The sequence below is a fragment of the Clostridium neuense genome (assembly GCF_045310695.1).
Lineage (GTDB): Bacteria > Bacillota > Clostridia > Clostridiales > Clostridiaceae > Clostridium_S > Clostridium_S neuense.
On sequence record NZ_JBJIAA010000004.1, the window covers coordinates 173,014 to 230,684 of the forward strand.

57 protein-coding genes and 2 pseudogenes (2 of these 59 only partly in view) are annotated in these 57,671 nt (G+C 31.0%); 23 read left to right on the forward strand and 36 right to left on the reverse strand.

Annotation, left to right across the window (positions count from 1 at the left end):
- A protein-coding gene (locus ACJDT4_RS05965) for a prolyl-tRNA synthetase associated domain-containing protein (RefSeq protein ID WP_406786628.1) crosses the window boundary here: on the reverse strand, window positions 1-38 show its start. The gene continues 457 nt to the left of window position 1, outside the view; the window shows 38 of its 495 coding nt (coding positions 1-38); its start codon is at window positions 36-38; its stop codon lies beyond the left edge, outside the window.
- Between the two features lie 197 nt (window positions 39-235).
- Here ACJDT4_RS05965 and ACJDT4_RS05970 point away from each other — a divergent pair, with 197 nt between their 5' ends.
- From ACJDT4_RS05970 to ACJDT4_RS05985, 4 genes are all read left to right on the forward strand, one after another.
- Window positions 236-937 carry a helix-turn-helix transcriptional regulator gene (locus tag ACJDT4_RS05970; protein WP_406786629.1) on the forward strand — a complete coding sequence of 234 codons (702 nt, stop codon included), beginning with the start codon at window positions 236-238 and terminating at the stop codon, window positions 935-937.
- 217 nt (window positions 938-1,154) lie between these two features.
- The gene (locus ACJDT4_RS05975) at window positions 1,155-1,499 is read left to right on the forward strand and encodes a hypothetical protein (protein ID WP_406786630.1); all 345 of its coding nucleotides are present in this window, start codon (window positions 1,155-1,157) and stop codon (window positions 1,497-1,499) included.
- 15 nt (window positions 1,500-1,514) lie between these two features.
- Window positions 1,515-1,901 (forward strand): hypothetical protein, encoded by a 387-nt coding sequence (locus ACJDT4_RS05980; protein ID WP_406786631.1) that lies wholly within the window; start codon window positions 1,515-1,517, stop codon window positions 1,899-1,901.
- Window positions 1,902-2,069: 168 nt separating this feature from the next.
- Window positions 2,070-2,468, forward strand: coding sequence for a hypothetical protein (locus tag ACJDT4_RS05985; RefSeq protein ID WP_406786632.1), 399 nt, complete (start codon window positions 2,070-2,072; stop codon window positions 2,466-2,468).
- Between the two features lie 214 nt (window positions 2,469-2,682).
- Here ACJDT4_RS05985 and ACJDT4_RS05990 read toward each other — a convergent pair whose 3' ends face one another.
- Window positions 2,683-3,456, reverse strand: a complete 774-nt coding sequence (locus tag ACJDT4_RS05990) for a nucleotidyltransferase domain-containing protein (protein ID WP_406786633.1) — start codon at window positions 3,454-3,456, stop codon at window positions 2,683-2,685.
- A 343-nt stretch (window positions 3,457-3,799) separates the two neighbouring features.
- Between ACJDT4_RS05990 and ACJDT4_RS05995 the strand changes: the two genes are divergently transcribed.
- The 3 genes from ACJDT4_RS05995 (at window position 3,800) to ACJDT4_RS06005 (ending at window position 5,828) form a co-directional block, all read left to right on the forward strand.
- A complete protein-coding gene (locus tag ACJDT4_RS05995) occupies window positions 3,800-4,408 on the forward strand; it encodes a TetR/AcrR family transcriptional regulator (RefSeq protein WP_406786634.1) in 609 nt (202 codons plus the stop codon).
- A gap of 127 nt (window positions 4,409-4,535) precedes the next feature.
- Window positions 4,536-5,309, forward strand: coding sequence for an SDR family NAD(P)-dependent oxidoreductase (locus ACJDT4_RS06000; RefSeq protein ID WP_406786635.1), 774 nt, complete (start codon window positions 4,536-4,538; stop codon window positions 5,307-5,309).
- A 75-nt stretch (window positions 5,310-5,384) separates the two neighbouring features.
- A complete protein-coding gene (locus ACJDT4_RS06005; protein ID WP_406786636.1) occupies window positions 5,385-5,828 on the forward strand; it encodes a methyltransferase family protein in 444 nt (147 codons plus the stop codon).
- A 272-nt stretch (window positions 5,829-6,100) separates the two neighbouring features.
- On the opposite strand, the gene ACJDT4_RS06010 is transcribed toward ACJDT4_RS06005, so the two are convergent.
- Complete coding sequence (locus tag ACJDT4_RS06010; RefSeq protein ID WP_406786637.1) at window positions 6,101-6,874, reverse strand: LytR/AlgR family response regulator transcription factor; 774 nt, start codon at window positions 6,872-6,874, stop codon at window positions 6,101-6,103.
- The gene (locus ACJDT4_RS06015) at window positions 6,867-8,507 is read right to left on the reverse strand and encodes a LytS/YhcK type 5TM receptor domain-containing protein (RefSeq protein ID WP_406786638.1); all 1,641 of its coding nucleotides are present in this window, start codon (window positions 8,505-8,507) and stop codon (window positions 6,867-6,869) included. The genes ACJDT4_RS06010 and ACJDT4_RS06015 overlap by 8 nt, the downstream gene beginning before the upstream one ends.
- A 166-nt stretch (window positions 8,508-8,673) precedes the next feature.
- On the opposite strand from ACJDT4_RS06015, the gene ACJDT4_RS06020 reads away from it, so the two are divergent.
- Window positions 8,674-10,458, forward strand: coding sequence for a carbon starvation CstA family protein (locus ACJDT4_RS06020; protein ID WP_406786639.1), 1,785 nt, complete (start codon window positions 8,674-8,676; stop codon window positions 10,456-10,458).
- Window positions 10,459-10,798: 340 nt separating this feature from the next.
- On the opposite strand, the gene ACJDT4_RS06025 is transcribed toward ACJDT4_RS06020, so the two are convergent.
- The 5 genes from ACJDT4_RS06025 to ACJDT4_RS06045 all read right to left on the reverse strand — a co-directional run bounded on the left by ACJDT4_RS06025 (window position 10,799) and on the right by ACJDT4_RS06045 (window position 13,164).
- Window positions 10,799-10,921 carry a hypothetical protein gene (locus ACJDT4_RS06025; protein WP_406786640.1) on the reverse strand — a complete coding sequence of 41 codons (123 nt, stop codon included), beginning with the start codon at window positions 10,919-10,921 and terminating at the stop codon, window positions 10,799-10,801.
- 110 nt (window positions 10,922-11,031) lie between these two features.
- Window positions 11,032-11,334 carry a hypothetical protein gene (locus ACJDT4_RS06030; RefSeq protein ID WP_406786641.1) on the reverse strand — a complete coding sequence of 101 codons (303 nt, stop codon included), beginning with the start codon at window positions 11,332-11,334 and terminating at the stop codon, window positions 11,032-11,034.
- A gap of 242 nt (window positions 11,335-11,576) precedes the next feature.
- On the reverse strand, window positions 11,577-11,834 hold the full coding sequence (locus tag ACJDT4_RS06035) for a hypothetical protein (RefSeq protein ID WP_406786642.1): 258 nt from the start codon (window positions 11,832-11,834) through the stop codon (window positions 11,577-11,579).
- A gap of 367 nt (window positions 11,835-12,201) precedes the next feature.
- Entirely contained in the window at window positions 12,202-12,567 is a 366-nt protein-coding gene (locus ACJDT4_RS06040; protein ID WP_406786643.1) for a hypothetical protein, read from the reverse strand.
- Window positions 12,568-12,639: 72 nt separating this feature from the next.
- The gene (locus tag ACJDT4_RS06045; RefSeq protein WP_406786644.1) at window positions 12,640-13,164 is read right to left on the reverse strand and encodes an SDR family NAD(P)-dependent oxidoreductase; all 525 of its coding nucleotides are present in this window, start codon (window positions 13,162-13,164) and stop codon (window positions 12,640-12,642) included.
- Window positions 13,165-13,511: 347 nt separating this feature from the next.
- On the opposite strand from ACJDT4_RS06045, the gene ACJDT4_RS06050 reads away from it, so the two are divergent.
- From ACJDT4_RS06050 to ACJDT4_RS06070, 5 genes are all read left to right on the forward strand, one after another.
- The gene (locus tag ACJDT4_RS06050; RefSeq protein ID WP_406786645.1) at window positions 13,512-14,243 is read left to right on the forward strand and encodes a gamma-glutamyl-gamma-aminobutyrate hydrolase family protein; all 732 of its coding nucleotides are present in this window, start codon (window positions 13,512-13,514) and stop codon (window positions 14,241-14,243) included.
- Window positions 14,244-14,245: 2 nt separating this feature from the next.
- Window positions 14,246-15,529 carry an APC family permease gene (locus ACJDT4_RS06055; RefSeq protein WP_406786646.1) on the forward strand — a complete coding sequence of 428 codons (1,284 nt, stop codon included), beginning with the start codon at window positions 14,246-14,248 and terminating at the stop codon, window positions 15,527-15,529.
- 136 nt (window positions 15,530-15,665) lie between these two features.
- Entirely contained in the window at window positions 15,666-15,827 is a 162-nt protein-coding gene (locus ACJDT4_RS06060) for a hypothetical protein (RefSeq protein ID WP_406786647.1), read from the forward strand.
- 603 nt (window positions 15,828-16,430) lie between these two features.
- On the forward strand, window positions 16,431-17,753 hold the full coding sequence (locus tag ACJDT4_RS06065; RefSeq protein WP_406786648.1) for a putative DNA modification/repair radical SAM protein: 1,323 nt from the start codon (window positions 16,431-16,433) through the stop codon (window positions 17,751-17,753).
- A complete protein-coding gene (locus ACJDT4_RS06070) occupies window positions 17,732-18,490 on the forward strand; it encodes a TIGR03915 family putative DNA repair protein (protein ID WP_406786649.1) in 759 nt (252 codons plus the stop codon). Before ACJDT4_RS06065 ends, ACJDT4_RS06070 begins: the two co-directional genes overlap by 22 nt.
- 83 nt (window positions 18,491-18,573) lie before the next feature.
- Here ACJDT4_RS06070 and ACJDT4_RS06075 read toward each other — a convergent pair whose 3' ends face one another.
- The gene (locus ACJDT4_RS06075; RefSeq protein ID WP_406786650.1) at window positions 18,574-19,359 is read right to left on the reverse strand and encodes a carbon-nitrogen family hydrolase; all 786 of its coding nucleotides are present in this window, start codon (window positions 19,357-19,359) and stop codon (window positions 18,574-18,576) included.
- A gap of 339 nt (window positions 19,360-19,698) precedes the next feature.
- Between ACJDT4_RS06075 and ACJDT4_RS06080 the strand changes: the two genes are divergently transcribed.
- The gene (locus tag ACJDT4_RS06080; RefSeq protein ID WP_406786651.1) at window positions 19,699-19,902 is read left to right on the forward strand and encodes a cold-shock protein; all 204 of its coding nucleotides are present in this window, start codon (window positions 19,699-19,701) and stop codon (window positions 19,900-19,902) included.
- Window positions 19,903-20,439: 537 nt separating this feature from the next.
- Window positions 20,440-22,854, forward strand: coding sequence for a glycogen/starch/alpha-glucan phosphorylase (locus tag ACJDT4_RS06085; protein WP_406786652.1), 2,415 nt, complete (start codon window positions 20,440-20,442; stop codon window positions 22,852-22,854).
- A 335-nt stretch (window positions 22,855-23,189) separates the two neighbouring features.
- Here ACJDT4_RS06085 and ACJDT4_RS06090 read toward each other — a convergent pair.
- The 6 genes and pseudogenes from ACJDT4_RS06090 to ACJDT4_RS06115 all read right to left on the reverse strand — a co-directional run bounded on the left by ACJDT4_RS06090 (window position 23,190) and on the right by ACJDT4_RS06115 (window position 31,393).
- Window positions 23,190-23,741 (reverse strand): annotated as a pseudogene (locus ACJDT4_RS06090) (DJ-1/PfpI family protein).
- 100 nt (window positions 23,742-23,841) lie between these two features.
- Window positions 23,842-24,804, reverse strand: a complete 963-nt coding sequence (locus ACJDT4_RS06095) for a helix-turn-helix transcriptional regulator (protein ID WP_406786653.1) — start codon at window positions 24,802-24,804, stop codon at window positions 23,842-23,844.
- A gap of 162 nt (window positions 24,805-24,966) precedes the next feature.
- Window positions 24,967-25,101: a hypothetical protein gene (locus tag ACJDT4_RS06100; RefSeq protein WP_406786654.1), complete on the reverse strand. Its 135-nt coding sequence runs from the start codon at window positions 25,099-25,101 to the stop codon at window positions 24,967-24,969.
- Window positions 25,102-25,204: 103 nt separating this feature from the next.
- Window positions 25,205-25,942 carry a GNAT family N-acetyltransferase gene (locus ACJDT4_RS06105; RefSeq protein WP_406786655.1) on the reverse strand — a complete coding sequence of 246 codons (738 nt, stop codon included), beginning with the start codon at window positions 25,940-25,942 and terminating at the stop codon, window positions 25,205-25,207.
- Window positions 25,943-26,325: 383 nt separating this feature from the next.
- On the reverse strand, window positions 26,326-30,096 hold the full coding sequence (locus ACJDT4_RS06110; RefSeq protein WP_479723303.1) for a phosphoribosylformylglycinamidine synthase: 3,771 nt from the start codon (window positions 30,094-30,096) through the stop codon (window positions 26,326-26,328).
- Between the two features lie 784 nt (window positions 30,097-30,880).
- The gene (locus ACJDT4_RS06115; RefSeq protein ID WP_406786656.1) at window positions 30,881-31,393 is read right to left on the reverse strand and encodes a hypothetical protein; all 513 of its coding nucleotides are present in this window, start codon (window positions 31,391-31,393) and stop codon (window positions 30,881-30,883) included.
- A gap of 93 nt (window positions 31,394-31,486) precedes the next feature.
- On the opposite strand from ACJDT4_RS06115, the gene ACJDT4_RS06120 reads away from it, so the two are divergent.
- The gene (locus ACJDT4_RS06120) at window positions 31,487-31,765 is read left to right on the forward strand and encodes a DUF1599 domain-containing protein (RefSeq protein WP_406786657.1); all 279 of its coding nucleotides are present in this window, start codon (window positions 31,487-31,489) and stop codon (window positions 31,763-31,765) included.
- Window positions 31,766-32,509: a DUF434 domain-containing protein gene (locus tag ACJDT4_RS06125; protein WP_406786658.1), complete on the forward strand. Its 744-nt coding sequence runs from the start codon at window positions 31,766-31,768 to the stop codon at window positions 32,507-32,509.
- 86 nt (window positions 32,510-32,595) lie between these two features.
- On the opposite strand, the gene ACJDT4_RS06130 is transcribed toward ACJDT4_RS06125, so the two are convergent.
- The 3 genes from ACJDT4_RS06130 to ACJDT4_RS06140 all read right to left on the reverse strand — a co-directional run bounded on the left by ACJDT4_RS06130 (window position 32,596) and on the right by ACJDT4_RS06140 (window position 35,206).
- Complete coding sequence (locus ACJDT4_RS06130; RefSeq protein ID WP_406786659.1) at window positions 32,596-32,976, reverse strand: phage holin family protein; 381 nt, start codon at window positions 32,974-32,976, stop codon at window positions 32,596-32,598.
- Window positions 32,977-33,080: 104 nt separating this feature from the next.
- A complete protein-coding gene (locus tag ACJDT4_RS06135; protein WP_406786660.1) occupies window positions 33,081-34,571 on the reverse strand; it encodes a glucosaminidase domain-containing protein in 1,491 nt (496 codons plus the stop codon).
- A gap of 146 nt (window positions 34,572-34,717) precedes the next feature.
- Window positions 34,718-35,206, reverse strand: a complete 489-nt coding sequence (locus ACJDT4_RS06140) for a hypothetical protein (protein ID WP_406786661.1) — start codon at window positions 35,204-35,206, stop codon at window positions 34,718-34,720.
- 195 nt (window positions 35,207-35,401) lie between these two features.
- Here ACJDT4_RS06140 and ACJDT4_RS06145 point away from each other — a divergent pair, with 195 nt between their 5' ends.
- A complete protein-coding gene (locus ACJDT4_RS06145; RefSeq protein ID WP_406786662.1) occupies window positions 35,402-36,727 on the forward strand; it encodes a glycosyl hydrolase family 18 protein in 1,326 nt (441 codons plus the stop codon).
- A 279-nt stretch (window positions 36,728-37,006) separates the two neighbouring features.
- On the opposite strand, the gene ACJDT4_RS06150 is transcribed toward ACJDT4_RS06145, so the two are convergent.
- From ACJDT4_RS06150 to ACJDT4_RS06160, 3 genes are all read right to left on the reverse strand, one after another.
- On the reverse strand, window positions 37,007-37,873 hold the full coding sequence (locus ACJDT4_RS06150; RefSeq protein WP_406786663.1) for a hypothetical protein: 867 nt from the start codon (window positions 37,871-37,873) through the stop codon (window positions 37,007-37,009).
- Window positions 37,874-38,091: 218 nt separating this feature from the next.
- Window positions 38,092-40,044, reverse strand: a complete 1,953-nt coding sequence (gene tet, locus ACJDT4_RS06155) for a tetracycline resistance ribosomal protection protein (protein ID WP_406786664.1) — start codon at window positions 40,042-40,044, stop codon at window positions 38,092-38,094.
- Window positions 40,045-40,754: 710 nt separating this feature from the next.
- On the reverse strand, window positions 40,755-41,009 hold the full coding sequence (locus ACJDT4_RS06160) for an rRNA biogenesis protein rrp5 (RefSeq protein WP_406786665.1): 255 nt from the start codon (window positions 41,007-41,009) through the stop codon (window positions 40,755-40,757).
- A gap of 535 nt (window positions 41,010-41,544) precedes the next feature.
- Between ACJDT4_RS06160 and ACJDT4_RS06165 the strand changes: the two genes are divergently transcribed.
- Both ACJDT4_RS06165 and ACJDT4_RS06170 read left to right on the forward strand, forming a co-directional pair.
- Window positions 41,545-42,366 carry a class I SAM-dependent methyltransferase gene (locus ACJDT4_RS06165; RefSeq protein WP_406786666.1) on the forward strand — a complete coding sequence of 274 codons (822 nt, stop codon included), beginning with the start codon at window positions 41,545-41,547 and terminating at the stop codon, window positions 42,364-42,366.
- 70 nt (window positions 42,367-42,436) lie between these two features.
- A complete protein-coding gene (locus ACJDT4_RS06170; protein WP_406786667.1) occupies window positions 42,437-42,784 on the forward strand; it encodes a TIGR04076 family protein in 348 nt (115 codons plus the stop codon).
- Window positions 42,785-43,008: 224 nt separating this feature from the next.
- On the opposite strand, the gene ACJDT4_RS06175 is transcribed toward ACJDT4_RS06170, so the two are convergent.
- From ACJDT4_RS06175 to ACJDT4_RS06185, 3 genes are all read right to left on the reverse strand, one after another.
- Window positions 43,009-44,130, reverse strand: a complete 1,122-nt coding sequence (locus ACJDT4_RS06175; protein WP_406786668.1) for an SLC13 family permease — start codon at window positions 44,128-44,130, stop codon at window positions 43,009-43,011.
- On the reverse strand, window positions 44,120-45,037 hold the full coding sequence (locus ACJDT4_RS06180; RefSeq protein WP_406786669.1) for a ketopantoate reductase family protein: 918 nt from the start codon (window positions 45,035-45,037) through the stop codon (window positions 44,120-44,122). Before ACJDT4_RS06180 ends, ACJDT4_RS06175 begins: the two co-directional genes overlap by 11 nt.
- Window positions 45,038-45,128: 91 nt before the next feature.
- Window positions 45,129-45,989 carry an AraC family transcriptional regulator gene (locus ACJDT4_RS06185; protein WP_406786670.1) on the reverse strand — a complete coding sequence of 287 codons (861 nt, stop codon included), beginning with the start codon at window positions 45,987-45,989 and terminating at the stop codon, window positions 45,129-45,131.
- A 164-nt stretch (window positions 45,990-46,153) separates the two neighbouring features.
- Here ACJDT4_RS06185 and ACJDT4_RS06190 point away from each other — a divergent pair, with 164 nt between their 5' ends.
- The gene (locus ACJDT4_RS06190; protein ID WP_406786671.1) at window positions 46,154-47,605 is read left to right on the forward strand and encodes a UDP-N-acetylmuramoyl-L-alanyl-D-glutamate--2,6-diaminopimelate ligase; all 1,452 of its coding nucleotides are present in this window, start codon (window positions 46,154-46,156) and stop codon (window positions 47,603-47,605) included.
- A 276-nt stretch (window positions 47,606-47,881) separates the two neighbouring features.
- Here the strand turns inward: ACJDT4_RS06190 and ACJDT4_RS06195 are convergent, their stop codons facing one another.
- Window positions 47,882-49,594 (reverse strand): methyl-accepting chemotaxis protein, encoded by a 1,713-nt coding sequence (locus ACJDT4_RS06195; RefSeq protein WP_406786672.1) that lies wholly within the window; start codon window positions 49,592-49,594, stop codon window positions 47,882-47,884.
- A 173-nt stretch (window positions 49,595-49,767) separates the two neighbouring features.
- Here ACJDT4_RS06195 and def point away from each other — a divergent pair, with 173 nt between their 5' ends.
- Entirely contained in the window at window positions 49,768-50,220 is a 453-nt protein-coding gene (gene def, locus ACJDT4_RS06200; RefSeq protein ID WP_406786673.1) for a peptide deformylase, read from the forward strand.
- Window positions 50,221-50,272: 52 nt separating this feature from the next.
- On the opposite strand, the gene splB is transcribed toward def, so the two are convergent.
- Entirely contained in the window at window positions 50,273-51,295 is a 1,023-nt protein-coding gene (splB, locus tag ACJDT4_RS06205) for a spore photoproduct lyase (RefSeq protein WP_406786674.1), read from the reverse strand.
- A gap of 11 nt (window positions 51,296-51,306) precedes the next feature.
- Entirely contained in the window at window positions 51,307-51,456 is a 150-nt protein-coding gene (locus ACJDT4_RS06210; RefSeq protein ID WP_406786675.1) for a hypothetical protein, read from the reverse strand.
- Between the two features lie 175 nt (window positions 51,457-51,631).
- On the opposite strand from ACJDT4_RS06210, the gene ACJDT4_RS06215 reads away from it, so the two are divergent.
- Window positions 51,632-52,465, forward strand: coding sequence for a methyl-accepting chemotaxis protein (locus ACJDT4_RS06215; protein WP_406786676.1), 834 nt, complete (start codon window positions 51,632-51,634; stop codon window positions 52,463-52,465).
- A gap of 171 nt (window positions 52,466-52,636) precedes the next feature.
- On the opposite strand, the gene ACJDT4_RS06220 is transcribed toward ACJDT4_RS06215, so the two are convergent.
- The 8 genes and pseudogenes from ACJDT4_RS06220 to ACJDT4_RS06255 form a co-directional block, all read right to left on the reverse strand.
- Complete coding sequence (locus ACJDT4_RS06220) at window positions 52,637-52,777, reverse strand: DUF6933 domain-containing protein (protein WP_406786677.1); 141 nt, start codon at window positions 52,775-52,777, stop codon at window positions 52,637-52,639.
- Between the two features lie 157 nt (window positions 52,778-52,934).
- Window positions 52,935-53,822 (reverse strand): fructose bisphosphate aldolase, encoded by an 888-nt coding sequence (locus tag ACJDT4_RS06225; RefSeq protein ID WP_406786678.1) that lies wholly within the window; start codon window positions 53,820-53,822, stop codon window positions 52,935-52,937.
- A gap of 33 nt (window positions 53,823-53,855) precedes the next feature.
- Window positions 53,856-54,596, reverse strand: a complete 741-nt coding sequence (locus ACJDT4_RS06230; RefSeq protein ID WP_406786679.1) for an NADPH-dependent oxidoreductase — start codon at window positions 54,594-54,596, stop codon at window positions 53,856-53,858.
- A 337-nt stretch (window positions 54,597-54,933) separates the two neighbouring features.
- Window positions 54,934-55,188, reverse strand: a pseudogene (locus ACJDT4_RS06235) (EFR1 family ferrodoxin); the annotation flags it as partial.
- Window positions 55,189-55,297: 109 nt separating this feature from the next.
- Entirely contained in the window at window positions 55,298-56,023 is a 726-nt protein-coding gene (locus tag ACJDT4_RS06240; protein WP_406786680.1) for a hypothetical protein, read from the reverse strand.
- 32 nt (window positions 56,024-56,055) lie between these two features.
- Window positions 56,056-56,613 (reverse strand): HD domain-containing protein, encoded by a 558-nt coding sequence (locus ACJDT4_RS06245; RefSeq protein WP_406786681.1) that lies wholly within the window; start codon window positions 56,611-56,613, stop codon window positions 56,056-56,058.
- A gap of 142 nt (window positions 56,614-56,755) precedes the next feature.
- The gene (locus tag ACJDT4_RS06250; RefSeq protein WP_406786682.1) at window positions 56,756-57,118 is read right to left on the reverse strand and encodes a hypothetical protein; all 363 of its coding nucleotides are present in this window, start codon (window positions 57,116-57,118) and stop codon (window positions 56,756-56,758) included.
- Window positions 57,119-57,146: 28 nt separating this feature from the next.
- Window positions 57,147-57,671: the 3' end of an HNH endonuclease domain-containing protein gene (locus tag ACJDT4_RS06255; protein ID WP_406786683.1), read on the reverse strand. It continues 633 nt past the right edge of the window; 525 of the gene's 1,158 nt are visible here — the last part of the coding sequence; its start codon lies off the right edge, out of view — the gene reads right to left on this strand; it ends in the stop codon at window positions 57,147-57,149.

The window sequence follows — 57,671 nt, forward strand, 5'->3', positions numbered from 1 at the left end:
AGAATATCATATAGTCTTTGTTCTTTTTCATCAATCATTTTATTAAGCTCCCATGTTATATTACATAATTATAATAAGGCGTAGTAAATATTATAGCAATAGTTTTTTAGCAGAGGACAAAGTACATGGTGGCAAATTATGTTATAATAAATGTTATTAAAAGGGGCTGTCCACTAAATATATTTAATCATAATTTGAATAAAATGCGTCGTAACTATTGGTAGGAGTGGTTGTATTGTTTTCAAACAAGTTAAAAAGATATAGAAAAGAATTAGGACTTACACAAAAGGATTTAGGCAAGAAATTAGATTTATCAAAAGAAATTATAGGCCAGCTAGAGACTGGTTTGAGGGAACCCTCTAGGGTATTACTTGAAAAAATATATAAATTTAGTGGCAAAAATATGAATTGGTGGCTTGATACAAATGAACAGTTTAAATTTAGCCAAACATTTAAATATACCATTTATCCAGCTAATAAATACAGAGCTATTTTTCCAGTATTATTTTCAGCTATTTTTTCGGCATTGATAATATTTGTATTAACCGATAGTGATAATACTTTAGAAGTATGTATTACATTTATTATATTACTCTTATGCTTAATGTTTACTGCCTACTATACTGTGTTAGCATATTATTTATTTAAAAATAAAATTTATATTACTATAACAGAAAATTATGTAGAAATAAAAAAAATTTCTACAACTAAGAGAGTCAATATAGCAGACATAAAAGAAATAGTGTTTATTGTACTCTCCAGAGGCAGTTGCCCAACGGTAGTAATTAAGTGTGATAATAGCACAAAGTACCACTATACCGATTTACATTTTCCTCAATCATGGTTTGCTAAGAAGTATATTAATAGTATGGTAGACTACTTAAAAAAGAGTAATGAAAATATATGTGTCATTGGACGAGGGCATATGTACGAGTAAGGTAAGTGTTAAAACACAAGTGATTTTAAAAATATCTGGAACAACTGAAAGTATGTCTAAATTTAGGAGCGTTTTTAGTTACTTTTTGAAAATTGCATTTTAATATTGATATATAAAGATAGATTCGTAATACAAAGAATTAAGGAATAAAATATATTTAAGAATAGACATAAAACTCTATTCTTAAATAATAATCAAATAATGAAGGAGAAGTAAAATGAGTAAATTAAAAATATTTGGTATAGGAATTTTAATATTTATAGTACTAACAGGGCTAGGATTTGCAACAGGAGAAATACAAGCAATATATAATCGTACGGTTGGAGTTGATGTTAGTAGTTCGGAAACAGATAAATTTCATGCTTCAAAAGGGTATGTAGATGGAATGATTCAGGATTTATCAAAATATAAATTAGAACTAGCACAAACCACTGATAGTACAGCGAGACACGCTATAATATCTCATATTAATGAGGAATTTTCTAATTTTGATGAGAATAAAATTAAGAACCAAGATTTAAAGCAGTTTCTTATAGATGTTAGAAACGACAATATAAAATAATTGGAGGAATGAAAGATGAATAAAAAAAGAGTAATAGGTTTAATATTAGCAGGAGTTTTAATTATATGGGTTATAGGATTTACAAGATGTGATAAATCTAATGATGATAAGCAAGCAGAACAAACAGAACAATTGCAAAAACAATCTAGTTCTAAGCTAGGTATGCCAAACATAAAGAATTTTTATGAGAAATCAATGATGAAAACTATAATGGAAGATTGTGACGATAGCAACTTAATTACTTATGCGTATACTAAAAATGAAATGACAGGTAAATTCACTTATTTAGGTGAAGCGATGGGATATGGGTTGCCTTATGGTACTGAATACACAATGGTACTGAATACACAAATCCTAAAAGAGTTGCAAAAAATTCAGAAACAAACCATTCAGATGATGTAACATTACCACAAGCTGACCCAAACGGATTATATAAAGCTGAGAATGTAGATGCCACATGGATAATGCTTATAGACCCAGCAACCAAACAAGCCAAACCAGTATATATTGAATCGCAAGTTACGATATCGCCTTTTAAATTATCTAAAAATTTATTAGACAACGCTCCAAGTGATTATTAAAGGAGGAATTAAAATAGCCAAAACTTCAAGTAGAATTTTTAAAAGCCACGAATATACAAGAAAAGAGTTAGCAATTCAAATAAATCATGATTTAACAATTTTTAGTGCGACAGCCCCACGCTATTACGTATCAAGAAAAAATGAATTTGAGGCGGATATATTGATGATCAAAAGTTTTGGAGGTATAAATCTTTCACCAAAAGATATGAAAAGCATGGTTCATTTTTATAAGGATATTATTGAACTACCTGTATTAAGCGAAGGTTATGGCAATTATGATGGTACGAACTTGGCTTTGGAGAAAATGGGACTAGAATTTGGATATGGGATGAGAATAAATGGGGAGGAAAAGAATTTAAAATTACAGACCCTTGTGGTAATGCTTTAACATTATTGGAAACTACGTAAACAAACTCCAATTTATAGGCGAGGCATTTCAAACTTTTGTTATATTCAGCATTATAGGTGGACAATTCCACTTATAATTTTTAAAGCTATATTTTAACATTATATTAAAACATAGCCTTAAATTATGACTGAATATATTTAGTGCAACAGCCACATTTCATATTTCTAAATTACTGAATAATGCAAATTAAAAACTATTCTAACTTTGCTAATGAAATTTCTTTCTCTAAAACATCAGCAAAGTTCTGAACATAACTTCCAAGAGTTCCTAAACAATTCATAAATTCATTATTATTTTTATATCTATTAGGCTCTTCCCTAATTTTTATAACCTTTTCCATTATATCAGCATCTGGAATTAAATTGTTATCTAAAACCCATTTTCCCGCCTTTGTCTTAGAAATTATTTTACCTGTCTTAAGTGTATAAATACATCTTGCAATATCCAAAAGCCAACCTGCTGAATATAAATTTCTTTCTGTTACAACCGCAAATTTTCTTATCATCTCATAATGTTTTGAAACGGCTTCTATAATTTCTTCTTTTGTAGGATAGATAAATCTGTCTCTTACTTCATTACCATACAACAAATTTCCATGCTCAATTAACTCTATCATGGAAAAAGGGTCAAAATAGTATTTATCTGTTATTCTTTGACCACTCGTACCCCAATATACAACTGTATCGTGAATATCATTAATAAATGTCTCAAGCGTTAAAAAGCCACCTTCAAATGATCGAAAATACAAATTATTTTTATACTCATTTAAAAGTTCTTGTCTTAAGTTAAGCAATTGTTTTGCTTGTGTAACAGAAATTTTTGTTTCTGTTAGGCACAATATATCAATATCACTCCATCCAATTTTAAAATCCTCAAGTACAATTGAACCATAAAGATATATTGAAGGGTTATTATTAAGTAAAATGTTTACTATACGATTTTTCATTATTTCAATTGACTGTTCCATTCCTAAAACTCCCATTTATATATAATTACCACTACATAATCACTAATATTCAAGTATTCCTCATATAATATAGCAATACCTTCTTATTTTGTTATTTAGCTTCTTTATAAATGTAATGGAAGAAGATATTAAACCCCAAGGAATGAATGGAATAATATTAAACACACAAAAAATTACTCTTCACATAAATTCTATAAAAAATAATTTAATGAGCTTCTCCTAAACCTATATTGGAAGATTTTCTTCAATAAAATTCCAGATTAAATATTGACAAAGATATTATTCTATTATATCATTTTTATTAACCGAACGTTTGGTTAATAAAATATAAAAGGATGATTATATGCCTAAAACTGATGGAGATATTACAAAAGAACGTATTCTACAAGTTGCTGAAAAGCTATTCTCGGAAGATGGTTTCGATGGAACAGGTGTAGACAAAATTGCCAAAAATGCAGGTATTAATAAAGCCTCGATATATTATCATTTTAAGGATAAAAATGATATTATGGAGTCTCTATTCAAAAAAATCATAAACGATATGGATGAACATGTAGATTCTATAACTGGTTTAGCTGGGGAAAGCTTAGAAGATAAAATCAAAAGTGAAATTCAGTATTTATCTGATAAAAAAAGAATTTTATCTATTCTCTTTATGGAAACTTTGAAGAGTGGAAACAATACAGATTATTTCATACGGTGTTTAGAAATCATTATAAAAAAAGAATTAGACAGCAATCTTAAAAAAGCAAAAGTAGAAAAATTACTTGATGAAGATCTTCAAAAATATATTGTTTATGAATTCTTCACAGGCATGATACCTATTATTTCTTTTATCACGTTAAAGGATAAATGGTGTGAATACTTTAAATATGATGAAAACAAGCTTTTTGAATATTTTATGGATGCATTTGCTAATACTCATATAAAATCACATAAATTCAAAGAATAATTTTTTTTATAGTTTTATTTAACCAAACGTTCAGTTAAAAATATAAAAAAATATTCCTATGACTAATATTTTTTATGAGCACTTATAGTCAAACAAATAATAACAAATTTAAAAGGAGAATGATAATATGAAATTACTAAAAGGAAAAAAAGCGATTATTACAGGAGGCAGTGATGGTATTGGATATGCTATTGCAAAGTCTTTTGCAGAAAATGGTGCAGATATTTTACTCGTAGGAAGAAATAAGAATAAGCTTGATAAAGCATTACAAGAGCTATCTAAATATGGTGTAAGTATAAAAATAATATCTCATGATTTATCGAAATGCGAGAAATTGCAGGAATTAACTAGCATGATTATAGATTCTTTTCACGATATCGATATTCTTGTAAATAACGCTGGTGAGGCTGAATTTGTTCCTTTTAATCATGTTGATATAAAGGGTTTTGACCATCTTTTTGATTTAAACGTAAAGTCACCCTTCTTTCTAACTCAAGGACTTCTTCCAGCATTAAAGAAAAACAAAGCCAGTATTATCAACATTTCATCTTTTCATGCCCAAAGAACTTTGCCAGGATATCCATCAAGTGTATATTCGATGACCAAATCAGCTATAAATGCTTTCACAAAAACTTTAGCATACGAATTAGGTCCGCATGGAATACGTGTAAATGCAATAGCACCTGGAAATGTAGCTACTTCAAAAGTAAAGACTGCACTTGAGGGAGCATCAGAACAAGCTAAAATGAAAATTCAGGAATTGATTAGTACAATTTATCCTCTAGGCCGTATGGGAAATGCATATGAACTGAGTGGTATAGCAGTTTATCTAGCTTCTGACCAGTCATCATGGACGACAGGAAGTATATTCAATATAGATGGTGGTCTTACTACTAATTAAGGAAGTTCAAATTAATTATAAAAGCAAAGCTAATGAAAGTGAATTCAAATTATACCATAACTAGGAGGGATAATTGTGAAACGTATTTTGCCACCAACCTTACTTTTGATTTGTATAGGTACAATGTGTTTACTTCATATATTAATTCCTTTTCTTAAAGTAATTGATTACCCTATAAATCTTCTAGGCATTCTTTTCATTTTAATTGGAATATGGATTGATTTTGCCGGGTCAAATATATTTAAAATAGCAAATACCACAGAAATGACCTTTAGTGAGCCAAGTACTTTAGTCACAAATGGAATATATAAAATATCCAGAAATCCTATGTATCTAGGTTTAGTTCAGATACTTGTAGGTGTTTCAATTATATTAGGCAGTATTACACCGTTTATTATAGTTATTGCTTTTGTGGTAATAACAGATCAGTGGTATATAAAATTTGAAGAAAAAGTGCTTAAGGATAAATTCGGCAAGGAATATCTGATTTACAAAAGCAAAGTAAGACGGTGGATTTAAAGTGATAATGACAATAAACAAAATATGGAAATATTACTATCCTTTAATATTTGTTTATTATCGTTTTATTAATCACATGTGCTGAAGCACAAACGCTATATTATTAAGAGTGGATGTATCTTTGTTTTGTATAACATCGTCTTGCATCTAGTTTCATTAATCAAATGCGCTGGCGCGCAAACGCTATATTATTAGGAGTAGGTGTATTTTTATTCTGTATAACAATTGTGATATATCTAGTTTCATTAATCACATGTGCTGAAGCACAAACGCTATATGTGTACTCTTCTTTTGAATTCTTTTACGTGGGCGCGGCTTACGGGAACTTCGGATTTATTGATGTCATTCATTATTAACTTGTAGGTTCCATTAAACCATGAGTATATTTCTGTAACTTTATTTAAATTTACAAGATAACTTCTGTGCGTCCTAAAAAAACCTGTTTCTTCTTCAATTTCACTTAGGGTATTTGTTGTTGTATAAATTTTGTTGTCCAATTTTACACAGGTTTTATCATTCTCTATATAGCAGAAAAATATATCGCCCGTATCTATAAGCATAATTTTACCATTATTAATACATGGTATTTTATTAATGCTCGAAACACTCTTCTTATCATATTTTTTTATAATATGTTCTATCTCATCCTCTATATTACTAATATTATTTTCCTTAGATTGCATGTACTTTCTTATTCTTTGAATTGTCTTTCCAATTCTACTTTCATCGAAGGGTTTTAGGATATAATCAAGTGCCATTAGCTCAAAAGCAGATATTGCATATTTGTCATAAGCAGTAACAAATATTATAGCAATGTCTTCATTAAATTCTTTAATCAGCTTTGCCAGCTTCATTCCATTTAATACCGGAATATTGATATCAAGAAAAATCACATCTGCAAGCTCTTTCCTTATAAAAGAAAAAGCAGTTTTTCCATCATAAAATTTATTAACAACTTCAATATCATCATACTTATCCAGTATAAATTGAAGTTCGTCCATAGCTGGAACTTCATCCTCAACTAATACGCATTTTATTTTATTCACACTTATGAACCTCCCCAATAGGCATTTTAAATGAAACCTTTGTCCCCTTACCTTCAGAAGTTGAAATTTCAAGACCCTTATTGCTGTTATATATCAGCTTTAATCTAGAATTTACATTTCTAAGCCCAGTGCCTGGCCAATTATTTATAACTTCCTTGCATCTTTCAGTTGTCATTCCAATCCCGTTGTCGCTTATAGTAAACTTTATAAATGCAATTTCCTTTTCAGCCGCCACAACGACATTTCCACCATCAGCCTTTTTTAAAACACCATGCTTTATAGAATTTTCTATAATAGGTTGAATTATAAAAGAAGGAATTTTAAAACGTTCTAAGCCTTTTTCTATGTGAAAAACCACATTAAGTCTGTCACCATATCTTGCTTTTTCTATAGCTATGTACGATTTAAGCATTTCTATTTCTTCATCTAATTCTACAAACTCTCCCTTATTAAGGGACTGCCTAAAGTAATTTGACAAATCAATTATAAGTCCTCTTGCTTTTAAAGGATTTGTTCTACAAAATGAAGATATAGTATTCAAGGTATTAAATAAAAAATGCGGTTCAATTTGTGCTCTTAAAGCTTTAATTTCCGAAGAATTTAAAATTCTAACCTTTTCATTTAACTGAAACAGCTCTATTTGCATGGATAAAAGGCTGCTAAGTTCATTTAAAAATTCAACAAAATATTCATTTGCACTTTTAGAATTTTTAAGTTCCATTCCAATAACCCCATCAATCTCATTATTTATAATTATAGGTGCAAAAAAGAACTCATAGTTTTTTCCCACATTCACAATTGAATTCATAGTTTCATCTGACTTTAAATAAAGCTTTTCAATTTTGTGCTTTAAATTACTTTCATCAATCTTCTCTCCATAATAAGAAAAGACTCCATTTTTGCTCCACACAACAGCACCACTCACGCTTGCCATTTTGCATAAAATTTCTGATATCTTAACAGATGTTTCATTATCAAGACCTTTTTTAGTATATTCAAGCGTCTTTTTTGCTATATTTAAAGCTTTTTGAGCTTGAATAGCTTCTAACTTATTGTAATCATCCATAGCATTTTTCACTATGTTTACAAATATAGCAGTTCCAACTGAATTTATAAGTATCATTGGCACAGCAATAACCTTTTCCAAATTAATTACATATGAGTACGGCTTTGTAATAAAAATTATAATTATCATTTGAGCTGCTTCTGCTGCAGCACCAGCCACAAAAGCAGTTCTAGGTTTAATTTGATTATTCTTAGAAAACCTTCCAAAAATTCCTCCTATAACTCCTTCAGCAATAGTAGAAATACCACAAGCAAGCGCAGTTGCCCCTCCATTAAAATATCTGTGAACTCCTGCTATAACTCCGACCGCTGTTCCAACAAAAGGTCCACCTATATACCCAGCCGTTATGGCTCCTATAGGTCGTGTATTTGCCAAAGCATCTCTTCCAACATTTATCCCCATGTAGGTTCCAAGAATAGAAAGAGTACTAAAAAATACAATCATCACTATTTTATCTTTAAAACTTCTCTCTTTTTTTACAAAGTTCCTAAATAAATTAAGCTGATTATATAAATATGCAGCAAGAGCTATAACAGCCATATTTTGTAACAATCTTATATAAAGCATTTACATCTCCCCTATATTTTTATATTATTGCATTTTTATGTGTCAATCAAGGCTTATTTTATGCATATAAGCTTTTAATTTTGTAATTTCAGCCTACTATCATTCCTTTGTAAACGTAGACATTGTATTATAACAGTATAACAAAATACACTTAAGGAGTGATTCTATGAATTCAATTGTTCTCGTAATCATAGGTGCATTAGTACTCATTATAGGTTATAGGCTTTATGGTTATTTTATAGCATCAAAGGTTCTTGTACTTGACGGAACAAAAGAGGTACCATCAAAGGTTCATAATGATGGAAGAGATTACGTACCAACAAACAAATGGGTTTTACTTGGCCACCATTTTGCAGCTATTGCAGGTGCTGGACCATTAATAGGTCCTGTACTTGCGGCACAATTTGGATACCTTCCAGGTACACTTTGGATACTTATAGGTGGTGTACTCGCTGGAGCAGTTCACGATATGGTTTTATTATTTGCTTCAGTAAGACATGATGGACAATCAATAGCAGAAATTGCACGAGATACTTTAGGCGAAAAAATGGGCTTTATAACATCAATTTCTGTAATATTCATACTCATTATAACTATGGCTGGTCTTGGGCTTCCTATAGTAAATTCGCTTTATAACAGTCCCTGGGGTACTTTTACTGTTGGGTTTACAATACCAGTTGCAATATTTATAGGTATTTATTTAAAATTTATAAGACCTGGTAAAATAGCAGAAGCCACAGTAATAGGCATGCTTTTAATTCTTTTAGGCGTTTACCTTGGACCATCCATACAACATACTTTTCTGGGAAATTTGCTTACTTTTAATGCAAAGCAATTGTCTTTAATACTTGCTCTGTATGGTTTTCTCGCTGCTGCACTTCCTGTATGGCTTTTACTTTTACCTAGAGATTACTTAAGCACATATATGAAATTAGGAGTCATAGGTGCACTTGTTATTGGAATAATATTTGTAAGACCTACTCTGCAAATGCCTGCTGTAACTAAATTCGTTAATGGTGGAGGGCCTATAATACCTGGCAAAGTATTTCCCTTTTTATTTATAACAATTGCCTGCGGTGCTTTATCTGGCTTTCATGCACTCATAAGTACAGGCACTACTCCAAAACTTATAAACAATGAAAAAGACATTCTTCCAATAGGTTTTGGTTCAATGCTTATTGAATCTTTTATAGCTCTTATGGCATTAATTGCAGCAACAGTTTTACCTACTTCAGATTATTTTGCAATTAACTCAACTCCTGCTCTATTTGCAAAACTAAATATGATACCTAAAGAACTTCCAATGCTATCTCACCTCGTTGGTGAAAATCTTGCTGGAAGACCTGGTGGTTCTGTATCACTGGCAGTTGGCATGTCATATGTATTTTATAAAATCCCAGGCTTAAAGAGTCTTATGTCTTACTGGTATCATTTCTGCATAATGTTTGAAGCACTCTTTATATTAACTACAATTGATTCTGGTACTAGGATAGGGAGATATCTTCTTCAAGATTTACTTGGGAAAGTGTATAAACCATTTAGCAATAAAAATTCATGGTTTAATGTTATATTCTTCAGCGGACTTATGTCTCTTACATGGGGATATCTACTATACACAGGAAATATTTCAACCATATGGCCATTATTTGGTACAGCAAACCAGATGCTTGCAACTATAGCTTTTGCCATCGGGACATCGGTGCTCTTCAAAATGGGAAAAGGCAAATATGTGCCTATTACAATAATCCCAATGGCTTTTGCAGGAACAGCTACTGTTTGTGCTGCCATTGAAAACATTATGACTTATATACCACAAAACAAAATCATTCTAGCAGTTTTATCTATAGTCCTTGTTGTAATGATTGCAGTAATACTTATAGAAAGCATAAGGATATGGATAAGAGACTACTATAAACCTAGTAAAACAGTTTCTAATAATGTTGTGAAGTAATACTTTTTAACAGAGCACAGAGTACGGAGTACAGATTACAGTAATAGATGATTTTTCTCAGCTATCGCTTTGAAAAATCTTAAACTTAATGCTTGCGCATGATACGAAATATAGTGATCAGCGCAGTTGACACTATTAAGTTCTAAGATTTACCTAAGCAAAGCGAAAGGTAAATTCACCTTCATTGTGCTCTGTAATCTGCTTTAAGTATTATATTAATAAATTTTGCGTTAGTTACGAAATGCAAGGCACGGGTATTGGAAGAAGATATTAAAAATCTTTTATTCTATCAATATGTCTTGGTACAGTGTTTACTGGAAGTTCATTAAGGCTGAAATACTTAATAGTTTCTCCTTTTTCTAATCCTCCACCAGGTAAATTCCACAAGCTTTGTCGGTTCTATGACATAATAACATCCTATTTTTTCATCTACAATAAAACCGAAAACTCCAATAGTAAACATAATTTTCACTCCAAGCATTTTTATCTGAATATTTTTTGGTTCATAATGTAAGAACAGTGCAAAATAACTCAACTACATATTATGCTTATTTTCTTCTGATAAAGAAATTATCAAATCAGTTTCTGAACTATATCAGTTGCTTCATGCAATGCATCTAGATATCTACTCTTTAAATATATCTTTGTGGGAAGAAGTGATGAATTTAAAATATAGTTATTCTTTGCATCTGTACAAACATCTCCAACAACTTTATCTCTGTAATATAATTTACATGGCGTTACAGGACCGTAACCATACTCACATTCCAAAAACATCATTTCTTTACAATCTGGACAAAAGATAATAAAATTGGCCCCCAATGGTTTATACAAAATACTACAACCGCATTTTTTACATTCTATATTTTGTTCCATTTTTATTCCTTTCTATATGCTGATTTGTTGCTACGAAATATTATATAAATATCGTTAGTTCGTCATAAATTACTAATACCTATAAACATTCACACCTAAAATCCCGTAGGTACGGAGGAATTTTTTCCTTGTACCACAGTGAGACGAAGGAATATCACTTAGATTTATATGACTCATTATTAAAAGTGCCGTTATCTTATTCTAGAAGGATAATGGGATTACATCCCAAACCCCGTGTATGTTTACTTTTTCTTTTCTTTATATTCTTTGTATTCCTTTACAAGTAAATACAAAGTAGCAGCCATAAGTATTAACATTATCACTTCCAATGCATTTTTAACAATTTTATTAATACCGCTTGCAAGTGGCGTTTCAAGAAATAACTCTATGGATATAAATATTGCTGCCAAAAGCATGTACATTTTTTTGTTTTTACGATAATCAATAAAAAACACAATAATCAAAAACAAATAACAAAGACAACCCAATAAATTTCCCAAGTTCACACCTCCTTATTATAGATAGACAACTTGAAAGGCTAAAATAGACAATATTATAATTTTACAAGTAATATTTTATATACTTTAATCAGTTGATAGTTGACAGTTCTTGGTCATCCACAGTACATTCTAAACATTCATGCCTAAAATTCCGTAGGCACGGAGGAATTTTTGAGGCCACTGAAAAAGTCCCCATATTTTTTGCACAAATTACTTGGTAAAATAAGTAAGGCTCTAGGAGGCCTTCTAATAGCCCTCCAACAACTTTTTAGACATAAATGACCTGCAAAAATATACAGATATATCTAAATTAGTAATGTTTTTTAGTTTTTCAGTGGCCTCGAATTTTTTCCTTGAACTACTTCGCCTATCTACATTTAACATTAAAATTCCCAACAAAATTATCATAAGCCACTGAAAGCTCATATTTTCCATTATCCTTTAAACTCACTTGTTCACAATAATTTTCATTAGTTTTAAATTTCTTTATTACTTTCCCATTTAAATTAGTAAGTACTATCTTTAAATTTCCCTTCTTAACTGAAGAATTGCAGAAAACCTTAATTTTCTTTCCCTTTTCACCAGTAAAGGTAAATGCAGAACCACTACTCTCTGTAGAAGTAACATTGGCTTTTGTAGTGCCTAGATAAGAAAAATCAGAAGCAAATTTATAATAACAAAGTCCTCCAATAAATAATACTGCAATAACTGCGATGGTTATGTATTTTTTCATTATAGCTGCTCCTTTCTTACTCATTTCTTCAAATAAAATACAGTATATATAATATCATACTTAAATTAACTTTCAAAGATAAATAGTATTATGCTTACTTAATACACGTTTTAAAAAATATGTGATATAAGAGTAAGAAAATTCACGTCCTTCAAATTCTCCTGATGCCATTTCACTTAATGAACCTAACCTTGATGTAATATTAACTATTTTAGGTTTTTCAGAATTTTTCAATAAATCTAATGTTGCTTGAGTAGTTCTAATTATTGCAAGGCAATGAATATCAAATAAGGCTTTCATTTCTGTTGAAGTTACATCTGCAATTTTATAAGCATTTCCTGGAATACCTGCATTATTAATTAAAATATCAAGATGATTTATACTTTTAGTTAAATTATCTTTAATTATATCAATACAATTATCATCTACTAAGTCTGCTACAATCGGAGTAAAATGACTGGTAAATTCTTTACTTAGTTTCTCAGAATCTTCTTGCTTTCTAACAACAGTAAAAACATTATATCCATTTGTATAATAAACGTCTATCAATTCTTTGCCAAGACCTCTTGCTCCGCCTGTAATTAATATATTTTTCATGGCTACCCCCTATTATCTTATATTTCTTACTTCCCGATTAGCTTCAATTATTCATTTGTTTAATTACACTCTACATAATCACTAATATTAAAATATTCTACCTATAGCATACAAAAACCTTCATAGTGTCTTTATAAGAAAAATCCGAAACAAATTTAGAATAATAAAGTTCTCCAGTAAATAATGCATTAATAATTGCACAACAAGCAAATTTACAACATTTAGGTTTGTTTATTGTTAAATTTTGCATTTGCGTTAAGCATTTTTGTTCTTTTAGTAACATTTTGTGGTATAATTCTCATATGCATTTTTGTTTATTATAGACTAAAAATTAGGAGGTATAACTTATGAAAAAACCACTCATAGGCATAGTAGGAAATTTACTAATTGATCAAGGTGGAATGTTTCCCGGATATGAAAGAGCTTATGTAAATAATGACTATGTGCAATCAGTTGAAAAGGCTGGCGGAACCCCTGTAATATTGCCAGTAATTTCAGATTATGAAAGAGTAAAAATTCAAATAGAAGCTATGGATTCTATAATAATATCTGGAGGTTTTGATGTTAATCCATTAATTTATGGTGAAGAACCTTCACAAAAACAGGGCTTTTTATGTCCTGAACGTGATGAATATGATCTTATGGTTATTAAAGCTGCTATAGAGTTAAACAAGCCCATATTAGGTATTTGCAGAGGAATACAAATTTTAAATGCAGCCTTAGGTGGAACTCTTTATCAAGATTTATCTCAAATAGAAGGCTGTTACATTAAACATGTGCAGGAATCCAGACCAGAAGTAGCCGGACATAGTGTTGAAATTGTAAAAGGAACAAAGCTATATAGTATCCTAGGAGAAAAAATCATAACAAACAGCTTTCACCATCAAGCAATAAAAGATTTGGCACCAGGCTTTAAAGTGGCAGCCAGAACAAAAGATGGAATCATAGAAGCTATAGAAAAAGAAGAAGGCTTTGTTATAGGTATTCAATGGCATCCAGAAATGATGGCTAGAAAAGATAACAAATCAATGCTTAATATATTTAAAAAATTAATAGAAGTATCAAGTAAGGAGGATTAAGAATGGGTAGCAACAAAAAATTAGGGTTATGGAGTATAGTCCTTCTTGGTATAAATGCAGTAATAGGTACAGGCATATTTCTTCTTCCAGGAAAAGCAATGAAGCTTATGGGTCCAGGAAGCATCTGGGTGTATTTTTTTGATATGGCACTAGTTATGGCTATGGCCTTATGCTTTGCAGAAGTTGCAGGCTTATTTAACAAAAATGGTGGACCTTATGTTTATGCTAAAGAGGCCTTTGGAGAATTTGTTGGTTTTGAAGTAGGAATCATGAAATTGGTAGTAGGTTTTATAGCTTGGGCTACTTTTGCAGTTGGATTTACTACTGCACTATCCAATGTTTGGCCAGCAGCATCAACTCCACTAGTTAAAAATTCAATAGAAATAGGTATAATTATAGTTTTATCCATTATAAATGCTTTAGGAGTTGACTTTGCAAAAAATTTAAATAATATCATGACTATAGCAAAGCTTGTACCTTTAGTATTATTTATAGCAGTAGGTATTTTCTTTATAAAAGGAACAAATTTTGTGCCTATGTTTCCAACTAAGGTAACTCCATCAAGCTTTGGTGCTACGGCAATATTAATATTCTTTGCCTTTACTGGCTTTGAAGCTATAGCAGTAGCAGCTGAAGATATGGAAAATCCAAAAAAGAATTTGCCTATAGCAATTTTAATAACTATGTTTTTAGTATCCTTAATATATATATTAATCCAAGCAGTATCTATAGGAACCTTAGGAGCAAAACTTGCACAAAGCAGTACTCCAGTAGCACAATCAGCGGCTATATTTCTAGGCGGTTTTGGCGGAATTTTAGTTACCGCTGGTACTTTAGTATCCATAGGTGGTATAAATATAGCAGAATCCTTTATACTTCCAAGATCAGCTGTGGCTTTAGCTGAAGATGGACTTTTGCCTAGAATCTTAACTAAGAAAAATAAAGCAGGTACACCCTATATAGCAATTATAGTGACTGCCGTTTTAACCATTCCTATTGCTTTATCAGGAAGTTTTACGCAACTTGCAGCAATAAGTGCAATTTCAAGGTTTACACAATATATACCAACTTGTCTTGCCGTTATAATTTTTAGAAAAAAAGGAATGGAATCTACTTTCAAAGTACCTTTTGGTCCAATACTTCCTATATTATCTGTAGGTATTAGCTGCTGGCTATTAACTCAAGCAACTAAGGTTCAAATTATATGGGGACTTGGAGCAATAATAATAGGAATTCCTCTATACTTTATAATGAAAAGTAGTGACAAAAAAGTTTATAAAGCTTAATTGAATTGATATTAAAATAAAGAGCAGTGGTAAATGCATAACCTCTACTCTTTATTTTTTTATTATATATTTATCATAAGCTGTAATAAATATTATAGCAATAATAATTTATATTTTTATAGAGGTGGTGTATTCAATGGCTGATATGTTAGTTAAACTATACAACTTAAAAAATAATGAAAAGCTTTTTGATCATTTACTTAAACAAGGAATTCAAATAAAAAGAGCATTAGCACCCGATAGAAGCACTATATTAAAATTTGTCAAAGAAAATTTTGAAGAAAACTATGTAGATTAATGTAAAGCTGCTTTTGCTAATAATCCAATAACTTGCTATGTAGCTGCTAAAAGTAAAAAAGTTATTGGCTGGCCAACAAAGAGCGCTATTTCCTTCTATGAAAAAACTGTTCAAGCAAAGCTGATAGAAGATTCATATCCAGGAGTCTATAAGAGAATGATTGAATTTGATGAATAAAAGGACTAGGAGAATTTCTAGTTCTCTCTTTCTATGTAATTATATAATAAAAGTAATAACAATAATACTACTCACATCCTGTATTAGTTTAATTATATCTTTTTAACATTAACTTAAAACATACCCATTTTTTATTTACACGAACGCACGTTCTGTGATATAATCAAAATATCGAGAACATAAGTTCGTACTTAAATCAGTGCACAATTCACAATGCACAGTTCACAGTGAAGGATGATTTTTCTTCGCTGTCGCTGTAAAAAATCTTAAACTTAATGCTAACACATGGGGTAGACCATAGTGTTCAGCGCAGCTGACACTATTAAATTCTAAGATTTGCCTAAGAGAAACGAAAGGTAAATCCTCCTTAACTGTGAATTGTGAACTGTGCACTGTGAACTGATTGAAATATAGGGGATGTTTTACATGGACGTTTTTGAGAAACTTAAAATTTTAACAGATGCTGCAAAATATGATGCTGCCTGCACCTCAAGTGGCGCCAATAGAAAAGCTAATAAAGGTGGTATTGGAAGTGCCGAGGCCTGTGGAATATGCCACAGCTTTGCTGGTGATGGAAGGTGTATTTCTCTCTTAAAAATACTAATGACTAATGTCTGCATCTATGACTGCAAATACTGCGTAAATAGAGTTTCAAATGATACAAGACGTGCTGCCTTTACTCCTCGTGAACTAGCAGATTTAACTATTAACTTTTATAAGAGAAATTATATTGAAGGACTTTTTTTAAGCTCAAGCATAATAAAAAATCCAGATTACACCTGTGAAAATATGATTAAAACCCTTAGAATTTTAAGAGATGAATATAACTTTTCTGGATACATTCACGCAAAAGCTATCCCTGGAGCAGACAGCAAGCTTATAGATGAACTCGGACTACTTGCTGACCGTATGAGTGTAAACATAGAGCTTCCCTCTCAAAAAAGCTTAAAGCTTCTTGCACCGGATAAATCAAAAAACTCAATACTTATGCCAATGAATCATATTCAAAATAGAATAAAAGAAAACTCAAAGGATATAGTAGTATATAAACATGCTCCTAAATTTGTTCCTGCTGGTCAAAGCACTCAAATGATTGTAGGTGCTACACCAGATACAGACTTTCAAATTTTAAATTTAGCGGAAAGCTTATATAGTAAATTCAAATTAAAGCGTGTATTTTTTTCAGCATATATGCCTGTGGTTCAAAATTCCCTTCTCCCAGAAATACATACAAAGCCTCCTCTTTTAAGAGAACATCGCCTTTATCAGGCAGATTGGCTGCTTAGATTTTATGGTTTTAAGGCAAGTGAACTTTTAGATGATAATAATCAAAGTTTTAATCCATACATAGATCCAAAATGCAATTGGGCACTAAATCACATGGAGCTTTTCCCTGTAGATGTGAATACAGCTTCATATAAAGCTCTCCTTAGAGTTCCAGGCATAGGAGTAAACAGTGCAAAACGAATTATAACCACGAGAAGAGCCGTCAAACTAGATTTTTCTGGTCTTAAAAAGCTTGGAGTTGTACTTAAGCGGGCGCAGTATTTTATAACCTGCAGCGGCAAACTCTCATATGGTGTTAAAATAAACGAGGATTCTGTCCTACGTTCTTTAATGTCAGACAAAACCTTAGATGCGTTTAGAAATAATTTACCGGCAGAAGCAGCGCCAAAGCAGCTTTCATTTTTCGATAACAGTTTGCTTTTAAAGGAGGATATAAGAAAATGCTTAACAGGTCAAATGTAATTTATGAATATGACGGAAGCTTTGAAGGGCTTCTCTGCTGCGTTTTTGAAAGCTATGAAAAAAAAGAAATACCTTCAGATATTGTGCTTACAGATAAACACCAAGTAAGCTTTTTTCCTACTAGAAAAATAATAACAGATACAGAAAAGTCAAACCGTGTTTTAACTGCAATACCAAAGAAAATAGGAAATTCAACTTTAGAGTTTGTTGAACTTGCTTTTTTAACTTGCCTTCCTAAAAAAGAATTTTATATTTTAATGTTTTTACGCATGGGATACAGCTCAGGGCCTTCTGTTATGAATATGCTTTCTAACGACGTGGTAAACACACTATTTAAAGCTGTTAAACATTTAAAAAATGAAAGTCATCTTTTAAAGGGCTTTTTGCGCTTTTCTAGTTTTAATGAATGGCTTGCGGCTGAAATAGAGCCTAAAAATTACGTTCTTCCGCTTTTAAAACAGCATTTTTGCGAAAGGTATCCAGAAGAAAATTTTTTAATTTATGATAAAACCCACAGTATGTTGCTTTTATATGAACCATATAAAGCTTCCATTATCCCTGCACAAAACGTGGAATTTAACAAGCCTACTGAGGAAGAAAAACACTTTAGGGAACTTTGGAAACTTTACTACAACACTGTAGAAATTAAAGGCCGCCGCAATCCTAAATGCAGAATGTCCCATATGCCAAAACGTTATTGGAAGTACTTAACAGAATTCACAACAGTGGACAGTTGACAATTGGCAGAGATACCGCTAAGTTCTAAGATTTACCTAAGAAAACGAAAGGTAAATTATCCTTAACTGTCAATTTTCTTCTGTTAAAACAATCTTTTATACAGCTCTTCCCTTCTGTCTTGCTTAAACCTAAACTTTTCTCTGCAATTTTTAACTTCATCTTTACTAATATCAGCTGTAAGAAGTTTTTCTTCATCTTTTGAGGTACAAACTACCCTTCCATACGGGTCTATAACCATAGAATCACCAGAATAATATAAACCATTTCCTTCTCCAACTCTATTTACTGCACAAATATAACACTGATTTTCAATAGCTCTTGCTTTTAAAAGCGTTATCCAGTGTTCTCTCCTAGCCTCTGGCCAATTTGCAATTACTATTATAGCTTCAGACCTTTTAGAAGCCGCTTGAAATATTTCTGGAAAGCGCAAATCATAGCATATAAATGAGGAAAAATTTATGTCACCTATATTAAAATATTTAATTTCTTCCCCTTTTAAATAATGCTTATCTTCCTCTCCATATGAAAATGGATGAATTTTTGTATACCTTGCAATTTCACCTAAATACGGAGTGCATATTGAAAAATTATTTTTGCCAATGTTATCCTTAATATCTACAAAGCCAAAACCAATACATAGGTTATATTCCTTTGACTTTTCAGAAAACCATTTTACAGTTTCTAAATTCTTTTCTCCAATTTTATTTACATTCATAGAAAAACCTGTAAGCGTCATTTCCGGAAAAACCAATAAATCCACCTTTTCTCTTGAAGCTTTTTCCAAAAATTTAATGCATCTTTTTTCCGTTTCCTCTTTATTCTCCCAAACAATATTCATTTGCGCTAATCCAATTTTCAATTTAAACACCACCCTTTTTTAGGTACAACCTAAAATATTAAAATTACAAGTACTATAACTGCACAAGTAATTTTTAAAAGCTTAGAGTAAAGAGTACAGTGAAGGTGGATTTACCTTTCGTTTCTCTCAGGTAAATCTTATAACTTATATTATCTGCTGCGCTGAATATTATATTTTGCGCCATGCGCAAGCATTAAGTTTAAGATTTTTTGCATCGACAGAGGAGAAAAATCCTCCTTCACTGTACTATGTTCTCTGTACTCCATACTCTTTTTTAAGATTATTTTACATTAATTTAATTATTTTTGCTAATACTAAGTATATCTTTAAATTTAATGGAGGCATAGAATGAAAATAGGCACAGTAAAATGGTTTGATCCTGAAAAAGGATATGGATTTATCTCGTCAGAGGGCGAAGATGATGTATTTGTACATTATTCATCTATAAAAGAAAATGGCCCTAAAAAAACTTTAGATCAAGGTGAAGAAGTAAAATATGACGTTGTAAAAGGTCCAAGAGGTCTTCAAGCTTCAAATGTACAAAAAATGTAGTAAATTTTTTGTCGAAATCATTTAAAACAAGGTGCTGCATTAAAAAAATATGCTTATGCAGCACTACATTCCAAAAACTAAACAACCTCAAGCCTGCATCCTACTACCTAAACAAATTAATATTTACCAGCCTTTAACTTTATTTTTGCAAACATACTGCGAATGAAATACTCACAATTGCACTCATATGCTTAATTGCAATACTGTTAACATTAGCAGTATACAGCAAACTAACAAGTATACATATAAGTACTATGGCAAGATTTGAGTATACAATAGTTAAATATGATTCTACAGCAACATCATTTATTTAATATATAGGGACAAGTTCTTGCAAATGGACCTATTTAATATAATATACTATGCATATAAAATTGTATATTTATAGTAATCTCATTGACTAAAATTCTCAAAAGTTGTAATATTACATCATAAGTTATTCAAAAACTTAAACAATTTCAACTATTATTAATAATTAATCTTTTCTTATATCACGTCGGAAATTAAAGGGGATTTATGATTAAAGGAGGCAATTATATGCAAATAGACAAGGAAACCTTAAAAAAAGATTTCAAAAGGAAGCTTACCGCTCTATATGCCGAAAATATTTCCAGCGCTTCAGCTTTTCACAAGTATTACGCCATTAGTTCTTTAGTAAAGGATTATAGTTCTGAAAAATGGATGAATAGTAATGATAACTACAGTAATAAAGAAAAAAAGCAGGTTTATTACTTCTCAATGGAATTTTTAATAGGTAGATTACTTGGAAGTAATCTTTTGAATTTAGGAATAAAAGACATGTGTAAAGAAGCTTTGGCAGAGCTTGGCATTGATTTAGATGAACTTTTAGAGGTTGAGCATGATGCTGGACTTGGAAATGGAGGTCTTGGAAGGCTTGCGGCTTGTTTTCTAGACTCAATGGCCTCTGTAGGTATACCAGGTCACGGCTGTGGAATAAGATATGATTACGGGCTTTTTGAGCAAAAAATAGTTAATGGCTATCAAGTTGAAATACCTGATAACTGGCTAAAAAACGGAAATGTTTGGGAAGTCAGAAGAGAGGATAAAGCAGTAGTAGTCAAATTCGGAGGTGAAGTTACCCCCGTTTTAGAAAATGATAGATTATCCTTTAAGCATGAAAATTTTGAAGCTGTTCTAGCTGTTCCTTACGACACTCCTATAATAGGCTATAAAAACAATACTGTAAATACACTTAGATTATGGAGTGCAGAAACAATTGATAAAGACTTTGATTTTGATTCCTTCAGTAAAGGGGAATATACAAAAGCAGTTGAGCACAAATATTCTGTTCAATCAATATCCCAAGTACTCTATCCAGATGATACAAGAGTTGAAGGAAAAATACTTAGATTAAAACAGCAGTATTTCTTTGTAAGTGCAGGACTTCAAAGTATAATAAGGACTTACAAAAAAATGCATAAGCCTATAAATAAACTTGATGAATATATTCAAATTCAAATAAATGATACTCATCCTGCAGTTGCAATAGCAGAACTTATGAGAATACTTGTAGACGAAGAAATGCTTGAATGGGATGAAGCCTTTAAAATAACAACAAGTGTAATGTCCTACACAAATCATACCATTCTCGCTGAAGCACTTGAAAAATGGCCTATTAATATTTTCAAAAAGCTGCTTCCTAGAATTTTTATGATAATTAACGAAATAAATGAAAGATTCTGCAAAGAAGTTTATGCTAAATATGATGATTTAAATATAGTACATGATATGGCAATCATATGCGATGGCTATGTAAAGATGGCTTATCTTGCTATTGTTGGAAGTCATTCTGTAAATGGAGTTGCGAAACTTCACACAGAAATATTAAAAGAAAGAGAACTCTCAAAATTCTATAATTTCTTCCCTCAAAAATTTAACAACAAGACAAATGGAATAACGCATAGAAGATGGCTTTTACAGTCAAATCCTAAACTTGCAGACTTAATAACAAAAAATATAGGTCAAAACTGGATAAAAGAGCCAATAAAACTTATAAATCTTCTCTCGTATTCAAAAGACAAAAATTTTCAAGATAAAATTTATGAAGTAAAACAAGCTAATAAGGCTCAATTTTCAGATTATTTCAAAAGCAAACATGGTGTTACGATAGATCCTAATTCTATTTTTGATGTACAAGTCAAAAGACTTCATGCATATAAAAGACAGCTTTTAAACGTATTTAATATATTAGATCTTTATTATAGACTTAAAGATAATCCTAGCCTTGACATTGTTCCAAGAACATTTTTCTTTGGTGCAAAGGCTGCTCCAGGGTATTACCTAGCAAAACAAACAATAAAGCTTATTAATACTGTAGCAGATCTCATTGATAACGATCAAGCTGTAAATGGAAAAATTAAAGTTATATTCCTTGAAAATTATTCTGTATCTTTAGCAGAAAAAATCATACCAGCAGCTGATGTAAGTGAACAAATATCAACTACTACAAAAGAAGCTTCTGGAACCGGAAACATGAAGCTTATGATGAATGGAGCTATTACAATAGCGACCCTTGATGGGGCAAATGTTGAAATACGTGATCAAGTTGGTGATGACAATATAGTTATATTCGGTATGAAAAAAGATGAAGTTATGGAATATGAGAAAAACAAAAGCTACAACTCAACGGAATATTATAACAAAGATCCAAGACTCAAGAGAATACTTGATAGCTTAGTAAATGGTTCTTTAGGAGTACCTACTTCAGAATTCTCAGATATTCATAAATATCTACTTGCAAATAACGATGAATTCTTTGTTCTTAAGGACTTTGCTTCATATATAGATGCTCAAAACAAAATAGATGAGCTTTATAAAAATCAAGGTAAATGGCGTGAAATGTCAATTATTAATATAGCTCATTCAGGGGCCTTTTCAAGCGACAATACAATAAAAAAATATGCCAGAGATATATGGAGAATAGTGAAGTAACAATGCTTCATCGCATAAAAAAAATCCTATAAATCTAAGGTTCAAAAATTATAAAATACTAAGATATTTCAATAACTTGCTATCATTCAAACAGATTGAAATATCTAAGCATTTTAAGATTTTTGAGCCAAGATTTATTAGAATTTTTTTAAATCGTTCCTTCAGTATTATTACTTCACTCTCACAGTAGTGTAAGGAAAAAATTTCTCCATATCTATGGAATTTTAGGCGCTAATTTTTATATTCAATTAAATTGGAGGGGTATCACCGACAAAAAAACACGTTAAGGTAAAAGGTGGATTAAAACAGCTAGCTTCCCCACTTTAATCCACCTTTTATTGAATTGAGTTCATAAGCTCAAAGAAATATTTTGACTCTTGGGTTTTATAAAGATTGTACCAGGAATCTAGGGTTTGCGTTAAGAATACATCTAGAATCTTCAATATATGCAAAGCAAATTCAAGAGGAGCTATTCCAGAAGCAGTAATCAAACTTCCATCAGTTACTACACATTCCTGCTTATTCAATATTCCCCCTATAGCAAGTCCTATTGTAGCACCACAAATTGCCCCTACAACAATACATTTCTCTAAATATTCTTCAGCCATTCTTATAATGGGAGCATGAATTGCTTCTGTCCATGTATTTCCACCATGTAGAATCAAAGCAGCAGCATCTTTAACACTACACTCCTTAAGTTCAATTTCTGGCAATATTCTAAGACCTCCCATTGTAGTAATAGGGGTCTTGGTAATTCCTACAGTTACTACTTTTAGCGGCACTAATCCCTTTTTGTAGTACCTTCACGAATTGATTTCAGTACTTAAATAAGCTATTTCCCAGTCTGCCATTGTATCAAATACATAAAGATATACTGTATTCTTCATTTTCTATTCCTCCAAATTAATTTTATTGTTGCTATTTTTTACAGCATGGTCTCAAAGTCCATCTGAAGCTATTATATATTATCTTCACTTACAAACTCAGTCAGTGAAGATAATGGGCCATCAAATCTTTAAGAATCCCTACCATAGCATCTTTAAAACCATTTGGTTCAAGTACCTTTATTGATTTACCATATTGAAGTAGAATATGAGGAACATATGTATAGATTGAGTTTTCATCCATTAAGAATTTCGCTCTGCATTCAGTTCGTTCTATCAGATAATGTCCTAAAAACCAATGTGAGCAAAGATCATTCAATGCTTCTGACTTGCCCTCAATTACTAAAGTACAAAGTCCTACTTTGCTTTCCACATCCAATAATAAGCTTTTTGTAAAAAACTCACGTGCCGAAAAAGCTTCAGGACGCTTAAAAGTATTTTTAGTACTTATAATATTTACTATTCTATCTACCCTAAAGCTGCGAATTTCATTCCTAAGATGGCAAAATGCAATAACATACCATTTATTATTCCAGTAAAGCATCCCATAAGGATCAACAACCCTATTGGATGTCCTTCCTTCATAACCTGTAGAGTAGTCAATTTCCATAGAGCGTTCACTCGCAACAGCTTGCTCAATTTCCATTAATATAGGTTTGACAGCCGGATCACAAACACGGCTCACTACTTCAAATCCGACTAAATGACGATTGAGTACTTTTTCTTGTTCTTGATTCGAGAACATCTTTAACTTTGATGTTGCACTATTTAATGCTTCTGCAAAAGGGTATCCTGCTTCCATTGCAAAAGTGGCAGCATGCAAAAGTGATTTTTTCTCTTCAATATCAAAAAACAGTGGTGCCTTAATAAAATTGTTAAGCAGACTATATCCACCATTATGACCAGGCTCCGATATTATTGCAACTCCACTAACACACAATGCATCCATATAACGATAAACTGACCTTATGTTTATTTCTAACCTTTCGAATATTTGCTTTGCAGTTATTTTTTTACCTGAATTCAGCATCCATAAAATTGCTAGCATATTATCATTTTTGGGCATAATGTGCCCCTCTTCCCTAGACTTTTAATAGCATCATTTTATTAATAAGTCTATGTTTTAACATAGTATTTATTAAATATAGCCTTATAAAAATTATAGGTAGTATTGTCTATCTATAATGCTCAATATAAGAATATTGAGAAACATATAGATAAATAAAACCTATATACATTCTGTAACTTCTTCCAGTAACTTTCGTGGTCGTGGATATGTCGATTGTTTTGGATATCCAATTGCCACTACTGCTAAAAGTATTGTTTGTATAACATCACCTATTGATTGAGTGCCAGTTAGCACTCCCCCTTAAAGATTCTTTAATGCATCTTTCTCTACTTCATTAACCTATAAGCCATTAATGAATCTAACAAGAATTTTGTTAATCATCCTATAAATATCACTTTTAAGGTTTCAATAATGAACCCAGCCTTGTTCTAAAGCAATGCGACCATGCAGGGAGATATCCTGCTTGAACTGCTACGCGTTGAGAAATAACATTGCTACAATCTGTACTGTAATATGGAATATACCCACGTTTAAGTACTTCAAGTGTTAATTTATTTACAAGAATAGTTGCAAGTTTATTTTCCCTGTATGAACGTATAACATCAACACAGACCTGCCACATGGTCTTACATTCACCACTTGCACTTGCTATTCCAACAACCGTGTCTTTGTATTTAGCTATAACCGCTACCATTTCGGGATGTTGACTATTAATGTCATATTGTAAAGCATAATTAAAATCTTTCAATATATAAAGCTTCTGTATATCATCTCTTTCAATAGTTTCATATTCAAATTCTTTATTTCTGTTCAAAAGAGTAATCTTGTCCAAATCCGGAAGAAAATAAGGATTGACACCGTAAACAAATGGCATATTCAATGCTTCATATCTTGTCTTGCCTTCAAGCTGTTTATAAACTAATGGCAAAATATCAGCAGATGCATTTATGACTATGCTATTTCCCATTGTAATCATTTCCAATCTTGGTGTTATCCACGGAAAAGGCCGTCTTCCTTCATTTTGTTTTGCTTCTGTAAAAATAAGACCATCTTTCAGAAAATCATCCGGAGAGCAATTATAATCAATAGCAAGTTGTTTGTATACGCAATCCATCATAATTTTCTTATTAATCATAGACTTATACCCCTTTATAAACATAGTCTTGATTCGTCATAATTTACTATTGTTTATTAGATTGCAGTTTTTAATAATACTTATTATAACATAACTTTCAAAATATAACACATACTATACATTACTATAAAGATTCACTCGAAAATTCCGTAGGTACGGAGGAATTTTTTCTTTGCACCACCGTGTAATGCGAAGTAAGTGTATTGTAGGATGGTTTAAATAAAATTTTATAAATCTTAGGCAAAAAACTTTAAAAGCCTTAGATGTTTCAATTGTCTGAGCATTTTTTCAGCGAGTTATTGAAACTTCTTAGGCTTTTAAAGTTTTTTATCTTAGATTTATTAATTTTATTTAATATCCTGCGATACACTTACTTCGCAATTTTATTTAAAGTATTCTACTCCACTCATAAATATCTTCTGATCTTGATTTCCAAATATATTCTTGTAAGTGTTGCTTGAAAATCTTTCTGAGTGACCCATCTTACCAAGTATTCTTCCATCTGGACTAGTTATACCTTCTATGGAGCAAACAGAACCATTAGGATTAATCTTAGTATCATAGCTTAAGTTTCCACTTAAATCAACATATTGAGTTGCAACCTGACCATTTTCCATAAGCTTCTTTGTAAGTTCTAAGCTAGCTACAAATCTTCCTTCACCATGGGAAACAGGTATGCAGTGTATATCTCCCTTTTCTACATTTGAGAACCAAGGTGATTTTGTTGAAACAATTTTAGTATATACCATTTGAGATACGTGTCTTCCTATTGTGTTGTAAGTTAAAGTAGGACATTTATCATCTATTTCTCTTATTTCACCGTATGGAACAAGTCCAAGTTTTATAAGTGCCTGGAAGCCGTTACAAATTCCTAGCATAAGTCCATCACGTTCATTTAATAATTTCATAACTTCATCTTTAATTCTTTCATTTCTAAATACTGCTGCTATAAACTTTCCAGAACCATCTGGTTCATCTCCAGCACTAAAGCCGCCTGGAAGCATTATTATTTGAGATTTTCTTATTTCTTTTACAAATTCCTCTACAGAAGCTTCAATGTCGCTTTCCTTTAAGTTTCTAAATACAACTGTACTCACTTCTGCGCCGGCTTTTTCAAAGGCCCTCTTAGAATCATATTCGCAATTTGTTCCAGGGAATACAGGAATAAATACTTTTGGCTTTGCAATCTTGTTTAATATGCTTACCTTTGTATTTTCATATTTAGGCTCTACGTTTATTTCTGGTTTTTCAGGAACTTCTGCTTTTGTTGGGAATATTTTTTCAAGAGTATTTGTCCAAGCTGCATAAGCTTCTTTTAAGTCAATTACAGTTTTTCCAAGATCAATTTCATATTCTCTTTCAGTTGTTCCAAGTAAAGCATATTTAGTTTCTCCAAAAGCTTCTTTTAAATCTAAATCTGAAGAAACTTCAAGTATTATTGAACCATAATCTTCTGCAAATAAATCTGCATTTGAAGCTTCATTTAATTTAAAGCCTATTCTGTTACCAAATGTCATCTTACTTATTGCTGCACAAATACCACCATTTCTAACACTTTGAGCACTAAGAACATATCCTTTTTCCATGAGTTCATGAACCTTATCAAAGTTCGCCTTAAGGTTAGAGAATACAGGCATTTCATTTTCATCTCTTAAAGCTTTAACTAAAACTACTGTGCTGCCGATCTTTTTAAATTCTGGTGATATTACTTTGTTAACATTTAAAACATTAACTGCAAAAGAAACTAAAGTTGGGGGTACAGTTAAATCCATAAAGGTTCCAGACATACTGTCCTTTCCTCCAATTGCAGGTGTTTTAAATTCCTTTTGAGCATAAAGCGCACCAAGAAGTGCTGCAAAAGGTTTTCCCCACTTTTCTTCATCTTTATTAAGTCTTTCAAAATATTCCTGGAAAGTAAGTCTTGATTTTTTATAATCTCCGCCCATACATACAATTTTAGTAAGTGATTCAACTACAGCGTACATTGCTCCGTGGAAAGGACTCCATTTTCCTATTTTAGGATTGTATCCATAAGTCATTATTGTTCCTGTTGTAGTATCTCCTTCAAGTACAGGAAGTTTACCAGCCATACCTTCAGCAGGTGTTTCTTGATATTTTCCACCAAAAGGCATTAAAACTGTTCCTGCTCCTATAGTACTGTCAAATCTTTCAGAAAGTCCCTTTTGACTGCATACATTTAAATCAGAAAGAGTGTTTAACCATTTTTCTTTTACGTCTTTACTTGCTGCTTCTTTATCAAAATAGCTGTGCTTTTCACAAGGTGCTTCTACAAGTACGTCTGTATTTTGTCTAACACCATTTGTGTCAAGGAATTCTCTTGTAACATTAACTATAGCATTTCCCTTCCAGAAAAGTTTAAGTCTCTTACTGTCTGTTACATTTGCTACAACTACAGCTTCAAGGTTTTCTTTTTCAGCATATTCTATAAATTTCTTAGCATTTTCTTTAGTTACTACAACTGCCATTCTTTCTTGAGATTCTGAAATTGCAAGTTCTGTTCCATCAAGACCTTCATATTTTTTAGGAACTAAATCTAGGTTTATATCAAGTCCATCTGTAAGTTCTCCAATAGCTACAGAAACTCCGCCTGCTCCAAAGTCATTACATCTTTTTATCATGGTGCTTACAGCTTTGTTTCTAAATAATCTTTGAAGTTTTCTTTCAGTTGGCGCATTTCCCTTTTGAACTTCAGCACCACAAGATTCTAGTGAACTTACTGTATGTTCCTTTGAAGAACCTGTTGCTCCACCGCAGCCGTCTCTTCCAGTTCTACCACCAAGTAAAACAACTACATCAGAAGGCTTTGGCTCTTCTCTTACAACATTTTCCTTAGGTGCAGCCGCAATTACAGCTCCAACTTCCATTCTCTTTGCTATAAAGCCCTCATCATAACATTCTGAAACCTGACCTGTTGCAAGACCAATTTGGTTTCCATAAGAACTGTAACCATGAGCAGCTCCAAGCGTTATTTTCTTTTGAGGAAGTCTTCCCTTTGTTGTATCTTCTATTTTTGTTCTAGGATCTCCACTTCCTGTAACTCTCATAGCTTGATATACATAAGATCTTCCTGATAATGGATCTCTTATTGCACCACCAAGACAAGTAGCGGCACCACCAAATGGCTCAATTTCTGTTGGATGGTTGTGAGTTTCATTTTTAAACATAACAAGCCATTTTTCAGTTTTACCATTTATATCTGCATCAACAACAATACTGCAAGCATTTATTTCGTCAGATGCATCAAGATCATCAAGATATCCATCTTTTCTAAGAGCTTTCATGCCTATAACAGCTATGTCCATTAAGCACAACTCTTTCTTTTTATCTCCATAAACATCTTTTCTTGTTTCAAGATAATCTTCATATGCAGCTTTAACTACTTTTGAGTATTTTCCATCTTCAAATCTTATATTATTTAATCTAGTTTGGAAAGTTGTATGTCTACAGTGATCTGACCAATAGGTATCTATAACCTTTATTTCTGTAATTGTTGGATTTCTTTTTTCTGTATTTTTAAAATATTCCCTAGTGAATTTTAAATCATCAAGACTCATTGCAAGTCCTCTAGCTTTTAGAAATGCCTCTAATTCACTTTCACTAAAGTTTATAAAATTTTCAATTGTTTCAACAGTATCTGGAAGATTATATTGAACTTTTAATGTAGAAGGTTTTTCTAGGGATGCTTCTCTTGAATCTACAGGATTGATTATATATTTTTTTATTTTCTCAAAGTCGCTTTCACTTACATTTCCTTTTAGTACGATTACTCTTGCAGAAATTATTGTGACATTTTCTTTGCCTGTAAGTATCTGCATACACTGTGCTGCTGAGTCTGCTCTTTGATCGTATTGTCCTGGTAAAAATTCTACTGCAAATACCTTTTCATCTTGTCCTATATTTATTTTTTCATCGTAAGCTTCATCTACTGTACTTTCTGAAAACACTATTTTTTTTGCAGCTTCATATTCCTTATCAGTTATGCCAGACACATCATATCTGTTATAAACAGATACTTTTTCAAGTCCATCTACACCTAGATTTTCTTTAAGGTCCTTAAGAATTCCTTTTGCTTCAACATCAAAGCCTTCCTTCTTAACAACAAATATTCTTCTAACCATATCTTTATCAAGCATAATCTACATTCTCCTTAACTTTTTACGAACATTTTTTTATTAATAAACAATATAATTCGTATTGATGTAAATATTATAATACATTTTTATAGAAATTTAAAGCTTTTTACGTAATTCATTAAAAAATCATGCAAAATAAGTGCATAATAGGATATTAAATAAAACCGCTCTATTTTAAAATGGTGTTGAAAATATTATATAATTTAAGAGGGATCATGCAATCCCTCTTAAATTATAATTGTAGTTATATTTATTGTTTTAAAACACCTTTGCACATAGTTTTCTTGTGACATTTAGGACAATATAAACTTTTATAGTTTACCTCACTATGATTATATGACTATATTTGATTATAGATTTATTATTCATAATCTGACTTCCTAATCTATGAATTTTGATATATTTTTTACAGTATACCCTAAAAAACATATCCAATAAAACTAATAAATCTAAAATAAAAAAATTTAATTGATTACAAAAATTCAAGTTCAAAATTCCGTAGGCACGGAAGAATCTTTTCCTTGCACTCCCGGCGGAACAAAGTAACAATGCTGAAGGAACGATTTAAAAAAGTCCTAATAAATCTCAGTTCAAAAATTGTAAAATACTTAGATATTTCAATTGTATGAGCATTTTTTCAGCGAGTTATTGAAATTTCTTAGTATTTTATTATTTTTTGAACCTTAGATTTATAGGGCTTATTATTGAAAGTACTTTTATCTTATTCTAGAAGGATAATGGGCTTACGCCCAAACCCCGCGAATGTTTATGTGACGAAGCATTGTTACTTTGTATAACATTTTCCGTTAACATTATGATAGGTTTTAGGCTTATCCTTTTTACCGAAATCTTTAAGGATAACCCTAGCTTGTATTTCATTAAATATATTTTTTATTTCAGTTGCATCCTCATGACTATATGTAGCTAAATTTATATTTGCCTTAGTTTTATTTTTCAATTTAATTTCTATAAGTCTATCCCATTTTGGAACAAATATACTTTCCATTTCGCTAAATTTAATCTCAGTTTTTTTAACAGGAAATCCACTATATATGATTACCTTTTCGGAATCAATTGCTAAATCAGGTATTTTTTTATGCTTTGTCATCTTATACCTGTATATTGTACAAGTTATATCAAAAATTACATAAATAACTACAACTGCCATAAAAATAATGCCAAGCATTGAAAATTTATCCTTTAAGTTAGCAAGTACTGTAAGTAAAACTAATCCAGCATCTGCTACCAATGATTTGTAACTGTTTTTTGAAGTAAATGTTTTAATATTATTCTCCACATTGTCACCTCCGAACTACAAAAATTCTATACATAATTATATCATATTGAAAAAAGTTATTGTATAATATTTTAAAAGAAAGGAGTTTTGCATATGAATAAGGTTGATAAACACAAGGAAATATGTGAAAGACTTAATAAGCTTTACGCAGCTAAAAACAAGGATTATGGCGACAGCTTCGGAAAAGGCTTTGAAGAGTACGGTCCTATAATGCCCGCTATAAGATTAGAAGATAAACTCCAAAGATTTAAGCAGCTCATAAAAAATGAAGCTGAAGTTAAAGATGAAAGTATAATAGATACTCTTATGGATCTTGCTAATTACAGTATAATGACTATAATTGAGCTTGAAAAAGACAAAGAGGTGTCTTAGTTGGACGATGATGAGAATTTTACGCTTAGAATAGCAAAACGAGGATTTGATGCTGAAGATTCAAGATGGTTTTCTAAAGAGGAAATTTTAAAATTAAAAAAAGCTCAAGAAGAAGTATTTTGGCTTCTTAACAGGAACTACAGTATAAATTCCATAATGAATTTTGTTGGAGGTCACTATCAATTTTCTATTCGCCAGCGTCAAGCTTTAAAACGCTCTACTGGTTCAAAAAAAGATATTGAAAGAAGAATTTTAAAAAGCATTCCCTGTGAAAATATTAAAGATGATAACATATATATAGATGGCTTCAACTTAATAATCACTATGGAGGTGGCTCTTTCTGGAGGTATACTGGTAATTGGAAATGATAGTACAGTAAGAGATATTGCAGGTATTCAAGGAAGTTACCGCCTTATAGATAAAACAGACAAAGCCCTAGAAATACTAGGTAAGGCCTTTAACGACTTTAAGGCTAAAAATGTTAAATTTTTTCTTGATTCACCTGTTTCAAATTCCGGACGACTTAAGGAAAGGATACTGCTTCATTCCATTTCATGGCACTGCAGTACTAGTGTTGATCTTGTTCCAAATGCTGACATGATACTTTGTAATACTGGAAGAGTTGTTACCTCAGATTCAATAATACTTGATAAGTGTAAAAGCTGGTTTAACCTTGCTAGAAAAATAATAGAGGATTATGTTCCAAATGCAAAACTCGTAAACTTAAGTCATACCACACTATAAACAGCAGCTTTTAATTGTAAAATAAAAATGGAGAGGAGTTTATCTCCTTTCCATTTTTATTATAATAAACTATCTTCGCAGTAAAATTACATTGCCCTTCCCGGAATAATTGCATCTATTATTCCAATAACAAGAGCTGCTAATATTGCTCCTAGTATTGATGCTCTCATGTTTGGAACTAAAAATTGAGTTAGGTATATTATTATAGCTGAAATAACAAAACCTTTTAATCCTTTTCCAAAAGGAGATGCATCAACTCCCATAAAGGATTCAACAAAATAATCTATTACTGTTATAACAACTGCTGCTAATAAAAAAGACCATAAACCTCTAATGCTAAAGCCCGGCGTTAAATATGAAGTTATAGCTAATATAACAGCTGTAATCGCCAATCTACCAAGCCAATGACCAAAGCCTCCACTGTTTGAACGTGCTACTTTTTTATCATCATTATTACTATCTGCCATAGTAAAATCCCTCCTAAAAAATCAATAAATATTAAGAATATATTTATGTTGCCCATATTATTAAGAAATATAATATGTTTTTTTAAATTTTTAAGAGGAATTTATTACTGAAATTTTGGCACTTCATAAATTATGTTATTTTTATCCAAAATTTGTTTAAAAGAATTATATATTAACTTAGATATATTGTAAGCCCACTGAACATCAGTAGCATATTCATAAGCTGCTGGATAAGAAGGATTCCATTTCATAGTATAAAGAGTTTTCCTGTCAGAAAAAGCAGAATTTGTACTATAAATATACTTCTCGGCTATAAACTCAATTCCTCCCTGAAGTGCATCCTTTGGAGTAAACCATCCATTGTCATAGGCATACTTAGCACCGTTTTTATCTGGGTCCGAATCATATGCTCCTATGCCAAAAAAATTATATGTACTTTTTCCCTGAACTTGTATATTTCCAGAAGCAAGATTTGATTTTCCATTGTTACTCTCATGAAGTGCATGATACACAATATATACAACATTAAGCTTATACTTATTTGCAGCATCAATAAATGTTTGTCCCATTCCTTCCAAGGTTCCTTTTCCTTTGAGCACCAAGTTTAAATCCTCCGCAGTCACATTATCTAAAGTTTTATCAATTTTCATAAACATATACTTTCCGACATCATCCATAAAGTTGTCTGGATTCATATAATACGAAATAATATTTTTACTTCCATCACTCCAGTAGGTTTTTATTTCATATTTAGAAGAATTTGAAGCAACCTGCTGATTTACTATTTTATCAAAACCAATACTGTAGTTTTTGTAGGTTATATTTTGCATATTAGAATTTCCTATAACATTTTTAATACATCTAGCATAATTAGTATAGTAATTATCAAAATCCGTGTTTCCATCCTCATTTGCTCCAATTACACTGCTTTGACCTTTAACATATACTACAACCTTATAATCTCCTTCATCAATTGAATTATTATACTGAAAATTATAATCTGCAGCATCCACAGCACTGGTATATCCAGTTGTAAGCTCCTTATATTTTTCAAAGTTATATCCCGTATAATTAAACTTGTACAAAAATATTCTATACTTTACCTTATCTCCTGAAGCCTTCAAATTTAGCGAAAGCTTGTCACTTGTAGTTAAAATTTTATTTAACATACTGCATGAATAAACCACTGGAAGTCCATTGTAATTTGTTCCATCCGCCATAGCAGAATTCGTAGTAAAATTCATGTTTACTGGAATATTTAAAGCTTTTCCATCCTGAGATTTTACATCTGGGCTTACACTTAAAGTATAAGTTTTTCCAGGAACATATCCGAGAGTTGGAAGTTCCAGAATTACTACTTTAGGATTGCTTTTATCCGCTTTTACCTTTACACCAACATCTCTAGTATTATCCATAATCTTAAAATTATATGAGTTAATTGATGCCACGTCTATAGCCTTACTAAAGGTTATTTTCCACTCCTTATTCATATCAATATCTACTTTTGCCGGAAAAACGTTTACATCTACTGCTTGTACAGTTTTAGGCATAAAAACTAATAAAACAAAAACAGCTGCAGTTAATAATCTTTTCATCACCATGATTGCCCCCCTTCGTATATATGAACAGTTGATAATATTTAAGTTCTAGGCTATGTTTTAAAATAGCGTTGAAATATAACTTGTAAAATTACAGATAGGATTATTCATATATAATACTGAATAAAAGTACTTTTCCTGTACTAAACTTTCATTTTTTCTTTTATTATCTCGTAAAACCTATCATCAAGTATATTCATATTTTTATCTAATGTTGGATTTCCAATAACAACCCATTTATCGCTATCAATATAAGTAACAGCTATATAGTCTCTGCTATAATCACATGAAAAACCACCACATGGATACTCTTTTTTATATTTATATTGAGTTTCTTCAATTGAAAAAGTACCCATATTACTATATCTACCACCATTACTCCATTTTAGATGGTATTTTTTGAATATTTGTAAATATTTCAAAAGCTCGTTGTATAGATTTATGTCATTAAAATCGCAACACTTTACTTGCTTTTCAATAATATTGCCCAGTATATGAAACTCGTAAAACAATTTATCGTTTTCTTGCGCATACTCAGTTTTAATTTTTAATATTAGTGGTATTTTTTCTCCGTCTATTATTACTGTAGGTTGACTATAACGGTCTTCTTCTAATTTTATCTTCTTATTCATTTATATATTTCTCCTTTTTTACAATCAATAATATATCAAATTCTCTCTCTCTAATAAGATTTTATACTATATTTAACAATTAGTATAGTAAACTTATCAATGAATTTTAAGGGCTTAAAACAATTATTTACCAGTAAATTTTTTGTCGTTTTTGGTCGATATATTTATCACTATATAAAAAAGGAGTGATTTACAATGAAACGCTGCAAAGAACTTTTTATGGCTGTACTTCTAATTACTGTACTAATTTTAAACCCAGGCTATATTTTAGCAAAGTCTTCCAAGACCGGTTCTACACCATTAGCTCCAGCTTCTATAACCTATTCAAATGTAACCTCCAGCGACGCAACTTTAAGCTGGGCAACTTCTTTAGGTGCAGCTGGTTACAAATTGTATAGGGCAACCTCTTACGATTCAAATTATACTTTAATAGCAACTTTATCAACTAATACTTATAAGAATACAGCTTTGCAGCCAAATACAACCTATTGGTATTTTGTTAGGGCCTATAATTCCTATGGTACCTCTTTAGATTCTAAGCACATAAGTATTGCAACTCTACCAACATCAACTATTTCAAAGAAATTAGTTTTAGGTTACGCTACCTACTACTATTCTGGAGATAGTTCTTCTTACAATTCAATGACAGCAAATACATCAACTATTGATGAAATTGCAACTGATACTTATACAGCAGATAGCACTGGAAATATTTCAGGCTTAATACCAACAAATCAAATAACCTATGCAAATAACAATGGAATTAAGGCTTTTGCTATGATAACAAACAATTTTGATGGAGCAATAGCAAAATCCTTATTGGAAACTTCCCAAAACAGAACAAATCTTATAAACAATATAGTAAATGCCTTAAAATTAAATGGCTACAAAGGTGTTAACATAGACCTTGAAGGTGTATATTATTATGATAGAAGTTACCTTACAGCCTTTATGAACGAGCTTTACACTACTCTTCATCCCCAAGGTTTTTACGTAACAATGGCAGTTCCTGCAAAGACCAGCGACAGCCCAAGTGCTTCCTGGAATGGTGCTTATGATTACGCTGCTCTTCCAAATTATTCAGACCAAATTGTGCTAATGACTTACGATGAGCACTATCCTGGCGGGACACCTGGTGCTATAGCTTCAATTGGCTGGGTAGAAAACGTAATCAAATACGCCGTTACTGTAATACCAAGGGAAAAAATCTTACTTGGAACAGCTGCCTATGGATATGATTGGACATCAACTTCAACAAAAGCTTATGGTATTTCTGGAATTTACAATTTAGCTTTAACTACTGCTAGTAGTATAAAGTGGGATTCTGTATCACAATCTCCTTACTTTAACTATACAGATTCAACTGGCATCATCCACAGTGTGTGGTTTGAAAATTCTCAAAGCCTAAATTACAAGCTGGATTTAGTAAATTCATATAATTTATCTGGCATAGCTATTTGGAGACTTGGACTCGAAAATGCAGATTACTGGACAAGCATCAAAACTAAGTTCAGTAGATAACTGTGGGGAATAATGTTGATTTGAAACATTAAATAAAGCTAATGAATCCTAAATTTCTAAGAACTTTCAATAGCTCATCTTTGACTCAAACAGATTGAAAGTTCTAAGACTTTTACGATTCATCATCTAAGATTTATAAAGCTTTATTTAAACTATCCCTAATCAACATTATTCCACTCACATGTTAGTACAAGGAAAAAATTCATCCGTACCTACGGAGTTTTATCATGAATCTTTATAGTACATTATTTAAAATAATATTGAAAATATATAAATTAATTATAAGATATTACATTTTGATTTTGCTAATTGAATTTTGCTGTTAAAATAATTGCTAATAGATAAATTGAATGGCACTATTTTTTCATAGCAATTAAGAGCAATTTTATATTTTCCAGCATTCACAAGTGAAATAATATAGTTTCCTACCCCAGCCCTTGATTGATTATATTTCGATCGTTTACCATTTAGTTGTTGCCATGAACCAAGCAAGTATTCATTGTTATCATCATGCTCATTATTATCATAAAACAGTAAATCAACAATATTTGAAAAACTATTTATAGATTCTTCAATAACAGTATCAGAAACACTTCCAAGTAAAGCATCCAAACCAATATGTTGAGTAAAATATGTTATTTCATAAAATTTATAATTATAGTCATCTTTCAATTCAAGAAGCATATTTTTCATATTATCTAATGCTAAAATAGAATTTTCTTTGTTGAAATTATATTGAATTTTCATTGGCGTTGCAATTGAAGCTCTGTGAGATTCAAAGCGAATTCGTCTGTTTTCTATCGTTTTGGATGATTGTTTACAAGCAAATTTGTATAAGTCAAACCAATATTCCTCATACCCACCAACCATTAAAGTCATCTTCTGTGTTCCGTCTGAAACAATCCAATGTAAATATTTAGAATCCATTTGTAAAATTTGTTTCTCAAATAATTTATGATTATCTAATTCATTATCAGATTTTCTCAACATTGCTAAATTATCAGAAATGTTCCACAATGCCCAGCAACGTTCCTCATCATTGAAATCCTCACTTTTTAATGCATATGTCAACAACTCGACAATCTTGGCTTTTTCACCATAATTCCTAAATTTAATATAATTCGCCTTCAAATTATCGTTTATCACTAATAGCCTCCCCAAGAAAATTAATCTTTGTTTCGTCATTTCCAAGGATTGTGTAACCAATCAATAATTAATATATGTTCTATAGATAAACCGCTTCAACTATTGAAATTCATGTGCACCATAATGCTCAGAAGACGGCATTTGAATACAAATAAATTTCAAGTTTATTTATCTTTAATTATATCACTAACTTCAAATCAATATTACTTCACCTATTTCTATCTTTTTAAAACGTTTCTCTTATACATAATATACATTTTTTTATTTAAAGGATCTATCTTATGCTTTTCTCGTGTTTCTCCAAGTTTAAATTGTATTTCGTGAAAGCCATAAAACTTTGTAACAAACATACCTTTCCCACCTGTATAGGATGCAACCTCCAAATTATAGTCTCGTGAAGTATTTACAGGAATTAGCCCTTGAAGCAAAATATCTTTATTTAGTTGTATTGGATTATCAAATTTAGCTCTAAGTCTTGTAAGATCTGAAATAGCTCTACCGCAAACCTCTTCATTAATTTTAAGTTCAAATTCATATAAAGGTTCCAAAAGTTGAGTTTTAGCATTATTTACAGCCTCCATAAGTACCATAGGTGCCAAATTTCTAAATTCCGCTGGAGTACTCATAACACTATCAAAGGCTCCATGAATAAGTGTAACCTTAATATCCGTAAGCTCCCAGCCATAAAGTCCCTGTGTAAGAGCCTCATACACTCCATCTTCTATACCATTTTGAAAGGTCTTTGGCAAATATCCTGTAGTAACATCTGATACATACTTTATGCCCTCTCCTCTTTTAATTGGCTCAACCTTTATTCCAATTCCTGCATAAAAGGGATTTTCAGCTGTAAATATATGTGTTACTGCAGTACCTGCCTTTTGTGGAGTTTCTTTATATATGGTAAGTGCTTTTTCAAATTTAACTTTTATATTATATTTGCTTTCAAGTATTGCCTTTACAACCTCCATTTGAACTTCTCCAAAAAAATTCAAATAAATATCCTTTTGATCCTCCGAAGCTTCATATTTTAGAAGAGGATCTTCTTCAGCAAGCATTAAAATAGCTTCATATAACCTTATATTTTCATGTTCATTTAAAGGAATAATTTTAGCCTTTAAAACCGGCTCTGCTAAATTTATAGCTTTAATTTTTTTATCCCTTAATCCTACAATGTCTCCTATTTTAGCGCCTTTAATCCCATATAAAATCCCTATGTCTCCTGCTCTTAAGGTTTCACTTTCTAGGTTCCTTCCATTTAAAAGTGCATCTATCCTTTTAACTTTTTCATCATTTTCCTTTCCAAATATAGAAAGCTTATCCCTTACATTTATTTTTCCATTAAATAATCTCACATAAGTTTTTTTATTATTCATTTTTGAATTATCAATTTTGAATACAACTCCAGAAAGCATGCTTTCCTCATTGCCTTTTGAATATGGCAAATATTTAACTACAGCCTCCATTAAATCCTGCATGCCAATTTCCTTTAATGCCGAACCAATTAATACAGGATAAAGCTTTGCATCTCTTGCTTTAAATTGTATTCTTTGTTTAACATATGCTCTTTCAATTTTTTCATCATTTATATATGCTTCCAAAAACTTATCATCAATATCACATAAACTTTCTATAATTTCTCCCATACTATTATAAGAATATGGCCTTTCCACTTCAAGCTCATGAGTACCTTGTTTATGTGCATTTTGAACTCCTATTATATTAGGTGATAAAACCTTTTTCATTTCTTCTATAACTCTTTTGTAGTTAGCTCCACTTCTATCAAGTTTGTTTATAAATATAACCGTTGGAAGTTTAAGCTTCTTTAAAACTTTAAAAAGCATTAAAGTATGCGCTTGAACTCCTTCAACTGCTGAAACAACAAGCACCGCTCCGTCAAGTACACTTAAAGAACGTTCAACTTCTGCCACAAAATCCGCATGTCCTGGTGTATCAAGTATATTAATCTTTACATTTTTCCAATTAAAAGATATTACAGACGACTTTATTGTAATTCCACGCTTTCTCTCAAGCTCCATAGAATCCGTCACCGTATTTCCATTATCCACTCTTCCAGCTTTCTTTATGACTCCGCCCAAATACAGTAGGTTCTCTGTAACGGTTGTTTTTCCTGCATCAACATGTGCAACTATGCCAATATTAATCTTATTCAAAATATCATCCCTTCAGTAGATAAACCACTCTGAAACTTGAAATTTATTTGTACTAAAATGCCGTCTTCCGGGCATTTTAGTGCACATGAATTTCAATAGTTGAAGCGGTTTATCAAAAATTCAGCACATGCAAAAGAGATGTTAAAGGTAAGGTGATAAATCCAATACTACCTTTTCTTATATGCTGCGTTTTCCCTGAATCAGATTACACATCTGAAGGTATTTTAAGTAACAAAAAAACACCATAACCAATGGTGCCAAATGCAATTTATTATAAATCATCAAGGCTTCAGGGTTACTTTACTTTTTAAAAGAAGCATCACTAAATAAAGCAAAAACATAACACTTTTTTTGCCTTAAAAACATACTTCTTTTTTATATTAAATTAGATACTTTTCACCTTTATGATTTTTTTTAGCATGAAAAACAACTCCTTAAAGTTTATATACCTACCTATATGTGTTCATTATACAAGAAATGTATTTATATGTCAATTTGTAATCACTATAGAATGAGTAGCTTGGAAAAATCTCAAACTTAATGGGCGCAAAGTGGTTAAACCAGAGTGTTCAGCTCAGATGACATTATTAAGTTCTAAGACTTACCTGATGGAAACGAAAAGTAAATCCACATTCACTGTACTTTCTACTCTGCCTTAATTCTTGCTGCTTCTTTAAAAAACTCTTCACATTTATCTTTAGAAATTTCTGTTAGCTTTTTACCTCCTTCTGTTTGCCTTTTTGAGAAAGTTTTGCTAGGAATGATCTTACTTCTTCTAGAGTTGGTATTTTTGATTTTTCATTGTTTTGAAGATTTTCCTTTATGGCTTGTACCTCTTTAGGCTGGCTTTGAAAACCTGCATTTATCTGAACTTCTGCTTTCATTTGCTCTAGTGCTTCAGATAAAGCCAATACTGCATTTACAATATTGGGACAATCGATTTTAACGTTGATATTAATATCCATTTTAATAACTCCTTTCTTTAGGTGTTCTATGGATATAATATGCTAGAGGTATGAAAAATTCCGAGGTAAATTTAATTTTATTGAATGGATATATTAAATATTGGCAATAAACTGAAATAAGTTTTATATTTATTTGTTAGTAAAGTATGTGACAATATCCCCCCATTCAAAATGAGATATTCTCTCTTGTGCATCATTTTTGTCTATTAATTTAATAACAGGTCTACCATGCAAATAAAATCCAATATTTGTCTAAACATATACATTATCTTGAAATTAATGTTATAATTATAGCATATATTAACTATATTTATTGTTTACTAAAGATTATTTAACTAACCTCTCTTTATTGGACAGAAAAAGAGAGACTTTATTATTTAAAATGGATCATTTTATTGTTAGTCCATTGAGAGATGGAATGGATAGAACGATTAAATAGTGCGGTTAATTATATCGAAGAGAATATAAAAGAAACTATTGATTTAAATTCAGTGATATCAATTGCTCAAAATATTTAATATTAGGGGGGGATTCTATGGAAAAGATAGATGAAGTATTAGAATTTTATAATGCTGGTACTGAAAAAGGAAGGCTAGAAAGAGGACTTGGAAAAGTTGAATTATATAGAACAAAAGAAATATTAAAGAAATATATTACTAAAACTAATAATACAATTTTTGATGTTGGTGGGGGTATTGGGATTTATTCTTCTTGGCTTTCAGAGATGAACAACGAAGTGCATCTTTTAGAATTAGCACCATGGGCAGTTGAATATGCAATTAAGAATCAAAATAAAAGCAACCCCTTCCTTGCAGAAGTTTGTGATGCAAGAAACATTAACAGAGAAGATGAAAGTGCAGATATTGTTTTGCTTATGGGACCACTATATCATTTGCAAAATATAGACGACCGATTACAAGTCTTGAAGGAAGCAAAAAGAGTTTTAAAGAAAAATGGTCTTTTGTTTTCAGTAGGAATATCAAAATTTAGTTCTACAACCTGGGCATTGTCAACCTACGGGAAGGATAATAACTTTTTAGATGATAATATATTTACTAATATGCTTGAAAATGAATTATCATCAGGTATTCATATAAGACCAAAGGAATATCCATATTTTATTGCACAAGCATACTTTCATACTCCATTAGGCTTACAAAAAGAGCTTGAATCAGTAGGCTTTGAAACAATTCAAAAACACGCAATAGAGGGACTCATCTGGTTCACACCTTGCTTAAGTGAAAAATGGGAAGATAAGAATAGCAGGGAAAGATTATTAAACATTGCACGGCTTACAGAAAATGAGGAAGAAATCATGGGAATGAGTCCCCATTTTATGATCGTATCAAGAAAATAAACAAATAACTTAGAAAGTATAATATAATTAACTTATAATAAACATATAAGTTAGAGCTTGGAGGGTGATTATGAAAAAATGGTATGATGAAGAATACGAATGGGAAATTGAGGTGACAGGTTTTCTTCGAAGTGACCACACAGAAAGATATTGCCGAAATGGCGAGGAGATTGGAGATAAGTATGCCTGCACCTATGGGTGTCCTGTAAATAAAGATGGACAAGGTATTTGTTCCAAGGTAATGATGATTATGTTTCCAATCATGGAGGCTGTCAGAAGTGGTGGAGATTTACAGAATATTGGCGGAGACGGAAAATACACCAAGGATGTTGTATGTCCAGATGGCTGCGTTATGTTTAGGATGACGGCAAAAAAACTTGGAAATGAGAATTTTTATAAGGGGAAGTTTTTCGATTAAAGATTCCCCCTAAAACTTGAAATTTATTTGTACCAAGATGTATAAATTTAAGTTTATTAACCTGGTAAACAGGAATTTAAATTTGTTTAGATTGTGAAATAGTACGGTTGAATACTCAAAAAATAAAAATATAATTTTGGATTTCACTCTACTATGCTCCTCAAATTCCATTTTATCAGCATGAATTTAGTATTAACAATTTCGTCCTTCAAGATATTTTTCCCTTAAAAACACAAAATCTGCATATAAATAATTATCCCAAACAAAAGCAAGCTTGCAAAATTATACATACAGAATTTCTTCATATACTCACTACTTTTATGAAAATTTTCATTGCTGTATATTTTATAGGAAATTAGACTCGCAAGTGATGCAATTATAGTTCCCATACCTCCAACATTCACCCCTAAAAGCACTTCTCTCCAATTGCTGGTAAAGTTAGAAACAAGTATAGAACATGGAACATTGCTTATAACCTGGCTAAGAACTATAGAAGATATATAAGGCATATGAGGTATTTTGAGAAAAAGCCTAAGCTGAACCTGTACAAATTCAATGTTTGATATATTACCAATAAATACAAAAAAACCAACAAAAGTAGCTAATAAAAAATAATCCACTTCTTTTATAAGATGCCTGTCCAAAATCAGAACACAAACTAATACCGCTGCAAAGGTATATCTGTAATCTATAAGGCTAAATACCGAAGCCGTTACAATTAAAAATAAAGCTATGTAAACATAAGTCCTTTTTTTATCTTCAATATATACCTTTTGAACAGAAATTTTTATTCTCCTTCTTAAAGTTCTTCTATTTAAAAATAAAAGCCATAAAAATCCCATAAGAGCAAAGGGTATGGTTACGAAAAAAAACTCTATCCCACTAAGTTTATAATGTGTAAACAAAAATAAATTTTGAGGATTACCCATAGGCGTAAGGCTACTTCCAATGTTAGCAGCAATTGTTTGAGTTACAACAGTTTTCATTGAATCTATTCTGGCATTTTTTAGTGTAAGAATTGCAAGTGGTACAAAGGTTAAAAGTGCTACATCATTAGTTACAACCATTGAGGAAAAAAATGTGACAACTATAAAAACCAAAGAAACCATTCTCGTGTTTTTACACCTAGTTAAAATTTCTACTGCTATTTTGTCCATGACCCTCAGCTTTTCAAAAGCTGCAACTACTATCATTAAATTAAATAGTAAAACAAGCACCTTGAAATTTATATAAGACAGCTTAGGTCTTACGGCTAAAGAAGATACAGCCGCTAAAATAAATGAAGCAGCAAACACCTTTTCCTTAGCTAATTTTTCTTTAAATGCATTTAAATAATTATTTTTCATAACTCTCCATTACCTTTATTATGTTTAAAAATGTTTTATTTACAGGTGTAGCTACGCCGTATCTTTCTCCAAGGTCACACACAGTTTTAGAAAACATATCCACCTCTGTTTTTCTTCCAGACAATATATCCTGACACATTGAAGTTTTTCCTTCCGGCTCACAGGTATCTAAAATTCTGCACCAATTTTGTATATCCTCTTCATTTAAATTAACCTTAGCTTTCTTAGATACTTCTACAACCTCACGCATTAAGGAAAGCATAAGTTCTCTTGCTTCTTTACTTCTCTGAAAAACTCCATAATCTGCCTTTAAAACAGAAGACGAGGTATTTATACCTACATTAAACATAAACTTTGACCACTGGGAATGAAGCATATTTTCCGGTATTTCATATGCAACTCCTGCTCTTTCAAAAAACTCCTTTACAGCCTGAACTTTTTCAGAATAAACTTTATTTTCTTTTTCACCAAAAACTATTCTGTATCTATCAGAAACATGAACCTCATTTCCTAAACGCGTTGCTTCTATAATACAGAAAGAATATAAGAGCTTATCCATACCATATTTTTTGCCAATTATCTCTTCACTGCTTATTCCATTTAAAAGTGAAAGTATTATAGTATCCTTTCCAACAAAGTTTTTTATATCCTCTAGAGAATTTCCAAGTTCCGTCCCTTTTACAGCTACTATAACGAGGTCAAAAGGCTCTCTATTTTCATCTGGATTTACACAAGCAAATTTGTATTTTTTGCCGTTTATTATAAATCCATTTTTTTCGTATCTTTCCTTCCTTTCACCCTTGGCTATTACTTTAAATTTATCAGAATTAAAATCATAAAAATTCCTTCCAAAAGCGCAGCCTACAGCCCCCATTCCTATAAGTGCTACATTTTCTATCCTTTTCATTGTAAATCAGCCCCCTTAAAAATATACAATTAATATTTTATTCTTAACATAATGATATTTCAACCTAAACATAGATGAGCAACATAAAAGATCAAATTAATTCATACTGTGAGCTGTACTCTGGATTAAATTCCTTTGGTGCTTTACCAAACATCTTTTTAAAAGCCCTAAAAAATGACGAATAATCCTTAAAACCGCATTCCATATAGACTTTAGTAACTGCCTCTCCATTTTTTATAAGATCCTTAGCCATTAGCAATCTTTTCTGAGACACGTAATTATAAAGAGTATACCCTGTTTCCTTCTTAAATTTATGCATAAGATAGTATTTACTTATATAAAATTTTTCAGATAAAACTTCTACAGAAAGCTCTTCACTTAAGTTTTTATTTATGTACTTTAATATCTTTTCAATTTGCCTATCATATTTTATTGTTTCATCATTTTCTAAATACAATTTTCCAAGATGAACCCTATTTAAATAAATTACAAGCTGAATAAAGAGAGAATTACTAAGAAGCTTGCTGCCAAACTCATCAGATTTAAGTGAAGCTTCAAGTGATGAAATTATATATTTTATGTTGTTTTGAAATTTTTCTTCAAGTCTTACAAGATTAAAGCTCTTCTCCTTCGCCAGCTTAAAACAATTTGAAAGATCACAGCCTTCATAATTATGCTTTTCTATAAAATCCGAATTTGCCCATATAATTATTCTTTCATAAGTCTCAGCTGGATCAATAATTGGCTTATGTACATCATGGTTATTTACAAGCAAAATGTCCCATGGTTTTAAGTCATATGCTTTTCCTTCAATTAAATATGTTACCTTGCCAGATAAAAATATTATTATCTTGTTAAAATCATGGTAGTGAAATTCAAAGCTCTGGCTTTTTTTGTCCCTTAGATGAAACAACTGAAAATCCCTATTAAGATATCCAAGTTTATTATCCATAAAAACACCTCACAAGAATCATAAAGCATTTTTTACAATATATCAAGCAATATATGCACTATTTATTGTTAAAACATCATATATAATATAATTATACCTATTAACCAAACCCTATTTGTACCAGGTTTTATTGCTTGGTACAAATGCCTAATGGAGGATGTAAAATGAATTTAAATGAACTCTTAAAAAATATAGATTGCAAAATGATAACTGGCAACATTAATATAGATATTAAAGGCATAAGCTATGACTCAAGGAAAATTCAAAAAGATTTTCTGTTTGTATGTATAAAAGGAACAAAGGTAGATGGCCACAGCTATATAAAAGAGGCCATAAAAAATGGTGCAGCAGCAGTAATAGTTGAAGACGAAGTTGTATTTACTAATGAAGAAGTTACTTTAATTAAGGTTAAAGATACAAAACACGCTCTTGCGGGCATTTCAAATATATTCTATGGTGAGCCTTCAAAAAAAATAAATTTAGTCGGAATAACAGGCACCAATGGTAAAACTTCAGTATCCTATTATGTAAGAGATATACTAGAAGCTCACGGAGAAATTACAGGTGTTGTGGGAACTCTTGGCTATGAACTTACAAATGAAAAAATAAATGTAAAAAAAGTAAATCCGACTACACCAGAAGCACTTGAACTTCAGGCCATACTTAGAGAATTTATAGATAAAGGTGCTAAGAATGCAGTAATGGAGGTCACTTCCTCTGGTCTTTTAAATGAAAGAGTTGATTTTTGTGATTTCAATATAGGTGTATTTACAAATCTTTCTCCTGACCATCTTGATATACATGGAACCATGGAAAACTATAAAAATGAGAAGATGAAACTGTTTCAAAAATGCAAAATTGGCGTTGTAAATTTAGACGATAACATTGCAAAAGAAATTATAGAAAAATCCCCTTGCAGGTTTATAACCTATGGAATAGATACCGATGCAGACATAACTGCTTCTGATATATCCTACACTCAAACTACTGTAAGTTTTAAGGTAAATTACAAAAAAATAAGTCGAGAGTTAAAGGTGAATATTCCCGGTAAATTTACAGTTTATAATATACTTGCCTCTATAGGAGTTTGCCTTGGCCTAGGCATTGATATAAGTAAGGTTTTAGAATTTGTCCCAAGCATAAAACGTGTTCCCGGAAGACTTGAACTTGTTAAAAATTCTTCTAATAAAAATGTGATTATCGATTATGCTCATACCCCAGATGCCCTTGAAAAACTGCTGATTATGGCAAGGGATATAACAGAAGGAAAAATTGTAACTGTATTTGGCTGCGGCGGTGACAGAGATAAATCCAAAAGAAAAGTAATGGGAATGGGTGCAGGAATTTTATCCGATTACTGCATAATAACTTCTGATAATCCAAGAACGGAAGATCCTAAAAAAATAATCGAAGAAATAGAAGATGGTATGAGCATTGTAAATTCAAAGTATGAAAAGATAATTGATAGGCAAAAAGCCATTGAAAAAGGACTTAGCATTTTAGGCGACAAGGATTTATTAATAATCGCAGGAAAAGGCAGTGAAAATTATCAAATTGTAGGCAGCGAAAGAATACACTTTGATGATAAAGAAGTGGTAGAAAGACTTTTAGGATAAAAAGTGCGAATTAACAATGCTTCGTCGCATTAAAAAAATCCTATAAATCTAAGCCTCAAAAATCATAAAATCCTAAGAGTTTTCAATAACTCGCTGAAAAGATGCTCAAACAAATTTAAAACTCTAAGTATTTTATGATTTTTGAGCCAAGATTTATTAGAATTTTTTTAAACTGTTCCTTAAGCATTGTTAATTCGCTCCCACCGTAGGTGCAAGGAAAAAATTCCTCCGTTCTTACGGAATTTTAGGTGTAAACTTGTACATCCCAATTATAGTTTATATCTTAAACTTTTGCACTAGCTCATTAAGCTTTAATGCTAATTCAGCTTGACTTTGGGAAGTTGATGCTACTTGCTGTAAACCTTCATTTGCCTCTTCAATTCCACTTTTTATGTCATACGTATTTTCAGTGACAATCTGTGCATTGTTTGATACCTCTTGAACTGCACTACTTACCTGACCTATTGTCTCATCAATATATTTAGCCATAGAAGCTATTTTATTTGAAGTTGAACTTATAAAATTAGCATCATTATAATACTTGTCTCCAACTTTCTCAAATTTTTCAAGCTCAGGTTTTATATCTTCACTCATAAAAATCATTACTTCATTAGCACTATCAGAAAGACTTTTAAATGCCTGTTGAACCTTTTCAATTGTATTCTTAATACCTTCTACTGATTCAGCTGACTGCTCTGAAAGTTCTCTTACCTGATCTGCTACAACAGCAAAACCCTTACCATGTTCACCTGCTCTTGCCGCTTCTATTGCTGCATTAAGTGCAAGTAAATTAGTCTGCTCCGATATATCTGCAATAGCATTAGCCATCTGCTTTATATCTTCAACAACTTTACCTTGTTCTATTGAATTTACCATATCAATTTTTTTATTCTGATAAATATCTTGTACCTTTTTTACAGATTCTTTTCCGTTATTTTTAATCTCAACCGCATTATTTTTAGATTTATCAGAACTACTACTTTGTTCTCCTGCACTGCTCGATAACTCGCTCACATTTGAATTGATTTCTTCTATTGAAGCTGTCAATTCTTCAGAAGATGAGCTTGTTTTTTCAACCTGATCAGATATTTGTTTAGTTGATTCATTTATACTTTCAAATTTAGAACTTAATTCTTCGACGGTAGCAGAAAGTTCCTCACTAGAAGCACTTAAATCTTGAGAATGTCCCATAATAGTTTTTATAATTTCCTTAACATTTTCCTGTGCTTTTGAAAGAAATCTATCTGTGTCTCCAAACTCATCATTTCTCTTTATATCTATTGTAGATGAGAAATCATAATTTGCCATTCCCTTAGCAGCTTCATTTATTTTGCTCAAGCAATTTTTAGTATCTCTAGTTATACTAACTGCAAGTGCCAAAGATGTTACAACTCCTAATACTATTATTATTAAAAGTGCTAATATAAAATTATTATACGCCTGTAAATTATTATTATTGTCAATTTTAGCCTCATTCAAGTTTATGCTAACCAAGTTGTCAATTTTTTGAAATATTTCTTTTCTGTTTTTTGAATTACTTGAATTTTGTTTTTGAGCTTCAACAAAATCACTAGCATTTACAGCATCTACAACCTTATTAGATGTATTAATATATTTTTCATTAATAGCTTCTATCTCCTCCCATTTTGCTTTGGTGGAATCATCCATAGACAGCGCCTGATATTTCTTAATTATTCCATCATTTTGATTTTCATCATTATGTATTTCATTTATTGCTTCAGCCATTTGTGAACTATCCTTTTGGTACACTAACTTCAATAAATCTGCCCTTATTTCAGTTAGATTCTGCTCTATTTGCTCCAAATAATATACTCTTTTTAAATCAGTTTTATACATCTTATTAGAACCAAGGCTTACTCTGTTTAAGTTAAAACCTCCTGTGAGCCCTACTGCAATAATAAAAAATACAGGAATTAAAAATGCAATAATGAATTTAGGTCCAATTCTCAATTTCCCAATAACTTTCAAAACCATCATCCTCTCTCAATTATATATCCTCTCCTTAATTACTATCGTCATATAATAGATTCATTTTAATCTTTACTTTCCATAATGGTTAATATCTGTAATCTTGACGCACATATTCTACAATGTTATAATTTAAAGTAAAGCTTTCCATAGAAAATAGAGGTGTAATTAAAATGGCATTAAGACAGATTAGACTTTTGGGAGACGACATATTGAGAAAAAAGAGTAGAGATGTTGAAGTTGTAGACGATAAAATAAGACAAATTTTAGACGATATGGTTGATACTCTTCACAATACAGAAAATGGTGCAGCAATAGCAGCTCCTCAAGTAGGAATATTAAAAAAATTAGTTGTAATAGATATGGGACAAGGTGTTATAAAATTAGTGAATCCAAAGATAGTAAAAAAAGAAGGAACTCAAGAAGTAGTTGAAGGGTGCCTTAGCATCCCTGATAAATTTGGAAAATTAATAAGGCCAGCAAAGGTAACAGTTGAAGCTTTAAACGAGAATGGCAAAAAAATTACTATTACAGGAACAGAGGATTTAGCAAAATGCCTTTGCCATGAAATAGATCATTTATATGGCGTTTTATTTATTGATTTTGTTACTGAATACTTACATTAAGAGCTTTGTTTTAAATAAGTGTAATCTTGCACTTGTTTAAAACAAAGCTTATTTAAATTATATAAAGTATAACCTTATCTCTAAATATATTTTCTATTTGCTCTGTAAAAAATTCCTTCATATCTTGTAACTCTTCTTTATTATAAACAAACTTTCCATATCCAAACTGTCCATATTTGTATTTTCTCTCTTCATCTACCATTGGAAGCGTTGTTTCCGGAAACACCTCTAATATTATATTTTTTGCTCTAGTAGTATACCTATGAGATATAATTTCAAAGCTTACGGGGTATTCTAAATCCTGTGGAAGCTTAGAATTTAAGTCTAAAAGCAGTTTCTTATAATCTTCCTTCCACCCTTCATATAAAAATACCGGTGCTATTATATATCCTACCTTATATCCTGCCTTTGCTACTTTTACACTAGCCTCTATCCTTTTATTAATTGGTGCAGTCTTATTTTCGTATTCATTAATAACCCTGTCAGTATTTATGGTAAATCTTATTTCTGTATTGCCATTATGCTTTGCATCGAGTAGTGTATCTACATCATTAAATTTTGTAACAAATCTAAATTTCCCCTTATCGCTGTTTCCAAAAAACTCTATACTCTTTTTTAATATATTAGTATACGGCTCAACAGGTACGGGATCTGAAGTAGCAGAACCTTCAAATATAGTTGTTTGTGGCAATCTTTCATTTATATATTTTTGAGCCTCCTTCAGTATATCATCTACATTTGCATTAACCTTTATATAAGGCTTATCACCTAAATTGGTGTTCAAGTAGCAGTACTGACACTGACCAATGCAGCCAGACACAAGTGGCAGCTGATAATGAGCTGACGGCTTACAGGATTGAAATTTAAAGCCTTTCTTTACTCCAACCACTAGAGTGTTTTTGCCTTCTCTATAAAAATCATACAAATTATCTCCTGGAATATTCTGCTTTACCTTATTTGACGACAAATTTATTATTTTAATGCCTTCCTTACCCTTAAATTTATTATATATATTTTCACCTACTTCATAGTCTAAAGAACCTTTTTCAAATATTACTCTTTTAGGAATAAACATATTTTTATTTTTTATTCCTCCTTAAATTTTGATTTTTTAATTGGTTTATATTTTGACTTATCCTTTTCAGAAGGATCTATATATTCATAATCTCCCTTATCATTTTTCTTTAAACCAAGTGATGCCATTTTCTTTCTAGTAACGGTTAATTTATTACTCATAATAACACACTTCCTTTTATAATATATTTTTTCTTTTTAGCATATTTTATACGCACCATTCAATGTAAATACAGTATTTTTACCAATAAAATGGTAATATTGTATAAACTTTTGTTAAAAAATATCGAATATATAAGATAGACTAAAGAATTATGTTAGGAGAGATAAAGAAATCATGTCAGAAAATATACTGGAAGCTGTAATTTCAGCTGCTGCTCAATTTAAAACATTCTTACAAAGAGATGATATATCAATAGCAATATCTGATAGAGAAAAATTTTTAGCAACTTATGATAGTTCCAAAATAAAGTTAGACTTTAAAACTGGTACCCATTTAAAGGATGCTGGACTTTTAGAAACTGCTACTAAAATATTCAGAACAAAACAATCAGACACCACAATTATTCCTAAGGAAGTAATGGGCTTCCCTGTTAAAGCAATTGCTAGTCCTATTTTAGACCAAAATGGTGAGGTAGTAGGAATTTTTAGTTTAGCAATGGGTTTAACCAAGGAATTTCAGGCGGAAGAAATATCTGAAGAATTAACTGCATCCCTTCAGCAAACTAATGCATCTATACAAGAAATATCAAGCGGAGCAGCCAAACTAAACAGCATGTTAAAATCCATTAAAGAAAATGCTAACGCTTTAGAAGAAAATTTAAAAATAAGCAATAATTCTATTGATTTAATCAAATCTATTTCATCACAATCAAATATTCTAGGATTAAACGCCGCCATAGAAGCAGCAAGAGCAGGAAGCTACGGAAGTGGATTTTCTGTAGTAGCTAACGAAATGAGAAAACTTGCAAATCAAAGTAATGAAATATCTAAAACTATAGAGGACTCCATTGCTCAGATGACTAAAACTATAAAAGATGTTTTGAATGCTGTAAATGAAGTTAATAAGGTTTCAGACAATCAATCACAATCAACAAAGGAAGCTTCTGAAGCACTAAACCTAATTACGGACAAATCATCAGAATTAGTATCACTTTCTAAATTAAGCTAAAAAAGGCAGGGGTTTATTTTAAATAAGTGTTAATAGGTTCACACTTGTTTAAAATCCTATCCTTAAAAATCGCTTCTAATAGTAAAATAAAAAGGATATTTCAGTTTTTTCATTAAAGTTAAGACATTTTCTAATACCATCCAAAATTAATTTATCTAATATTTTAAAGTCCTATGCCTTTAAACCTGAAAGAACAAATCCAAATCTATTGCTATCATTTACTACTACAAGAACCTTTCTTCGATTCACTACAACCAAATGAGCACTCCACGAATACAAGTCATTTGTATCTTCAATCTTATTATAATCCACTAAACTCATCTCTTCCCAGTTGCTTTTGATTAAATACTATTGACCATTAAAGGAAAGCTATTCAAACATTCGTTCTGTTTTTTGCAATAAAAAATACCCGCAGCTGTCATATCAATTATACTTTATAACAGCTGTAGGTATATTCTTACCAGTTTAACTATTTAATTGATGCTTCATAAATTTTATTAATTGAATTTGCCAGAGTTCTATTAAATTCTTCTTCAGTTTGCTTTACAGTTAAATCTTGCAGCAATGCCCTTGAAAAACTAGCAATTAATCCATGGTTGTCAGCTAATTTTTTATTTGCCTCACTTTGGCTGTAACCACCGGATAAAGCAACAACACGGACAACATGTGAATCTTCCATTAGGTCGCTATAAAAATTATCCTCCGTTGGTATTGAAAGTTTAAGCATCACTTTTGTTTTTTCATCAAGACTTGATAACTGTTTTAAAATTTCAATCTTCAAAAGTTTCTCTGATTCTTTTTTGTCAATGCTATGGATATCTACCTCTGGTTCAATGATTGGAATTAATCCGGCATCAAAAATTTCTCTGGCAACTTCAAACTGCTGATCGACGATGCTTTTGATTCCATAAGAATTAGCTTCCTTAATAACAGAACGCATCTTCGTTCCAAAAATATTTTTTTCTACTGCTTCCTTTAAAATGCCCTTCAAATTATCTATTGGTTTCATAAGTTCTACGCCATTTTGAATTTCTAAAAGACCCTTATCAATCTTTAAAAAAGGTACAATATTTTTTTGTTTCCAGAGATAATCACCAGTATATTCACCATCAATAGTACGACGCATTGTATCTTCAAATAATATTGCCCCCAAAATATACTTTGAATTAAAGGCAGGACTCTTTATAATACGCTTTCTCATATCATGTACTAAATCAAACATATCTTTATCATTAGAATAACTGCTATTTGAAATTCCATATTGCTGCAATGCCTTTGGAGTGCTGCCTCCACTTTGATCTAAAGCCGCAATAAATCCATTACCTGCATGCATCCTAATAATTTGTTCTTCATTCATAATTCTTTCCCTCCTATATATAAGATAAATCATTTATTTACAATTTTTAAATCCTTGATCTTTTAAAACAGGATAAACCTTTGGATAATAATTATACTGATAAATATTCATTGTCTGACTGCTCCAGTTTACTTCTTGTGTTCTTCCAATGGCTTTAAGATAATCAGCCATTTCTTTGTCGTACTCAATAATAGTCTCTCTAATATTTTCTTTATTGTATTTTTCATTATGCCTATATGCAGCTTTTGGCATTCTAGGCTTTAGTTTAGAATTGTCTGAAGGATATCCAACAGCTACTCCTAAAATAGGGAATGTATATTTAGGCAATCCAAGAAGTTTTATAACATCATCTGGATTTTTCCTAATTCCACCAATTGGAACAATTCCAAGTCCAAGTGATTCTGCTGCTGTCATAAGATTTTGCGCAGATAATCCTGCATCAACTGAAGCCACCATTATTGATTCAACGCTTTCAGTTATATTCATTGGGAGTTTAGTTATTTCTGAAGCAACTTTTATTTTATAGAAATCAGCTATAAATATAAAAAATACAGGAGCTGCTGCGACCCATGTTTGCCCTCCAGTAAGCTCTGCAAGTTTTTCTTTCGTCACCTTATCTTTAATAACTAATAGACTTGTTTGCTGACCATTAATTGAGTTTGGCGCTGCCTGAGCTACATTAACAAGCTCATTTATTATTTCCTCAGATACATCCTCATTTGTATAATTTCTTATTGATCTATGATTTTTCATTGTCTCAATTACTTTGTTCATATATATCACTCCATATAATATTATTTCTTAGTATGCACTTTTAGAAATAAACTATCTCAAATTAATATTTTTTATTAACAACCAATTGAAAAGCTATGATTATTTTGTTATATGATTCATTTAAGTAAAATTATCATTTAATAATTATTATCTATTGATTATTATTATATTGCAAGAACAATTTTAATTCAAGCCTTTGGTAAATATTTTATTTAAAATAAACATTAATTACAAAATAATCTAATTCAAATTCAGCATTTCTATGTTATTTTGCTGCAATATAAATAAAAAATACCACATAATTCAAAGTTGAACTGTGGTATATACTTGCAAATTTTTATAATTTATTTTTCAATTCCATATCATTTAAAGATATTTCTGGATGATGATACTGATCTCTTTTGTTCAGCATTTTTCCAGCACTAATAGATTTTTTAGGGCACCAATGAAAACAAGCTAAACAAGTTGAGCAATCCTTTCCCCAGTACGGTCTTTTATTTACCATTTTTATGTTATTTAAAGGGCATACCTTTTCACATATTCCACAGCCAACACACTGTGAAGTATATGAAGCATTTTTAGGAGTTAAATATAATTGCTTTCCAAGAGATTTACAAACAGGTTACTAACTCAACTATTAACTTATACATGTCTCATAATTCACTTTACGATGCCATTTTGAAACATGTATAAGTTAAGTTTCATCTTGGTAATCCTTCAATTAGTTTTATTGATCGTTCTGCCTCAGCCTTTATAATGTGATTTACATATGTTCTTTTTATCTCTTCTAAAGCATCAATATTTTCTTTATATGAAAATGCAGAAAGACACATTACACTTTTCCATACAATTATATAATCATCAGAATAATCTTTTAAAAATCCCAATATACTCTCAAACACTTTTAAACTTGCTAATTCTCTATTGTAAAAAATCATAAATCCTATGGCATCTAAAACCTCATATATCTTATATTTTTCTTGTAAATTAAGTACCCCCATCAGCACCTCAAAAATAGATTTATCCATTCTAGCTAAGCTTCTAGCAATAATATCTCTTGGCAATGGATAACTGACTTTTTTAGATACTCTATCAGGTAATTTTTTATATTGATTACTTCCTATTTTGCCCAAATACTCTACCATAAGCTTTGCAGCAATAGCATTACCCTTTTCAAGCACAGAGCATATTTCAAGCTTTGTGTACAAACTTTTTTCAACACATAATCTTTCTAACAGTGCTTGTATAAGCTTTATATCACTACATCCAAATTTCATATATAACACACGAATAGCTGCTGTTCTTTTCGCTGGTGATTTTGCATTTATACTGTCAATTAACTCGTCGTAGGATAAATCCATTAATTCATCAACATCAAACTGGTCTGCCATTCCTCTTTTTCTTAGCTGTTCTGAAGTACTTTTCATAAAAAACCTCACGTTCTTTGCTATAGATAAACCTAGCGTAATATAGCTTTTACATAAACTCTTTTGTCTTTATAATATTCCCGGCCTTCTTCAGACATTTTGTTATAACTTCTTTCAAGTTTATTTTTAACAAATTCAGTGCCCTCGTCAATATTCATCTTTCTCTGAACAAAGGCTAAATAAAACAATGCAGGCAAGGCATCATAATGAGAAATTGCATCAGCATCGGCAACGCATCTTTCTTCTATAGTTCTTTTTTCTTTTAATACACTCCCTCGATGATTCAATATGCATAATTTAACAAGTTCAATTTTATCCTTTGGATAATTATATTTTTTCAAAATTTCCTCTGCCATAGCTGCTCCATAAATATGATGTTCTTTATAAAGCTTATAATCTGTAACAGAAGCTATATCGTGTAACCAGCCGGCTATTTCACACACCTCAACATCTGCTTTATATACTTTCGCAAGTGCAACCGCATTTTTAGCTACACTTTTAATATGTTCATAGCTCCCCTGTCCAAAAAAATTATTTGAGCTTTCACATCTTTTCTTTATTTCTTCCTTTATTTCCTCAAGCATATCCATTTTTTTTATTCTCCTCCACGTTATATGAATTTCAAAATAAATCCATAAGCAATCATATAATCAAATATATCAAACATATGTTCGAATGTCAATTTTACATATAACTGGATTATGGAGGATTTATGGAAACAAATGCTATAATTTAGAGGTTTTTGACCTTCTCAAGTCTCTCCTTGTAAAATTTACTAGTTCTATAATCTATAACATCCCTAAAATGCTTTATAAAAGCTTTATTCTTCTCAAACGCCTTTAAAGAGGGTTTTATACAATATGTATCTCCATTATCATAAAAAAATTCATCAGCAGAATTTAAAAAAGCAGCTCTTGGGTTTTTAGCAATTTTTAAATATTCTTTCTTTCCCCATGTTAAATAATCTTTAGTAGACTTATCTCTTATTAAATCTACTGCATTTGAAGCCTTGCTGTAAAACTCCTTAAAGCTTAAATATATTTCATCCTCAGTTACAGATACTTTAAAGTATCTATTGTTATAAAAAATATACAATTTTAATATTACTATTTCTATATTAACTTTAAATCAACTTATCAATTACTCGAAAACCCTGATTCTCAGCTATTTGATATAATGGAGAAATATTTTTCATTAAAGTATTATTAAAATCTTTGTTAGTGTAATGCTTGTAATAATCACATGGGTTGTCCACTCTTAATATATTTGCATAATCTTCAAGAGCATATTTAACCTTTTTATCACATATATAGGAGAAAGCTTGATATTGAGTATTGCAAAATTCTTCAATATAGTTTTTGTAGCGTAAAAGATTGTTACTTTTGATACTATTAATATTTTTAAAAGTTGGTATTAGATTCCACATTTCATCGTGCAAAACAAAACTCCAAGGGATAAAATGATCAATACTTAACACCCCATGTTTATCAAAATTTTCATCAGTAAACTTTTCACCTGTATAAATATCGATTACCCCTCTAACTAAAATTATTTTCTTCCAAAGTTTAGTTGCCTTTGATAAATTTCTGTGTTTTGGTGACTCAAGTTTAAAAACTATTGCAGGTACATTTGGATTCCTTTTTTGTAT

What these genes read in the sequence shown, in the direction of transcription:
- ACJDT4_RS05975 (WP_406786630.1), top strand. Translation starts at nt 1,155, where the DNA reads ATGAGTAAATTAAAAATATTTGGTATAGGAATTTTAATATTTATAGTA.
- ACJDT4_RS05980 (WP_406786631.1), top strand. Translation starts at nt 1,515, where the DNA reads ATGAATAAAAAAAGAGTAATAGGTTTAATATTAGCAGGAGTTTTAATT.
- ACJDT4_RS05990 (WP_406786633.1), bottom strand. Translation starts at nt 3,456, where the DNA reads ATGGAACAGTCAATTGAAATAATGAAAAATCGTATAGTAAACATTTTA.
- ACJDT4_RS05995 (WP_406786634.1), top strand. Translation starts at nt 3,800, where the DNA reads ATGCCTAAAACTGATGGAGATATTACAAAAGAACGTATTCTACAAGTT.
- ACJDT4_RS06000 (WP_406786635.1), top strand. Translation starts at nt 4,536, where the DNA reads ATGAAATTACTAAAAGGAAAAAAAGCGATTATTACAGGAGGCAGTGAT.
- ACJDT4_RS06015 (WP_406786638.1), bottom strand. Translation starts at nt 8,507, where the DNA reads ATGCTTTATATAAGATTGTTACAAAATATGGCTGTTATAGCTCTTGCT.
- ACJDT4_RS06020 (WP_406786639.1), top strand. Translation starts at nt 8,674, where the DNA reads ATGAATTCAATTGTTCTCGTAATCATAGGTGCATTAGTACTCATTATA.
- ACJDT4_RS06025 (WP_406786640.1), bottom strand. Translation starts at nt 10,921, where the DNA reads ATGTTTACTATTGGAGTTTTCGGTTTTATTGTAGATGAAAAAATAGGA.
- ACJDT4_RS06030 (WP_406786641.1), bottom strand. Translation starts at nt 11,334, where the DNA reads ATGGAACAAAATATAGAATGTAAAAAATGCGGTTGTAGTATTTTGTAT.
- ACJDT4_RS06040 (WP_406786643.1), bottom strand. Translation starts at nt 12,567, where the DNA reads ATGAAAAAATACATAACCATCGCAGTTATTGCAGTATTATTTATTGGA.
- ACJDT4_RS06045 (WP_406786644.1), bottom strand. Translation starts at nt 13,164, where the DNA reads ATGAAAAATATATTAATTACAGGCGGAGCAAGAGGTCTTGGCAAAGAA.
- ACJDT4_RS06050 (WP_406786645.1), top strand. Translation starts at nt 13,512, where the DNA reads ATGAAAAAACCACTCATAGGCATAGTAGGAAATTTACTAATTGATCAA.
- ACJDT4_RS06055 (WP_406786646.1), top strand. Translation starts at nt 14,246, where the DNA reads ATGGGTAGCAACAAAAAATTAGGGTTATGGAGTATAGTCCTTCTTGGT.
- ACJDT4_RS06060 (WP_406786647.1), top strand. Translation starts at nt 15,666, where the DNA reads ATGGCTGATATGTTAGTTAAACTATACAACTTAAAAAATAATGAAAAG.
- ACJDT4_RS06065 (WP_406786648.1), top strand. Translation starts at nt 16,431, where the DNA reads ATGGACGTTTTTGAGAAACTTAAAATTTTAACAGATGCTGCAAAATAT.
- ACJDT4_RS06070 (WP_406786649.1), top strand. Translation starts at nt 17,732, where the DNA reads ATGCTTAACAGGTCAAATGTAATTTATGAATATGACGGAAGCTTTGAA.
- ACJDT4_RS06080 (WP_406786651.1), top strand. Translation starts at nt 19,699, where the DNA reads ATGAAAATAGGCACAGTAAAATGGTTTGATCCTGAAAAAGGATATGGA.
- ACJDT4_RS06085 (WP_406786652.1), top strand. Translation starts at nt 20,440, where the DNA reads ATGCAAATAGACAAGGAAACCTTAAAAAAAGATTTCAAAAGGAAGCTT.
- ACJDT4_RS06095 (WP_406786653.1), bottom strand. Translation starts at nt 24,804, where the DNA reads ATGCCCAAAAATGATAATATGCTAGCAATTTTATGGATGCTGAATTCA.
- ACJDT4_RS06105 (WP_406786655.1), bottom strand. Translation starts at nt 25,942, where the DNA reads ATGATTAATAAGAAAATTATGATGGATTGCGTATACAAACAACTTGCT.
- ACJDT4_RS06110 (WP_479723303.1), bottom strand. Translation starts at nt 30,096, where the DNA reads ATGCTTGATAAAGATATGGTTAGAAGAATATTTGTTGTTAAGAAGGAA.
- ACJDT4_RS06120 (WP_406786657.1), top strand. Translation starts at nt 31,487, where the DNA reads ATGAATAAGGTTGATAAACACAAGGAAATATGTGAAAGACTTAATAAG.
- ACJDT4_RS06130 (WP_406786659.1), bottom strand. Translation starts at nt 32,976, where the DNA reads ATGGCAGATAGTAATAATGATGATAAAAAAGTAGCACGTTCAAACAGT.
- ACJDT4_RS06135 (WP_406786660.1), bottom strand. Translation starts at nt 34,571, where the DNA reads ATGAAAAGATTATTAACTGCAGCTGTTTTTGTTTTATTAGTTTTTATG.
- ACJDT4_RS06140 (WP_406786661.1), bottom strand. Translation starts at nt 35,206, where the DNA reads ATGAATAAGAAGATAAAATTAGAAGAAGACCGTTATAGTCAACCTACA.
- ACJDT4_RS06145 (WP_406786662.1), top strand. Translation starts at nt 35,402, where the DNA reads ATGAAACGCTGCAAAGAACTTTTTATGGCTGTACTTCTAATTACTGTA.
- ACJDT4_RS06160 (WP_406786665.1), bottom strand. Translation starts at nt 41,009, where the DNA reads ATGGATATTAATATCAACGTTAAAATCGATTGTCCCAATATTGTAAAT.
- ACJDT4_RS06165 (WP_406786666.1), top strand. Translation starts at nt 41,545, where the DNA reads ATGGAAAAGATAGATGAAGTATTAGAATTTTATAATGCTGGTACTGAA.
- ACJDT4_RS06170 (WP_406786667.1), top strand. Translation starts at nt 42,437, where the DNA reads ATGAAAAAATGGTATGATGAAGAATACGAATGGGAAATTGAGGTGACA.
- ACJDT4_RS06175 (WP_406786668.1), bottom strand. Translation starts at nt 44,130, where the DNA reads ATGAAAAATAATTATTTAAATGCATTTAAAGAAAAATTAGCTAAGGAA.
- ACJDT4_RS06180 (WP_406786669.1), bottom strand. Translation starts at nt 45,037, where the DNA reads ATGAAAAGGATAGAAAATGTAGCACTTATAGGAATGGGGGCTGTAGGC.
- ACJDT4_RS06185 (WP_406786670.1), bottom strand. Translation starts at nt 45,989, where the DNA reads ATGGATAATAAACTTGGATATCTTAATAGGGATTTTCAGTTGTTTCAT.
- ACJDT4_RS06190 (WP_406786671.1), top strand. Translation starts at nt 46,154, where the DNA reads ATGAATTTAAATGAACTCTTAAAAAATATAGATTGCAAAATGATAACT.
- def (WP_406786673.1), top strand. Translation starts at nt 49,768, where the DNA reads ATGGCATTAAGACAGATTAGACTTTTGGGAGACGACATATTGAGAAAA.
- splB (WP_406786674.1), bottom strand. Translation starts at nt 51,295, where the DNA reads ATGTTTATTCCTAAAAGAGTAATATTTGAAAAAGGTTCTTTAGACTAT.
- ACJDT4_RS06210 (WP_406786675.1), bottom strand. Translation starts at nt 51,456, where the DNA reads ATGAGTAATAAATTAACCGTTACTAGAAAGAAAATGGCATCACTTGGT.
- ACJDT4_RS06215 (WP_406786676.1), top strand. Translation starts at nt 51,632, where the DNA reads ATGTCAGAAAATATACTGGAAGCTGTAATTTCAGCTGCTGCTCAATTT.
- ACJDT4_RS06225 (WP_406786678.1), bottom strand. Translation starts at nt 53,822, where the DNA reads ATGAATGAAGAACAAATTATTAGGATGCATGCAGGTAATGGATTTATT.
- ACJDT4_RS06230 (WP_406786679.1), bottom strand. Translation starts at nt 54,596, where the DNA reads ATGAACAAAGTAATTGAGACAATGAAAAATCATAGATCAATAAGAAAT.
- ACJDT4_RS06240 (WP_406786680.1), bottom strand. Translation starts at nt 56,023, where the DNA reads ATGAAAAGTACTTCAGAACAGCTAAGAAAAAGAGGAATGGCAGACCAG.
- ACJDT4_RS06245 (WP_406786681.1), bottom strand. Translation starts at nt 56,613, where the DNA reads ATGGATATGCTTGAGGAAATAAAGGAAGAAATAAAGAAAAGATGTGAA.